The 57,216-nt window shown below is 65.2% G+C and carries 50 protein-coding genes and 1 pseudogene; 32 read left to right on the top strand and 19 right to left on the bottom strand.

The window, feature by feature from the left end; genetic code table 11:
• The first annotated feature begins 251 nt into the window (after positions 1–251).
• On the top strand, positions 252–689 hold the full coding sequence (locus tag ACQR0U_RS24125) for an FKBP-type peptidyl-prolyl cis-trans isomerase (protein WP_315738722.1): 438 nt from the start codon (positions 252–254) through the stop codon (positions 687–689).
• Between the two features lie 263 nt (positions 690–952).
• On the opposite strand, the gene ACQR0U_RS24120 is transcribed toward ACQR0U_RS24125, so the two are convergent.
• Positions 953–1,168 (bottom strand): CsbD family protein, encoded by a 216-nt coding sequence (locus ACQR0U_RS24120; RefSeq protein WP_434872296.1) that lies wholly within the window; start codon positions 1,166–1,168, stop codon positions 953–955.
• Between the two features lie 147 nt (positions 1,169–1,315).
• On the opposite strand from ACQR0U_RS24120, the gene ACQR0U_RS24115 reads away from it, so the two are divergent.
• The gene (locus tag ACQR0U_RS24115) at positions 1,316–1,834 is read left to right on the top strand and encodes a cupin domain-containing protein (protein ID WP_315717363.1); all 519 of its coding nucleotides are present in this window, start codon (positions 1,316–1,318) and stop codon (positions 1,832–1,834) included.
• Positions 1,835–2,007: 173 nt separating this feature from the next.
• On the opposite strand, the pseudogene ACQR0U_RS24110 reads toward ACQR0U_RS24115, so the two are convergent.
• The 4 genes and pseudogenes from ACQR0U_RS24110 to ACQR0U_RS24095 form a co-directional block, all read right to left on the bottom strand.
• Positions 2,008–2,109 (bottom strand): annotated as a pseudogene (locus ACQR0U_RS24110) (GTP-binding protein); the annotation flags it as partial.
• Positions 2,110–2,543: 434 nt separating this feature from the next.
• Positions 2,544–3,773 (bottom strand): TadE/TadG family type IV pilus assembly protein, encoded by a 1,230-nt coding sequence (locus ACQR0U_RS24105; RefSeq protein ID WP_315827018.1) that lies wholly within the window; start codon positions 3,771–3,773, stop codon positions 2,544–2,546.
• 465 nt (positions 3,774–4,238) lie between these two features.
• On the bottom strand, positions 4,239–5,405 hold the full coding sequence (locus ACQR0U_RS24100) for a hypothetical protein (RefSeq protein WP_316187210.1): 1,167 nt from the start codon (positions 5,403–5,405) through the stop codon (positions 4,239–4,241).
• The gene (locus ACQR0U_RS24095; protein ID WP_315717360.1) at positions 5,402–6,103 is read right to left on the bottom strand and encodes a FecR family protein; all 702 of its coding nucleotides are present in this window, start codon (positions 6,101–6,103) and stop codon (positions 5,402–5,404) included. The genes ACQR0U_RS24100 and ACQR0U_RS24095 overlap by 4 nt, the downstream gene beginning before the upstream one ends.
• Positions 6,104–6,242: 139 nt before the next feature.
• Between ACQR0U_RS24095 and ACQR0U_RS24090 the strand changes: the two genes are divergently transcribed.
• Complete coding sequence (locus ACQR0U_RS24090) at positions 6,243–7,571, top strand: phospholipid carrier-dependent glycosyltransferase (protein WP_315827015.1); 1,329 nt, start codon at positions 6,243–6,245, stop codon at positions 7,569–7,571.
• 66 nt (positions 7,572–7,637) lie between these two features.
• Here ACQR0U_RS24090 and ACQR0U_RS24085 read toward each other — a convergent pair whose 3' ends face one another.
• A complete protein-coding gene (locus ACQR0U_RS24085; protein ID WP_434872295.1) occupies positions 7,638–8,288 on the bottom strand; it encodes an OmpA family protein in 651 nt (216 codons plus the stop codon).
• A 385-nt stretch (positions 8,289–8,673) separates the two neighbouring features.
• On the opposite strand from ACQR0U_RS24085, the gene ACQR0U_RS24080 reads away from it, so the two are divergent.
• From ACQR0U_RS24080 to ACQR0U_RS24065, 4 genes are all read left to right on the top strand, one after another.
• Positions 8,674–8,904, top strand: coding sequence for a hypothetical protein (locus ACQR0U_RS24080; RefSeq protein WP_315717355.1), 231 nt, complete (start codon positions 8,674–8,676; stop codon positions 8,902–8,904).
• 74 nt (positions 8,905–8,978) lie between these two features.
• Positions 8,979–10,151, top strand: coding sequence for a winged helix-turn-helix domain-containing protein (locus ACQR0U_RS24075; RefSeq protein WP_315717354.1), 1,173 nt, complete (start codon positions 8,979–8,981; stop codon positions 10,149–10,151).
• Positions 10,152–10,276: 125 nt separating this feature from the next.
• On the top strand, positions 10,277–10,834 hold the full coding sequence (locus tag ACQR0U_RS24070) for a TetR/AcrR family transcriptional regulator (protein ID WP_315717353.1): 558 nt from the start codon (positions 10,277–10,279) through the stop codon (positions 10,832–10,834).
• 48 nt (positions 10,835–10,882) lie between these two features.
• On the top strand, positions 10,883–11,845 hold the full coding sequence (locus ACQR0U_RS24065) for an alpha/beta fold hydrolase (protein WP_434872294.1): 963 nt from the start codon (positions 10,883–10,885) through the stop codon (positions 11,843–11,845).
• Positions 11,846–11,881: 36 nt separating this feature from the next.
• Here the strand turns inward: ACQR0U_RS24065 and ACQR0U_RS24060 are convergent, their stop codons facing one another.
• A complete protein-coding gene (locus ACQR0U_RS24060; RefSeq protein WP_434872293.1) occupies positions 11,882–12,316 on the bottom strand; it encodes a DUF2809 domain-containing protein in 435 nt (144 codons plus the stop codon).
• A 128-nt stretch (positions 12,317–12,444) separates the two neighbouring features.
• Between ACQR0U_RS24060 and ACQR0U_RS24055 the strand changes: the two genes are divergently transcribed.
• From ACQR0U_RS24055 to ACQR0U_RS23965, 19 genes are all read left to right on the top strand, one after another.
• Positions 12,445–13,776 (top strand): MFS transporter, encoded by a 1,332-nt coding sequence (locus ACQR0U_RS24055; protein WP_434872292.1) that lies wholly within the window; start codon positions 12,445–12,447, stop codon positions 13,774–13,776.
• A 225-nt stretch (positions 13,777–14,001) separates the two neighbouring features.
• On the top strand, positions 14,002–15,108 hold the full coding sequence (locus ACQR0U_RS24050; RefSeq protein WP_434842908.1) for an efflux RND transporter periplasmic adaptor subunit: 1,107 nt from the start codon (positions 14,002–14,004) through the stop codon (positions 15,106–15,108).
• Between the two features lie 266 nt (positions 15,109–15,374).
• Positions 15,375–18,515, top strand: a complete 3,141-nt coding sequence (locus ACQR0U_RS24045) for an efflux RND transporter permease subunit (RefSeq protein ID WP_315717348.1) — start codon at positions 15,375–15,377, stop codon at positions 18,513–18,515.
• A 21-nt stretch (positions 18,516–18,536) separates the two neighbouring features.
• Positions 18,537–19,148, top strand: a complete 612-nt coding sequence (locus ACQR0U_RS24040) for a TetR/AcrR family transcriptional regulator (RefSeq protein ID WP_315717347.1) — start codon at positions 18,537–18,539, stop codon at positions 19,146–19,148.
• A gap of 65 nt (positions 19,149–19,213) precedes the next feature.
• Positions 19,214–19,837 carry a flavin reductase family protein gene (locus tag ACQR0U_RS24035; RefSeq protein WP_315717346.1) on the top strand — a complete coding sequence of 208 codons (624 nt, stop codon included), beginning with the start codon at positions 19,214–19,216 and terminating at the stop codon, positions 19,835–19,837.
• 46 nt (positions 19,838–19,883) lie between these two features.
• A complete protein-coding gene (locus ACQR0U_RS24030) occupies positions 19,884–20,312 on the top strand; it encodes an acyl-CoA thioesterase (RefSeq protein WP_315717345.1) in 429 nt (142 codons plus the stop codon).
• Between the two features lie 373 nt (positions 20,313–20,685).
• Positions 20,686–20,958: a hypothetical protein gene (locus tag ACQR0U_RS24025; RefSeq protein ID WP_315750373.1), complete on the top strand. Its 273-nt coding sequence runs from the start codon at positions 20,686–20,688 to the stop codon at positions 20,956–20,958.
• A gap of 160 nt (positions 20,959–21,118) precedes the next feature.
• Positions 21,119–21,310 (top strand): hypothetical protein, encoded by a 192-nt coding sequence (locus ACQR0U_RS24020; RefSeq protein WP_315717343.1) that lies wholly within the window; start codon positions 21,119–21,121, stop codon positions 21,308–21,310.
• 144 nt (positions 21,311–21,454) lie between these two features.
• Complete coding sequence (locus ACQR0U_RS24015) at positions 21,455–22,288, top strand: DeoR/GlpR family DNA-binding transcription regulator (protein ID WP_316171603.1); 834 nt, start codon at positions 21,455–21,457, stop codon at positions 22,286–22,288.
• A 153-nt stretch (positions 22,289–22,441) separates the two neighbouring features.
• Positions 22,442–23,995, top strand: coding sequence for a glycerol-3-phosphate dehydrogenase (glpD, locus tag ACQR0U_RS24010; RefSeq protein WP_315750375.1), 1,554 nt, complete (start codon positions 22,442–22,444; stop codon positions 23,993–23,995).
• Positions 23,992–25,074 (top strand): ABC transporter ATP-binding protein, encoded by a 1,083-nt coding sequence (locus tag ACQR0U_RS24005; protein WP_315717340.1) that lies wholly within the window; start codon positions 23,992–23,994, stop codon positions 25,072–25,074. Before glpD ends, ACQR0U_RS24005 begins: the two co-directional genes overlap by 4 nt.
• A gap of 12 nt (positions 25,075–25,086) precedes the next feature.
• Complete coding sequence (locus ACQR0U_RS24000; protein WP_434872291.1) at positions 25,087–26,169, top strand: ABC transporter ATP-binding protein; 1,083 nt, start codon at positions 25,087–25,089, stop codon at positions 26,167–26,169.
• A 3-nt stretch (positions 26,170–26,172) separates the two neighbouring features.
• Positions 26,173–27,075, top strand: a complete 903-nt coding sequence (locus ACQR0U_RS23995) for a carbohydrate ABC transporter permease (RefSeq protein ID WP_315717338.1) — start codon at positions 26,173–26,175, stop codon at positions 27,073–27,075.
• Positions 27,075–27,881, top strand: a complete 807-nt coding sequence (locus ACQR0U_RS23990) for a carbohydrate ABC transporter permease (protein ID WP_315717337.1) — start codon at positions 27,075–27,077, stop codon at positions 27,879–27,881. The genes ACQR0U_RS23995 and ACQR0U_RS23990 overlap by 1 nt, the downstream gene beginning before the upstream one ends.
• A gap of 187 nt (positions 27,882–28,068) precedes the next feature.
• Entirely contained in the window at positions 28,069–28,398 is a 330-nt protein-coding gene (locus ACQR0U_RS23985) for a DUF2160 domain-containing protein (protein WP_315717336.1), read from the top strand.
• Between the two features lie 123 nt (positions 28,399–28,521).
• Positions 28,522–30,264: an ABC transporter substrate-binding protein gene (locus ACQR0U_RS23980; RefSeq protein ID WP_315717375.1), complete on the top strand. Its 1,743-nt coding sequence runs from the start codon at positions 28,522–28,524 to the stop codon at positions 30,262–30,264.
• A gap of 335 nt (positions 30,265–30,599) precedes the next feature.
• Entirely contained in the window at positions 30,600–31,376 is a 777-nt protein-coding gene (gene exbB, locus ACQR0U_RS23975) for a tonB-system energizer ExbB (RefSeq protein ID WP_316187208.1), read from the top strand.
• A gap of 3 nt (positions 31,377–31,379) precedes the next feature.
• A complete protein-coding gene (gene exbD / locus ACQR0U_RS23970; protein WP_315738390.1) occupies positions 31,380–31,805 on the top strand; it encodes a TonB system transport protein ExbD in 426 nt (141 codons plus the stop codon).
• The gene (locus ACQR0U_RS23965) at positions 31,802–32,722 is read left to right on the top strand and encodes a TonB family protein (protein ID WP_434872290.1); all 921 of its coding nucleotides are present in this window, start codon (positions 31,802–31,804) and stop codon (positions 32,720–32,722) included. The genes exbD and ACQR0U_RS23965 overlap by 4 nt, the downstream gene beginning before the upstream one ends.
• 43 nt (positions 32,723–32,765) lie before the next feature.
• Here ACQR0U_RS23965 and ACQR0U_RS23960 read toward each other — a convergent pair whose 3' ends face one another.
• Together ACQR0U_RS23960 and ACQR0U_RS23955 are read right to left on the bottom strand one after the other, a co-directional pair.
• The gene (locus ACQR0U_RS23960; protein WP_315717331.1) at positions 32,766–33,107 is read right to left on the bottom strand and encodes a hypothetical protein; all 342 of its coding nucleotides are present in this window, start codon (positions 33,105–33,107) and stop codon (positions 32,766–32,768) included.
• Between the two features lie 49 nt (positions 33,108–33,156).
• Positions 33,157–33,999 carry a hypothetical protein gene (locus ACQR0U_RS23955; RefSeq protein WP_315717330.1) on the bottom strand — a complete coding sequence of 281 codons (843 nt, stop codon included), beginning with the start codon at positions 33,997–33,999 and terminating at the stop codon, positions 33,157–33,159.
• 957 nt (positions 34,000–34,956) lie between these two features.
• On the opposite strand from ACQR0U_RS23955, the gene ACQR0U_RS23950 reads away from it, so the two are divergent.
• On the top strand, positions 34,957–35,313 hold the full coding sequence (locus tag ACQR0U_RS23950; RefSeq protein WP_434872308.1) for an EF-hand domain-containing protein: 357 nt from the start codon (positions 34,957–34,959) through the stop codon (positions 35,311–35,313).
• Positions 35,314–35,439: 126 nt separating this feature from the next.
• Here ACQR0U_RS23950 and ACQR0U_RS23945 read toward each other — a convergent pair whose 3' ends face one another.
• Positions 35,440–36,075, bottom strand: a complete 636-nt coding sequence (locus ACQR0U_RS23945; protein ID WP_434872289.1) for a response regulator transcription factor — start codon at positions 36,073–36,075, stop codon at positions 35,440–35,442.
• Positions 36,076–36,387: 312 nt separating this feature from the next.
• Between ACQR0U_RS23945 and ACQR0U_RS23940 the strand changes: the two genes are divergently transcribed.
• Together ACQR0U_RS23940 and ACQR0U_RS23935 are read left to right on the top strand one after the other, a co-directional pair.
• Positions 36,388–38,781 (top strand): TonB-dependent receptor, encoded by a 2,394-nt coding sequence (locus ACQR0U_RS23940; RefSeq protein ID WP_316175829.1) that lies wholly within the window; start codon positions 36,388–36,390, stop codon positions 38,779–38,781.
• 516 nt (positions 38,782–39,297) lie between these two features.
• Positions 39,298–39,714, top strand: a complete 417-nt coding sequence (locus tag ACQR0U_RS23935; protein WP_316171622.1) for a hypothetical protein — start codon at positions 39,298–39,300, stop codon at positions 39,712–39,714.
• Positions 39,715–39,891: 177 nt separating this feature from the next.
• On the opposite strand, the gene ACQR0U_RS23930 is transcribed toward ACQR0U_RS23935, so the two are convergent.
• From ACQR0U_RS23930 to pgm, 4 genes are all read right to left on the bottom strand, one after another.
• Positions 39,892–40,989, bottom strand: a complete 1,098-nt coding sequence (locus tag ACQR0U_RS23930) for an alkene reductase (protein ID WP_316226348.1) — start codon at positions 40,987–40,989, stop codon at positions 39,892–39,894.
• Positions 40,990–41,148: 159 nt separating this feature from the next.
• Entirely contained in the window at positions 41,149–41,652 is a 504-nt protein-coding gene (locus tag ACQR0U_RS23925) for a DUF1993 domain-containing protein (RefSeq protein ID WP_315717326.1), read from the bottom strand.
• A 438-nt stretch (positions 41,653–42,090) separates the two neighbouring features.
• On the bottom strand, positions 42,091–43,326 hold the full coding sequence (locus tag ACQR0U_RS23920; RefSeq protein WP_315827133.1) for a lytic murein transglycosylase: 1,236 nt from the start codon (positions 43,324–43,326) through the stop codon (positions 42,091–42,093).
• Between the two features lie 232 nt (positions 43,327–43,558).
• Complete coding sequence (gene pgm, locus ACQR0U_RS23915; protein WP_316188106.1) at positions 43,559–45,199, bottom strand: phosphoglucomutase (alpha-D-glucose-1,6-bisphosphate-dependent); 1,641 nt, start codon at positions 45,197–45,199, stop codon at positions 43,559–43,561.
• A gap of 367 nt (positions 45,200–45,566) precedes the next feature.
• Between pgm and ACQR0U_RS23910 the strand changes: the two genes are divergently transcribed.
• A complete protein-coding gene (locus ACQR0U_RS23910; RefSeq protein ID WP_315750382.1) occupies positions 45,567–46,397 on the top strand; it encodes a hypothetical protein in 831 nt (276 codons plus the stop codon).
• A 25-nt stretch (positions 46,398–46,422) separates the two neighbouring features.
• Here the strand turns inward: ACQR0U_RS23910 and ACQR0U_RS23905 are convergent, their stop codons facing one another.
• The 3 genes from ACQR0U_RS23905 to ACQR0U_RS23895 all read right to left on the bottom strand — a co-directional run bounded on the left by ACQR0U_RS23905 (position 46,423) and on the right by ACQR0U_RS23895 (position 48,669).
• A complete protein-coding gene (locus tag ACQR0U_RS23905; protein WP_315826999.1) occupies positions 46,423–46,962 on the bottom strand; it encodes a hypothetical protein in 540 nt (179 codons plus the stop codon).
• Between the two features lie 13 nt (positions 46,963–46,975).
• Positions 46,976–48,151 carry a zinc-dependent alcohol dehydrogenase gene (locus ACQR0U_RS23900; protein ID WP_434842911.1) on the bottom strand — a complete coding sequence of 392 codons (1,176 nt, stop codon included), beginning with the start codon at positions 48,149–48,151 and terminating at the stop codon, positions 46,976–46,978.
• A 110-nt stretch (positions 48,152–48,261) separates the two neighbouring features.
• The gene (locus tag ACQR0U_RS23895; RefSeq protein WP_315717321.1) at positions 48,262–48,669 is read right to left on the bottom strand and encodes a hypothetical protein; all 408 of its coding nucleotides are present in this window, start codon (positions 48,667–48,669) and stop codon (positions 48,262–48,264) included.
• A gap of 347 nt (positions 48,670–49,016) precedes the next feature.
• Here ACQR0U_RS23895 and ACQR0U_RS23890 point away from each other — a divergent pair, with 347 nt between their 5' ends.
• The gene (locus ACQR0U_RS23890; protein ID WP_315717320.1) at positions 49,017–50,315 is read left to right on the top strand and encodes a TadE/TadG family type IV pilus assembly protein; all 1,299 of its coding nucleotides are present in this window, start codon (positions 49,017–49,019) and stop codon (positions 50,313–50,315) included.
• 18 nt (positions 50,316–50,333) lie between these two features.
• Here the strand turns inward: ACQR0U_RS23890 and mdoH are convergent, their stop codons facing one another.
• Positions 50,334–52,463, bottom strand: coding sequence for a glucans biosynthesis glucosyltransferase MdoH (gene mdoH / locus ACQR0U_RS23885; RefSeq protein ID WP_316167426.1), 2,130 nt, complete (start codon positions 52,461–52,463; stop codon positions 50,334–50,336).
• Complete coding sequence (locus ACQR0U_RS23880; RefSeq protein WP_316167427.1) at positions 52,451–53,956, bottom strand: glucan biosynthesis protein G; 1,506 nt, start codon at positions 53,954–53,956, stop codon at positions 52,451–52,453. The genes mdoH and ACQR0U_RS23880 overlap by 13 nt, the downstream gene beginning before the upstream one ends.
• Positions 53,957–54,544: 588 nt before the next feature.
• Between ACQR0U_RS23880 and arsA the strand changes: the two genes are divergently transcribed.
• Positions 54,545–56,314 (top strand): arsenical pump-driving ATPase, encoded by a 1,770-nt coding sequence (gene arsA, locus ACQR0U_RS23875; protein WP_434842913.1) that lies wholly within the window; start codon positions 54,545–54,547, stop codon positions 56,312–56,314.
• The last annotated feature ends 902 nt before the right edge of the window (positions 56,315–57,216 follow it).

Raw genomic sequence — 57,216 nt, 5'->3', positions numbered from 1 at the left:
TGCGCTGCGGCTTGATCGCGGCCATCGCTCCCCGCCTCGCGTGTCGTGACGATCGCGCGCAACGCCCCTCCGCAATGAGGCGGGATGCGCGGAGATAATCATGATTTCCGATTATTGGCAAGATGATTATTTTTTTCGGAAATCGATGCCGGGCTGGTCAGCCGCTCCCGCATGAGCTAAACCGCGGCTCCCGTGAACGAGCAGAGGCGGTCTGGAGCATGCGGCGTCCGATGAACAGAAGAGTTGCGATGATGGCGGCGGCATCGGCCGCGGCCGGTGTCTTGCTGGGCTCCCGCGCGGTCTCGGCACAGACCAGTTCCGCCAAACCCACAGGAAAGACCATGACCACTCCCTCCGGACTGCAGATCATCGACACCAAGGAAGGCACCGGCGCCACGCCGACGCGCGGTCAGACCTGCGTGATGCATTATACGGGCTGGCTCTATGAGAACGGCCAGAAGGGCAAGAAATTCGACTCGTCGGTGGATCGCAACGAGCCGTTCGAATTCCCGATCGGCATGAAGCGCGTGATCGCCGGCTGGGACGAGGGCGTCGCCACCATGAAGGTCGGCGGCAAGCGTACCCTGATCATTCCGCCCGAGCTGGGCTACGGCGCCCGCGGCGCCGGCGGCGTGATTCCGCCGAACGCGACGCTGATGTTCGACGTCGAACTGCTCGGCGTGAAGTAGAGACGCTGCCTTCGCCCGCTTTCATCACGAGGTGAGTTGATGCAAAGGCTTTCACCGCCGTCATTGCGAGGAGCCGCAGGCGGCGAAGCAATCCAGTGTCCGGTCGGGACTCTGGATCGCGTCGCTTCGCTCGCGATGACGGAGGTAAGCACGAGCTATTTCTCGGACGCGATATAAAACGAAAGGACCGGCCCACGAAGAGCCGGTCCTTTTAGTTTCTATTGAGCATCAACGCGCGACCTCAGTGGTCGCGCCGATCCTGTTCAGAGGTTCTTGTTCGCAGCGCCGGCGGCAGTGTTCACCGCGTCCTTGGCCGCCTGCTTGGCATCACCCAGCGCCTGCTGGCCCTTGCCCTTGATTTCCTGCACGGCACCCTCGCCCTGCAGGCGCTCGGAGCCGGTGGCTTCGCCGATGCCCTGCTTGGCCTTGCCGATGGTCTCGTTGGCGACGCCCTTGATCTTGTCGGTGGTGGCACCCATGATTTCGTCTCCGTTGTTCGTGTGAACTCCACCGATCCAACGCACGCAATGCAGAAAGGTTCGCGCGGAACTGCGAATAGCTTCGCTGCGGCATTTCGGCTAAGAACGGCTGGTTCCCTCGAACCGACGAAATCCCGAGAAGAAATCATGTCAGGCTCTCACGATCACGCGCACGGCCATTCCCATGATCACGGCGACGAGCGCTGGAAGCACGACGGCGTCCGCGTCATTCCGGGCAATCAGCTCGATTCCAACGTGCCCTCGACGCCGGGCATGGACCGCAAGGCGGCGATCAACTTCGCGCGCGTCGGAGCGCAGAAATTGTGGGCGGGCACGGTCACGATCAGGCCTGACGCCAAGACCGGGGCGCATCATCACGGTCATCTTGAGAGCGTGATCTACGTCGTGAAGGGCAAGGCGCGGATGCGCTGGGGCGATCGGCTGCAGTTCACCGCGGAGGCCGGTCCCGGCGATTTCATCTTCGTGCCGCCCTATGTGCCGCACCAGGAGATCAATGCGAGCCCGGACGAAGTGCTCGAATGCGTGCTGGTGCGCAGCGACGGCGAGGCGGTCGCGATCAACATCGACATCGAGCCGGTCGAAAAGCCCGAGACGGTGCTGTGGATCGACCCGGTGCACCGCGATCCCGCCGAATCGAAGTCGTAGCCATCCAGGAAATGGCGGAGCCGTCTCGCGACGGCTCCGCCGGGCAGGGAGCGGCTATACCGCCTTCCCTCTCACACGCGAAGCAGGGGCGACTGTCGCGCGTGTGTCTCGCTGGTCGTTGCACCCGAGCCGTCGTTCGGATGAATGCTGATCAGGCCGCCTCGTTGGCGCGGCGCCAGCTTCCGAGCCTGGCGGTTGTTCAGGATGTGGCTGACCAAAGTGGTCTTCCCAGCCCCGAGGAAGCCGGACAAGACCGTGACGGGGAGTTTGCGCATCGAGATCGAACAGCCTCTTCAGGGGAAAGGGTCGGTGCCGGCGGGCGGGCATGCGGCCTCTTTGTGCAATGTTATAACGTAACATCATCTGAAACGGGAGAGGGTGTCAAGGGGAGAGCGTGGCGACGAAGGCGTGAGTGGGCGGGCTCGCGGCCGCTTGGGGAGTCGGCAGAGGCGGCGGCCGAGACGCAGGGCGCGAGCGGCTCTGGTGAGCTGGTGAAGCCCTTGCAGTGCTGAAACGACGCTGCAGCCGCCAGCGACACCGCGTTCCCTCTGCCGTGAAGAACGCGGAGAGGGAAGCAGTATCGGTGGCGGGATGCAGCTCCGTTTCATCTCCTAAAAGAGGAGCTGATATCTTTTCGTGTAGCCGGGTCGTCAGTCCCTGCGACAAGCTACTGAAACAGCACTCACGAGAATTGGCTCAGCCATGGCAACTACCTCGACAGGAACGCCGTGCCGGCCGGACCACTGGCCGCCGACATCGACAGTGCGCCGGGCGCGATCGCCCAGTTGGTCTGGTTCAGGATCAGCGTGTTGAACACCATCGTGACGCTGTTGCTGCTCATGGTCGAGACCGAGTTGATGGTGACGTTGCGGCTCGGCAGATACATCAGGCCGGTGTAGGACGAGCTGCTGGTGCCGTTGATCGGCAGGTTCGTCGTCGACAGGCCGCTCGGCTCGTACATCAGGATATTGGCGTAGGTGCCGCTGGTCGGCGCCGACAGCGTCGCATTGACGTTGCCGTTGAAGGTGAGCGTCGCGTTCTGGTCGACGAGGTAGAAGGTGACGCCGCTGCCGGTGACCGTCCACCCCGAGTTGAAGGTCATCGCGCCGCCCTTGATGATGTAGAGGCCCGGATTGAGCGTCAGCGTGCCGGAGCCGTTGAAATTGGTCGCGCCGCAATAGACGCCGGGATTGAGGGTGACCGAGCCGGGATCATAGACTTTGTTGTTGGTGGTGCACGCGCCCACCGTGACGGCGGGCAGCTTGCCGGCAAATGGGTCGGAGATCGCCGCGCAGCCAGTCTCGGCCGGCGGAGTGACGCCGCCGTTCTTGGTGATGTTGGTGCCCTTGATGCAGATGCGCTTGACGTTGAGCGTGGCGTTGAACATCGCGGCCGGGCTCTGCGTCGACAGCACGTGGATCTCGCAGCTCGGCGCATTGAGCTGGGCCCCGGAATTCACCAGCAATGATTGCGCGTTGATGGTGCTGACCAGCAGGATGCAGACGGGCGACGTGGTCTGCGCGCCGGCCTTGGCCGTTGCGGACGCCGTCACGCCGAGCGATGTCGTGCCCATCACGTTGAGGAACGAGGTCTTCACCGAGGTCGTCGCAGTGCCCGACAGCGAGCCGTCGCTGTTGGGCGTGAAGGTCGCCGTTGTGCCGGTGCCGAACCGGCCTCTGAAGCTGCCCGAGAACACCGCGCTCGCGGTCGACACCTGCTGCGCGCTCGCCTGGGTCACGCCGGCGAGGACCGCGGCGTCGACCGACTTCTGCAACTGCGCCCTGGTGTCGCTCGACTTGGCGAAATCGACCGCGGCGCCGACCGACACCAGGATCGGGATGATGGTGATGGCGAAGATCATGCTGATCTGGCCGTCCTTCGCGCGGCCAAATCTCCATGCCAGATCGCGAAGAGTCTTCGACGAAATCGATGCGGTCATGTGCGACGCTTCCTGCTGATGGCTGTCCGCGGCTCGATGCCGGCGGATGCGAGCCCCTGCTGCAAAGGAAGTGGCGGTCAGACATTACCGCATGCTGAATCCGGTTCCGTAAAGGAAACCGGCAGCAGAGCAGCGGAAGCGGAAGGTTAGCAGCCCGTTTGCCGGATCATCGACAGGTGCCCGTTCGTACCACTCATTGGTAGCAGCCGCGCGAATTGCCTGTATTCGGCGGTGACGGCTTGTGAGTTGCAAGCGGTCGGATTGCGCCCGCCGGTGGATGTCGCGCTAACGAGGCGAGCGCCAGATCCGGGCGAGAGAACGCGGCTGCACACCAATGCGTAGAGCGCGGTCACCAGGATGACGGTGAGATTGACCATGACCGCGTTGAGCGCGGTCGGCGCCCGACTCGCAGGATGTCGGCGAACAGCCGGCCCTGGTGCACCCGCCAGGGGCCAGCGCCAGCCGCTAATAATGGACGCGCAGGCCGATGCCGCCGTGGATGGTGTTGCCGACCGGCTGCGGGCCGAGCGTGCCGTTGACGAACAGATCGGCGATCCAGCCTTGCGGCAGGCGGAAGCCGAGCCGGCCGCCATATTCGAACCAGCCCTGGTTGCCCATGGTCGGCGTCACCGTGCCGTTGCCGGTGACGGTGGCGACGATGCCGGAGCTGGTCGCGAACGACTGGACGTAGCCGCCATTGATGTTGGCCTCGATGCTCGTGCCGAACAGGTGGGTCCACTGGCCGCCGACCTTGACCAGGCTGGTGCGGTCGGTGCCGCCGGCGATCGTCGCATCGAACGGGTTGAAGGCCACCGCGGGATCGCGATAGCCGGCGACGTGCTGCCACAACTGCCACAGCTCGACCGATGCCGCGAGCTCGTCGCGCGGCGAGAGCCGGCTGATCCAGCCGGCGCGGCCGTAGACCGCGTAGTTCGATGCCGTGGTGGTGCCGTCCACCGTGACGTTGCCGAGGCTCGTTGCATAGCTCCGGCCGTAGCGCACGCGCTCATAGGGCGTCAGGATCGTGCCGACGTCGAAGAACGGCCGCGACGAGCCCCAGTCGACGAAGTCGTAGCGCAGTGCGAAGGCGCCGATCGGCGCCGACGTCACGTGGTAGCCGTTCTCGTCGTAGTGCGTGTAGGCGAGGCCCGCGAGCAGCGCCAGATTGTTTGTGAGCTGCTTGCGGCCATGGATGCCGGCCGAGAACGAGCCGGCCGAGCCGAATGCGCTAATGCAGTCGTTGCAGTTGACCTGCTCGTTGACGCCGAGCAGCACCAGCCCGAGCACGCGGTTGGTGATCATCTGGTTGAAGCGCTGGTCGGCGAGGCCGTTGATCGCGTTCGCGCTGTTTCCCGCGCCGGTGGGCGACGGCGACGGGGTCGGCGAGATCGAGGGAGAGGGCGTCGGTGTCGGACTTGAGGTCGATGTCGGCGTGGCCGACGGCGTCGGCGTCGCGGTGGGCGAGGAGGTCGGCGACGGCGACGGGCTGGGGCACGGCGCCGCCGCGAAATTGTCCACCCCGCAACTGCTCTGCGCGGCGGCCGGCGCGGCTTGCAGCGCAAGCGCGAGCAGCCCGCCGGCGATGGCGGTCATCAGGAGAGCAAGCTGACCGCGGTGCGTTCTCATCGTCATCGCCCGCACAGGATGCCGGTGAAGTCCTGCGGCGGCGCATTGCTGGCGAGATCGGTGACCGTGCAAAGGCCGGATGTCGACGCGCAGGTCGCGGCAAAACTCCAGGACGGATTGCTGGTCTTCTTGATCGCGCTTCGGCCGTTGCCGGTCGCGGTGATGATCGCGGTGTCGCCCGGCTGCGTCAGCTCGAGGCATTGGAAGGTGAGGGTGCAGACCCGCGAAGCGCCTTCCTGCAGCACGACCATGGTCTGGCCGCGCTGCGAGCGGATGTCGAGGATGGTGCCGCGCACGCCGATGGTCGCGAGCGGCGTGTTGATCTTGTAGGCGGTTTTCTCGGAATGGCCGGTGACGAAGCGGAACGCGCCGGTGCCGAGCCGGATCGCGATATCGCGATAGCTGGTCTCGTCGTTGAAGACGGTGCGGTCGAGCGTCAGGGTGGCGTTGGCGCCGAGCGAGAGATTGGTGCTGTCGATCATGACGAGCCGCGCGGCGCTGTCATTGCCGGTGCGCACCGTCTCGTTGCGCACGACGCCGTCGCCGACATTGATCGGACTGCTCGACGCGCCTGCCACGCGCAGCACGTCCTTCTGCACCAGCACGGCCTCGCCGATGCGGCCGTCGGCGCTTGCCCCGCCCGCCAAGCCCAGCAGGGCGGCGGCCGAGATTGCAGCGACACAGGCTCGGCGACGCTGATTCATATCCACACCGAAGATTGTTCCTTGCCCAATCTAGCCGAAGACGGCGCGCGGGGTTGTTGTAAAATAGGCACAAGTTTGCCTCGATGACCGTTCGGTGGTTAGTTGCCGCCACCGTGAGATCAGTTCAACGCGGAGGCCCATGAAGGTATCTGCTGCTCGCCGCGATGACGACGAAGAGGACGGCGAGGTTGCGCAGGATGGCGCTCTGTCGGTCCGCCGCTGTGTGATGACGGCATTGCTGATCTTCGCGATCGCGCACGTCGTGCTGATGATCGGGCTCGCCTCGCCGCCGAAATTCGTCTTCGACGAGGTGCATTACGTGCCGGCGGCGCGGCAGATGCTGGGACTGGCGCCGGCGACGCCGCAGCTCAACCCGATGCATCCGCCGCTCGCCAAGGAGCTGATTGCGCTGTCGATCAGGACGTTCGGCGATAACGCCTTCGCATGGCGCTATCCCGGTACCGTGCTCGGCGGGCTCGCCGTGGCCGCGATCTATCTATGCGGCCTGGCGCTGTTCGCGGCGCAATGGCCTGCCATTGCGGCGGCGCTGCTCGCGGCCTTCAACCAGATGCTGTTCGTGCAGGCGCGCATCGCGATGCTCGACATCGGCGCGCTCGCCTTCAGCCTGCTCGGGATCGCGGCCTTTCTGTTTTCGTTCCGGCAGCGCCGGCCGCAGGTCGTGTTCGCGCTGGCGGGCGCGCTGTTCGGCCTTGCGATCGCCTGCAAATGGAGCGGGCTGTTTCCGCTGCTGACGGCGCTTCTCATCGTCGGTCTCATCAAGCTGTTGCAGCATTGGCAGACCTCGTTCGGTGATGGCGAGCCGACCGACTGGTATCGGCCCGAGCAATGGCCGCAACTGAGCTGGCCGCAGATCGTGCTGTGCCTCGTCGCGATGCCCACCGTCTGCTATCTCGCGACCTTCGTCCCGCTGCACGGCCTGTCCGTCGTGGGCATCTTCGAGGCGCAGCGGCGCATCTTTGACGACAGCGTCACCACGGCGATCGCCGGCCACACCTATATGAGCGCGTGGCCGACCTGGCCGTTGCTGGTCCGTCCGGTCTGGTTCCTGTTCGACAAGACGAGCGACACCGACATCGCCGCGGTGGTGCTGCTCGGCAATCCGCTGGTGCTGTGGCCGGCGCTTGCGGCGATCGCGATCTGCGTCCGGGATTTCATCGCGACGCGCAGCGCGACGGCGTTCCTGATCCTGGCGTTCTATCTCGGCTGCTATCTGCCCTGGGCGCTGCTGCCGCGCGCGCTGAGCTTCATCTACTACTACCTGCCGTCGGCGACGCTGGCGAGCCTCGCGCTCGTCCATGTGCTGACCCGCTGGCCGCGCTGGGTGCTGTTGAGCTATGTCGCCGTCGCGATCCTGGGCTTCGTCGCGATGCTGCCGGTCAGCGCCGCCTTCATCGGCACGACGATGCAGACCTTCACCCGGTTGATGCTGTTCCAGAGCTGGATCTGAAACCGGACAAAAAGCGCCCCGCCCGCCAGGGACCGTGGGCAGGCGGGGCGATGCGCGGCGGAGCGCTCACTTCGCCGCGGTTTTGGTGTCCATGTTGACGACCTGGACCCGCCGGTTGAGCGGATCGGCCGGGTTGGCCGCGTCCTTGAGCTTGGTCTTGCCATAGCCGACCGTGACGAGGTCCTGGCCGGGGAGGGCGAACTTCTCGACCAGATAGCGCTTGATGGTGTCGGCACGGCGCTCGGAGAGATCCTGGTTGAAGCCGTCGCTGCCGATGCCGTCGGTATGGCCGGCGACCACGAAGGTCGAGCCCTTCAGGTTCGGATCGGACAGCGCCTTGCCGAGCTCCTGCACGGCCGGCATCGAGGCCTTGCTGATCTCGGCCGAGTTGTAGTCGAACTGGATCTCGAGATCGATCTTGGGCTTGGTGGCCGCGATCTCGGCAATCTGCTCGCGCTCGCCGAGCGACAGCGAGCGGGTCTTGCGGTTGCGCATGCTGTCAATGAAGGCCGCTTGCTTCGCCTGCGCTGCCGCGTCGGCCTGCGGGGTCGCCTGCGGTCCGACCGAAATGCCGCGCGTCACGGCCTTCGGCTTCAGCGCGTTGAGGATCTTGTCGGCCGACACGGCCTCGCCGGCGAGCGCGGTGCCTGCGCCGACCGCCAGCATGGCGGAGAACGCCGCCGCCTGAACTGCAAAGCGTCCAAAATATGGGGTCATCGTCGTTATCCTCGGGTCGTCATGCCCTATGGCCATTGGATGCGTGAACGATAGAACGGGTTCAAAGCATCAAATGTGATCGACGTCACGTTGCCGGACCGGGCGGCCCTTGAGGGGCGAAGCGAGTGGTCCGCGGGATGCGCCGCGCGCTGCCGCAAAGCGATCGGCAGGTGGCCGGTCCGCGAACAACAAATCGGCCAGATGCGGTTCTACCGGATAGCGCTCGCCGGGAAAAAATCGCAAACCTGAGGGACGCGAACGGCGAGTGGATTCGTAGTCAAAGAAACGCGAACAGAAAAGCAAAGCCGTGTTCAACCCATCGCACAGGCGCGACTATCAGTCCCATCGGGCAAGCAGTCAGGATCAGACGGGATCAGTGGGTTCCATGTCGACGCTGATCGGAGCTGGCATCATTGCGGCATCGATCCTGCTGTCGACGCTGATCACTGCGGTCGGCAACCGCTATGTCGGCCTGGAAAGTCCCTCCGAGGATACGGCCTGGCTGGTCGACCGCCTGACCGGCCGCATCTACAAGTGCCGTGCGCCGGATCCCGGCCGCGCCAGCTGCAAGGCCGAGATCGCCACCGGCAGCATTCCGGACAAGTCCAAGCCTTGAGGTTCCGCTAGGGGATCTCGCCGGCCTGATTTGCCGTTGCGGGAGCGGGGGCGAATCTCGCACCATTGCGCGGCATGCCCGCCGTTTCCACGCCCATCCCGCTCCCCAAGCCGCAGGCGCGCCGCATCTGGCTGCGCGCGCAGCGGCTCGATGCCGAGGCGCCGTTCGGCGCGGGCCCCGAGGCGGTCGCCGCCGCCATTGCCCATCTCGGCTATGTGCAGATCGACACCATCAACGTCATCGAGCGCTGCCATCACCACATCCTGTTCAGCCGCATTCCCGCCTATCGCCGCGCCGATCTCAGGCAGGCGCAGAGCACCGACAAGACCGTCTTCGAATATTGGACCCACGCGCTGTCCTATATTCCGGTGCAGGACCTCCGCTACTTCGTTCCGGCGATGCGCCGCCACCGCCGCGAGGGCCATCGCTGGCTCACGACCGTGAAGCCTGAGGATACGCGCAAGGTCATGCGGCTGATCCGCCAAGGCGGCGCGCTGACGATCCGCGACATCGACGACGACGTTCTGCGCGAGAAGGACCACGCCTGGGCCAGCCGCAAGCCGTCGAAGCGCGCGCTGCAGCTCGGCTTCTACGAGGGCGTGCTGACGGTGTCGGGCCGCGACGGCATGCTCAAGACCTACGACCTCACCACCCGGCATTTCGGCTGGGAACGGCTGCCGAAGGGCGCCAATGATCGCGAGATCGCAGCCTATCTGCTCGACCGCGGCCTGCGCGCCCAAGGCGTCGTCAGCCTCGATTCGCTCTGCCATCTCAATGCGCCAAGCAAGGCCGCGGTGCGCCGGGTCATCGATGCCAGGGTCCGGCGCGGCGAGCTGCTGCCGGTGACGGCGGAGGGCGCCGGCAAGCAGGAGCACTGGATCACGCCTGCTGCATTGGCAGCGCCGATCGAGATCGATCCGGCGCGCGTGCACATTCTGTCGCCGTTCGATCCGCTGATCATCCAGCGCAAGCGGACGCAGGCGATCTTCGACTACGATCATCGCTTCGAGGCCTATGTCCCGAAGGACAAGCGCCTGTTCGGCTATTTCGCGCTGCCCGTCCTGGTCGGCGACGAGATCGTCGCCGCGCTCGACCTCAAGACCGACCGCCAGAACGGCAAGCTCCTGATGCAGAAATGGAGCTGGGTCGGCCAGGGCAAGGCCGCGCGTGGCGAGCGGCGCAAGGCGCTGAAGCGGGTGATCGAGGATGAGCTGCACCGGTTCCAGAAGTTTCAGCTTGGAGATTGAGGCCGGGAGCAACGGGTCCGTTTTCGCTTGAATTGGGAATGATCGTTTCCTATTATCCGGCCATGATGAAGTCTCCGAAGGATGCCGTCGAGCGCCGTGGGCCTGGCCGGCCGCGCGAGTTTGACATGGATACCGCCTTGAGCAGGGCGCTGGTGGTCTTCAGCGAGCGCGGCTACCACGCGGCATCGCTGGCCGAGCTACGCGTCGCGATGAAGCTCGCGACGGGAAGTCTCTACAAGGCGTTCCAGGACAAGCGCGCGATCTTTCTCGCGACACTCGATTACTACATCGCGCGGCGTGACCGACAGGTGCGCGAACGTCTCGATGCGCAGCACAGCGGCCGCGACAAGCTGCGGGCCTTGCTGCAGTTCTATGCCGAGTCCGCCAGTGACGGCGAGGGCCGGCGCGGTTGCATGGTCGTCACCAGCGCGGCGGAGCTCGCCACCTTGGATGCGGAGGCCGCCGCCAAGGTCCGCGGGGCGATGCGCCGGGTTGAGAGCCTGGTGTGCGATCTGATCAAGCTCGGACAATCCGACGGATCGATCCGGCCGAATCTCGACGCGGAAGCCGTGGCTGGCGCTCTTTTCTGTGTAATCCAGGGGCTGCGGGTGGTCGGCAAGACGGGGCGTGCCAAGAGCGAGATGATGAGCGTCGCAAATCAAGCCGCGACCTTGTTCGCGTGACATCGTGTCAAATTAGGAAACATTTGTTCTATAATAAGGAGAATGATCGTGCCCGAGTTGACGAACGCCATCTCTGCCCAAAGTCCGTCGCGCCTGGTCGCGGCTGAGCCGTTCTGTCGCGCCGAGCCCTCGTTGCCGGGATTCACCCACCGCTTCGAGACAGTCGAGGGTGTCAGGCTGCACTATGTCAGCGGTGGCCCGCCGGATGGCGAGGTGGTGGTGCTGCTCGCAGGCTTCCCCGAAAGCTGGTTTGCCTGGCGCAAGGTCATGCCGCTGCTCGGGTCGCGCTATCGGGTCATCGCGCCGGATCTCCCCGGGCAGGGAGACTCGGACCGGCCAGCCGAAGGCTACGATACGCAGGCCCTGGCCACGGCGGTGCATCGCCTGCTGCAGCAGCTCGGCGTCACCAGCTATCATCTGGTGGCCCATGATATCGGCGCGTGGGTGGCCTATCCCTATGCGGCCCTGTTCGAAGCCGAGGTGCGCAGTCTGGCCCTGCTCGATGCAGGAATTCCGGGCGTCACCTTGCCCGAGGCGCTGCCGTTCGCGCCCGACCGCGCGTGGCGCACCTGGCACTTCGCGTTCCACGCCGTCGCGGATCTCCCGGAGATGCTGATCCATGGCCGCGAACGCGACTATCTCGCGTGGTTCCTGCGCCGCAAAGGGGCCGATCCCCAGGCGTTCTCCGAAAGCGATCTCGACGAATACGCCCGCGTGCTGACCAAGGCCGGCGGCTTGCGCGCCGGGCTCGCTTATTATCGTGCCGCCGCACTGTCCGCGCTTCAGAACCGCGAGCTGAAACAAAGGGGCAAGCTGAAGCCGCCGGTGCTGGCCGTCGGTGCCGACCAGGGATCGATCGTGGACATGGCCGCGCCGCTCAGGGAGGTCGCCGATCACGTCGAGGGCATCATCATCTCCGGGTGCGGTCACTACATTCCGGAAGAACAGCCTGCCATCCTGGCGGAGGAGCTGAAGGCCTTCTTCGGCCGCGCCGGCGCGGGGCCGATCTGAGCTGTCGGTTGATATCGCGGCCTGCCGTGGACAGGCCTATGCCGCAGCAGGCCGCGTCGCGCATCGGTCGATCCAGATGCCGATGACGACGCCGACGACATAGGCCGCGATGTTCCACAGCGAGAAGATCCGTCCGAGCAGCAGCGCGCCGGCCGAGGTCAAGCGGAAGCTGTCGAGCCAGGGCGTGTGGATCAGCCTGGAGGCTTCGACGATGGCGGCGATTGCGATCGCGAGCCCGCCAATCAGCCGCCACGACATCAGCGGGAGCAGTGCGACGAGCAGCAGATAGACCATCGTCGCCCAGAGCACCGAGCCGCCATACTTGACGATGAAGGCGGGAAGGCCGAGGCCGAGACCATGGAAGCGCAGGCCGACCCCGAGCGCGATCGCGATCAGCGCCGTCGCGAGCGCACGTGCTGCGCGCCGGCGCCGGTCAGCGCGGGTGAGCATCTCGGGCGACGAGGGCGTCATGCGCGCGCCGCGCCCCCGCGATGCGCCGACGGGCTGTGGGATGTCAGGTTTTCCGATTGACTTGCCACGACTGATGCTCAACACCGCCTTCAACTATCAATGTCCAGAAAGCTCCCGGGAGGAGATCGATGAGTCCGTCCGCCACCACTCCGGCCGCACCTGGCCGCTCCGACATCGAGGCCGCGACCATCCGCGCGATCTCCTGGCGGCTGATTCCCTTTCTGGTGCTGGCCTATTTCTTCTCCTATCTGGATCGCGTCAATCTCGGCTTCGCCGCGCTGACCATGAACGCGGAGCTGAAATTCTCGCCGCTGGTGTTCGCCTGGGGCGCGGGCATCTTCTTCATCGGCTATTTCATCTTCGAGGTGCCGAGCAATCTCGCGCTGGAGAAGTTCGGCGCCAGCCGCTGGATCGCCCGCATCATGGTGACCTGGGGGATCATCTCGGCGCTGATGGCCGTGGTCTCCGGCCCCTGGAGCTTCTACACGCTGCGCTTCCTGCTCGGCGTCGCCGAGGCCGGATTCTTTCCCGGCATCATCCTCTATCTCACTTACTGGTATCCCGCGCAGTATCGCGCGCGCTTCCTCGCCGCCTTCGCGGTTGCCGTGCCGATTTCGACCGTGATCGGCGCGCCCGTCTCCGGCCTGCTGCTCGGCATGCACGGCCTGATGGGGCTCCAGGGCTGGCAGTGGCTGTTCATCATCGAGGGAATTCCGTCCATCATCCTCGGCGTCGTCACCTGGTTCTATTTGACCGACCGGCCGGAGCACGCGACCTGGCTGTCGGCGGAGCAGAAGGCCTGGCTCGCGGCAAGGCTCGAGGCCGAAACGGCGGCGAAGCAGGCCGCCGGACACATGACGCTCGGTGAGGCGCTGTCGTCGCCCAAGGTGATCGTGCTCAGCCTGATCTATTTCGGCTTCGTCGGCGCGCTCTACGGCATGCAGTTCTGGCTGCCGCAGATCGTCAAGGCGTTCGGACTGACCAATGTGCAGACCGGCTTCGTCACCGCGATCCCCTATGCGTTCGGCACCGTCGCGATGATCCTGTGGGCGCGGCATTCCGATGCGACGCGCGAGCGCGTGATCCATGTCGGCGCGCCGCTGATCCTGATCGCTGTCGCGCTGGCCGCCTCGAGCGTGATCGGCGATCCCACGCTCACCATGGTCGCGCTGACGGTCGCCGCGATCGGCGTGTTCTGTGTCTTCGGCGTGTTCTGGACCTTGCCGACGGCGTGGCTGTCGGGCACGGCAGCGGCCGGCGCCATCGCGCTGATCAACTCGATCGGCAATCTCGCCGGCTTCGGCGGCCCCTATCTGGTCGGCTGGATCAAGGACACCACCGGCTCCACCACCCACGGCCTGCTCGCGCTGTCGGTGTTGCCGCTGATCGCCGGGCTGCTCGCGTTCTTCGGCGGCCATGAGAGCAGGGTCGAATTCGCGGACCAGGCGCCGGCGGAGTGAGTCCCACGTGCATGCTGTGATCGGCATTCGGCTTTCGACCGTTGTCCGGCACGGCCCCGAAAGGACGGCGGGGGTGGGCATTGACGCAGTTCAGAGCCTGCCTGCCGCGCCAATGAGCACCTGCGGCAACATGTCCAGATGTTCACGAAGTCATGATCACTGACGAATATTGACAATCGTCACTCAACATTCGACACTTCCTCGCAACTGCAGCGAGGGTGCCCCATGTTGATCCGCCTGATTTTCGCGAGCTATTCCAAGCTGTTGACTGGTCTTGCGCTGGCCACCATGGCCGTCGCCCTGGCCGGGTGCAATGAAACCGTCGCCCAGAAAGCCGAGCCGATCCGGCCGGTGCTGGTCGCCCCCGTGCATTACGAGGCCGAGACGCCTGAACGCAGCTTCGTCGGCACCATCAGGCCGCGCATCGAGGCCGATATCGGCTTCCGCGTCGCCGGCAAGGTCGCCAAGCGCCTGGTCGAGGTCGGCCAGACCGTCGATGTCGGCCAGCCGCTCGCCACGCTCGACGAGGTCGACCTGAAGCTCCAGGCCGAGCAGGCCGAAGCCGAATTCCGCGCCGCCACCGGCGTGCTTGCGCAGGCGGCCGCCGCCGAGACCCGAGCCAAGGAGCTGCGGGCCAAGGGCTGGACCACCGATGCTCAGATGGACCAGGCCAGGGCGTCCGCCGACGAGGCGAGGGCACGGCTCAACCGTGCCGAACGTTCGGTCGAGCTGACCCGCAACTCGCTGTCCTACGCGACGCTGGTTGCGGACGCGCGCGGTGTCGTCACCGCGAGCATGATCGAGCCAGGCGTGGTCGTTGCCGCCGGCCAGGCGGCGATCCGTGTCGCGCGTTTCGCCGAGAAGGAGGCGGTGGTCGCGATCCCGGAGACCCTGCTCGAACGCGCCAAGACCGGCAGCGCCTACGTCACGCTGTGGTCGGAAGCCGACAAGAAATATGCGGCGAAGCTGCGCGAGATCGCGCCCACCGCCGATTCCGCGACGCGCACCTATCTCGCCAAGTTCTCGCTGCCGGACGCCGGCGAAGCCGTCTCGCTCGGTATGACCGCGACCTTGACGCTCGCCGATCCCGCCACCACGCGCGTCGCGCGGCTGCCGCTGTCGGCGCTGTTCAGCGAGGGCCGCGATCCGTCGCTCTATGTCGTCAACGACAAGGGCGAGGTGACGCTGAAGCCGGTGAAGGTGAAGGCCTATGACAGCAAGGATGTGCTGGTCACGTCAGGCGTCGACGAGGGCGACAAGGTCGTGGCGCTCGGCGTGCAGAAGATCGATCCCAGCCAGAGGGTGCGCGTCGTGTCGGCGCTGACGTTCTAGTTCTCCTGTCGTTCCGGGCGCACGCAGTGCGAACCCGGAACCTCGAGATTCCGGGTTCGATGCTTCGCATCGCCCCGGAATGACGAAAGTAATGGTTGTCATTGCGAGGAGCGAAGCGACGAAGCAATCCAGACTGTTTCCACGGAAGGATTCCTGGATTGCTTCCACCGTCGCCCTTCGGGCTATGGCGGACAAGTCGCTTCGCTCGCAATGACGATCACTGAGAATGGCCTGGAATAGCGATATCGGATCATCGGAGAGCACCCATGAAGCGGTTCAACCTGTCGGCCTGGGCGGTCAATCATCCGCCGCTGGTGCTGTTCCTGATCATCGCGCTCGGCGTCGCCGGCTTCTTCTCCTATCAGAAGCTCGGCCGTGCCGAAGATCCGTTCTTCACCGTCAAGGTCGTCAACGTCTCGGTGATGTGGCCGGGCGCGACGGCGGCCGAGATGCAGAGCCAGGTCGCCGACCCCATCGAGAAGAAGCTGCAGGAGCTGCCTTACTTCGAGAAGGTGCAGACCTATTCGAAGCCGGCCTTCACCGCGATGCAGGTGACCTTCCGCGATTCGACGCCGCCGGCAGAGGTGCCGCATCTGTTCTACCTGATCCGCAAGAAGCTCGACGACGTGCAGTCGTCGCTGCCGTCGGGCATCGTCGGGCCGTTCGTCAATGACGAGTTCTCCGACGTCGATTCCATCTTGTTCATGATGACCGGCGACGGCGCCGATTATGCGCAATTGAAGAAGACCGCCGAAGGCCTGCGCCAGCGCCTGCTCAAGGTCACCGGCGTCACCAAGGTCAATCTCTACGGCACCCAGGACGAGCGCATCTATGTCGAGTTCAGCCATGCCAAGCTCGCCACGCTCGGCATCACACCGCAGGCCCTGTTCGATTCGTTGGCCAAGCAGAACAATGTGACCCCGGCCGGCACGGTCGAGACCTCGTCGCAGCGCGTGCCGCTGCGCGTCACCGGCGCGCTCGACGGCGCCAAGGCGGTGGCGGAGACGCCGGTCGAAAGCAACGGACGCGTGTTCCGGCTCGGCGACATCGCGACCGTCACCCACGGCTACGTCGATCCGCCGAGCTTCAAGGTGCGGCAGGAGGGCAAGCCCGCGCTCGGCATCGGCGTGGTCACGGCCAAGGAGGCCAACATCCTGGAGCTCGGCAAGGAGGTGCACGCCGCCGCCGACGATTTCATGAAGGCGGTGCCGCAGGGCATCGAGATCGAGCAGATCGCAGACCAGCCCAAGGTGGTCGAGCACGCCGTCAGCGAGTTCGTGCACTCGTTCGTCGAGGCGCTGGTGATCGTGCTGTTCGTGTCGTTCCTGGCGCTGGGATGGCGCACCGGCATCGTGGTGGCGCTGTCGGTGCCGCTGGTGCTCGGACTCGTCTTCATCGTCATGAACATCATGGGGCTCAACCTGCACCGCATCTCGCTCGGCGCCCTCATCATCGCGCTCGGCCTGCTGGTCGACGATGCCATCATCGCGGTCGAGATGATGGTGGTGAAGATGGAGCAGGGCTGGGACCGGATGCGCGCCGCGTCGTTTGCCTGGGAATCCACCGCGTTCCCGATGCTGACCGGCACCCTGGTCACGGCCGCCGGCTTCCTGCCGATCGGCTTTGCCAATTCGGCGGTCGGCGAATATGCCGGCAGCATCTTCTGGATCGTCGCCATCGCGCTGGTCGCGTCGTGGTTCGTCGCGGTGATCTTCACGCCCTATATCGGCGTCAAGCTGCTGCCCGACATCAAGGTTCATCACGACCATGATGAGCACGCGATCTACGATACGCGCATGTATCGCGGCCTGCGCCGCGTGATCCGCTGGTGCGTCGATCACCGCATCACCACAGTCGCTGCGACGGTCGGCGTGTTCGCGGCATCGATCGTGGCCTTCGGCCACGTCCAGCAGCAGTTCTTCCCGCTGTCGGAACGCCCCGAGCTGTTCCTGCAGTTGCGGCTGCCGGAGGGCACCGCATTCGGTGTCACCGAGAAGGCTGCCAAATCAGCAGAGAAGCTGCTCAAGGACGACAAGGACATCGAGACCTACACCGCCTATGTCGGGCAGGGCTCGCCGCGGTTCTGGCTCGGCCTCAACCCGCAACTTCCGAACGAGGCCTTCGCCGAGATCGTGATCGTCGCCAAGGACGTCGCCGCGCGCGAGCGCATCAAGGCCAAGATCGAGACCGCGGCTGCGAATGGCGAGCTGAACGAAGCGCGCGTCCGCGTCGATCGCTTCAATTTCGGTCCGCCGGTCGGCTTCCCGGTCCAGTTCCGCGTCATTGGCCCGGATGCGGCGAAGGTACGCGAGATCGCCCATCAGGTGCGCGACGTCATGCGCCAGAACCCGAATGTCAGGGATCCGCAGCTCGACTGGAACGAGCAGTCGCCCTACCTCAAGCTGGTCGTCGACCAGGATCGTGCCCGCGCGCTCGGCCTGACCCCGCAGGACGTGTCGCAGTCGCTGGCGATGCTGATCTCCGGCGTGCAGGTCACGACCATCCGTGACGGCATCGAGAAGGTCGGCGTCGTCGCCCGTGCGGCGCCGTCCGAACGGCTGGATCTCGCCCATGTCGGCGACCTCACCATCACCTCGAAGAACGGCGTGGCCGTGCCGCTGCAGCAGATCGCCAAGATCGAGTATTCCCACGAGGAGCCGATCCTGTGGCGTCGCAACCGCGACATGGCGATCACGGTGCGCGCCGACGTGGCGGATGGCGTCCAGGCGCCGGATGTCACCAACCAGATCTCGCCGAAGCTGCAGGATATCCGCAACCACCTCGCGCCCGCCTACCGGATCGAGGCCGGCGGTGCGTTCGAGGAATCCGCCAAGGGCAATGCCTCGATCTTCGTGCTGTTTCCGCTGATGGTCATCGTGATGCTGACCCTGCTGATGATCCAGCTGCAGAGCTTCTCACGGCTGATCCTGGTGTTCCTGACCGCGCCGCTCGGCATCGTCGGCGCCTCGCTCGGGCTCAATGTCGCCAACGCGCCGTTCGGCTTCGTGGCGCTGCTCGGCCTGATCGCGCTCGCCGGCATGATCATGCGCAACGCGGTGATCCTGGTCGATCAGATCGAGACCGACGTTGCCCATGGCCTGACCCGTAAGGAGGCGATCATCGAGGCCACGGTGCGCCGTGCCCGCCCTGTGGTGCTGACCGCGCTCGCCGCGATCCTCGCCATGATCCCGCTGTCGCGCTCGGCGTTCTGGGGCCCGATGGCGATCACCATCATGGGCGGGTTGTTCGTTGCAACCTTCCTGACGCTGCTGTACTTGCCTGGATTGTATGCCCTATGGTTCCGCAAGAGTCTCGACGAGCGCGGAGCGAAAGACGCGGATCATTCCGCAGCGCAGCACACTGACGTGCCGAGGCCCGCGCTTCCTCTGGCCGAGGCCGCCGAATGAAGGACCAACAAGATCGCAGGCATGATGACCCTGGTTTCCGACCATATCGAATCCGATACGCACGAGCGCATTCTCGTCGTTGCTGAGCGCCTGTTTCGACAGATCGGCTACCAGAAGACGACCGTCGCCGACATCGCCAAGGAGCTCCGTATGAGCCCGGCGAATGTCTACCGGTTCTTCGACTCCAAGAAGGCGATCCACCGGGGGGTCGCCCACACGCTGATGGCCCAGGTCGAGGCGGCCGCCATCATGATCGCGGAGCGGCCCGGCCCGGCGGCGCCGCGGCTGCGCGAGCTGCTCGGCACGATCCATCGCATGAACACCGAGCGCTATGTCGGCGACAGCAAGCTGCACGAGATGGTCGCGGTGGCGATGGAGGAGAGCTGGGACGTCTGCGAGGCGCACATGCTGCTGATCACCGAAATCATCGGCCGGGTGATCGGGCAGGGCGCGGCGTCCGGCGAATTCGCGGTCACCGATCTGCCGCTGGCGGCAAAATGTGCGACGACCGCGATGATGCGCTTCTTCCATCCGCAGATGATCGCGCAATGCGCGACCAAGCCGGGCCCGACGATCGACGAGATGATCGATTTCGTGCTGTCAGGCCTTGGTTCCAGGCGCGCTGCAAGCTAAGTTCGCCGTCATTCGAGCGAAGCTTCGTCGCTTGCGCTCCCCGCAATGACGGAAGGGACGACGGCGTGACCGAACGGGATCTGCATTTCTACGAACCGAAGAACGGCCACGGCCTGCGCCACGATCCCTTCAACGCCATCGTCGCGCCGCGTCCGATCGGCTGGATCTCGTCGCGTGATCCGGACGGTCACGTCAACCTTGCGCCGTACAGCTTTTTCAACGCCTTCAACTACACGCCGCCGATCATCGGCTTCTCCTCGACGCAGTGGAAGGACTCGGTCGCCAACATCCAGGACACCGGCGAGTTCGTCTGGAACCTGGTGACGCGCGGCCTGGCGACGCAGATGAATGCGACCGCCGCGCATGTCGCGCGCGAGGTCGACGAGTTCAAGCTTGCGGGCGTGACGCCGGTAGCTTGCAAGTTCGTCAACGTGCCGCGCGTCGGCGAAAGCCCTGTCGCGTTCGAGTGCAAGGTGACGCAGATCATCCAGCTGCAGGGCGCCGACGGTGCCAAGGCGCAGGCCTGGCTGACGCTCGGCGAGGTGGTCGGCGTGCATATCGACAAGACGCTGATCAAGGATGGCGTCTACCAGACGGCGCTGGCGCATCCGATCGTCCGTGCCGGGCGTCGCGGCGACTATTTCGAGATCATGCAGGAGGCGATGTTCGAAATGGCGAGGCCGGACTGACGGACTTGCGCCTCTTGAACGCTGCTGCAATTGGAGACCACCCGACGTGACCGAAGCGACCGTCCATGCCGCGCTGTCCGCGCCGACCGAGCCCCGCGGCGATCTCTGCATCCGCACCCTGGCGATGCCGGCCGACACCAATGCCAATGGCGACATCTTCGGCGGCTGGCTGCTCAGCCAGATGGACGTCGGCGGCGGCGTGTACGCCGCCAAGGTCGCGAAGTCGCGCACGGTGACGGTCGCGATCGAGGCGATGAACTTCCGCAAGGCGGTGTATGTCGGCGATCTCGTTTCGGTCTATGCGCATCTCGTCCGCGTCGGCCGCACCTCGATGACGGTGCGTCTCGAAGCCTGGGTGCTGCGCCGGAAGGAGGAGCAGCCGATCCTCGTCACCGACGGCAACTTCACCTACGTGTCGATCGACGACGATGGCCGGCCGCAGCCGATCCGGCGCGACGGCTCCGTCACAGCCTGATCACATTCGCGGTCTGTCGGCGCAAGTAACCTCTGTTAATCCGCCGCATATGTCGCTCGCTCGGCATAAGGAACCGCGATCCGGCGATACGCGTTTGTTTGGGCCGGGCGGGACGGAGACGCGAAGGCCGAGCATGCGCGCTCGGCGTCTGCCGCGATCACTCTCGCGCGAGATGCGCCTTGTCCACAGGGCGAGCGTCTTTACGATAATTGCAAGTTCTGGTTGCTTGGCTGCGCGTTGCCGCGTCTCTGCCGTATTGCGTGCTTCGAGTGACACATTCGGACGAGCAGCGCTGACGGCAGTTCGTTTTCGATCCACAAGGCAAAAAATGCCAGCCGGAAAAAATTGCCGGCACAGAGGAAACGGCGGGGGCGTGTTGCGCGAACAGGGTGGGAGGAAGTCCATGTCGGACGTTGACGAGAAACTGACCTTGCAGGTCCTGAAGAAGCTGCAGCAGCGGCTTCTCCACGCCGAGCGCAGGATTTGCGTCTACGAGAATCAGCTCAGCGCGTTTCGTGAACATCACGTCGAGGTGTTGAGGGATCTGCGCACGATCTATCAGTTGCTTGGTCAGCATCAACACCGTCTCGGCGGAGCCGATGCGTCGCTGCGCAAGGTGACGCTCGTGCCGGATGATCCGCACTGATTCGGCAAGGGGTCACGGCGTGAGTGCGTGCAGCGCAGCCAACATAACATCCACACAATTTCCTGTTGGCATTCACATCGGAATGGCCGGTGGCTCCCTGCACGGAACATTCGTCATGGAGCTCGGTTATACGCCCCGGAATGAACGACGGGATTGCGCAATGTCCGACACCTACATCATCGAGGTCAGCTCCCAGGCGGCGGGGATCGTCGTCCGCGATCGCGGCGGCTTCCGCTTCTTCGCGGCGTCCCATCGCTTCAATGCCCTCGAGGGCCAGGTGTTTCGCAATGCCCGCGAAGCCGAACGCGCCGCGATTCGGCTCGTGACCGGCGAGCTGAGCGCAGCCGCCTGAGCAGACGGGCGCACGCGGCGGACGTCAGCCGGACCAGACCGCGCGCGACGTTTCAGGCGATTGCTGCGATGCGCCCAATGCTTGCCGATTGACGCTTGACTCGATCAGCATCACCATGGTGCAGCTTGTCCCTGAAAGCTTGCCATGGCCGTCCTCTCTCAACGCCAGACCGACATCCTCAACATCGCGCGCGCCTCCGGCCGCGTCATGGTGGAGGATCTCGCGCGCCGCTTCGAAGTCTCGGCCCAGACCATCCGCAAGGACCTCAACGATCTGTGCGAGCAGCGCGCGCTGACGCGCATCCATGGCGGGGCCATCATCGCCTCCGGGGTCGAGAATCTCGCCTACGAGGCGCGGCGCTTCGTCGCTGCCGAGGAGAAGAAGGCGATCGGTGCGGTCGCAGCCGCGCGGATTCCGAACGGCTCCTCGCTGTTCATCAATATCGGCACCACGACGGAGGAGGTGGCGAGCGCGCTGTCGTCGCACCAGGACCTGCTCGTCATCACCAACAATCTCAACGTCGCGATGCTGCTCTATCCGCATCCGCGCATCGAGGTGATCGTGGCCGGCGGCACGGTGCGGCGCTCAGACGGCGGCGTGATCGGATCGACCGCGACGCAGCTGATCGGCCAGTTCAAGGTCGACTATGCGATCATCGGCGCATCCGCGATCGACGAGGAAGGCGCGCTGCTCGACTTCGACTATCGCGAGGTCCAGGTGGCGCAGGCGATCATCGCCAATGCCCGCAGCGTGATGCTGGTGGCCGATTCCACCAAGCTCCACCGCAGCGCGCCGGTGCGCATCGCCCATCTCAGCCAGATCCAGACCTTCGTCACCGACCGGCCGCTGCCGGACGGACTGGCCAGCCTCTGCCATAGCCGCGGCATCGAGGTGGTCTCGGCGATGTCCGCCGACGAGGTCGACGACGCCGCAGAGGCAACCGAAACGGCGGGGTCCGCCGTGCTCCGCCGCGCCTGACTTTCCGCCACTCTCGCAGGCTCCTTGATCCCGGTTTGGGCAGGTTTTGCCCAACCGCGGCCCAACATGCGAATTTCGATTTGCTTTCACTTTCGTTTGTGTTTAACTCGAAACCGAAAGTGAAATCGCCGCAGTCAAGGCGATTGCCGGGGGATGCGTCTGTTGGAGCGGATCTACGACCTCGCCATTATCGGAGGCGGCGTGAACGGTTGCGGCATCGCGCGCGATGCGGCCGGACGCGGAAATTCCGTTTTCCTTTGTGAAATGAATGATCTGGCGAGCGGAACCTCGTCCTGGTCGACCAAGCTCGTGCATGGCGGCCTGCGCTATCTCGAATATTACGAGTTCCGGCTGGTCCGCGAGGCGCTGATCGAGCGCGAAGTCCTGTGGCAGATCGCGCCCCACATCATCCGTCCGCTGCGCTTCGTGCTGCCGCATCATTCGGGGCTGCGCCCGGCCTGGCTGCTGCGCCTCGGCCTGTTCCTCTATGACCATCTCGGCGGCCGCAAGCTGCTGCCGCCGACGCGGTCGGTGAACCTGCGCAGCGACGAGGTCGGCCGCCCCTTGATCCCCGGGCGCTACAGCAAGGGCTTCGAATATTCCGACTGCTTCGTCGACGATGCGCGTCTGGTCGTGCTGACCGCGCGGGATGCTGCCGATCGCGGCGCCGTCATCCGCACCCGCGCGCGCGCGACCGAGATCCGTCAGGATGGCGGCCATTGGCTGGTCACGACCGATAACACGCAGACCGGCGAGCGCGAGACCATCAAGGCGCGCGCGCTGGTCAATGCCGCCGGTCCCTGGGTCGAGCAGGTGCTGGCGACCGGCGCCGGCGTCAATGCCAAGGCCAAGGTGCGGCTGGTGCAGGGCTCGCACATCGTGGTGCGCAAGCTCTACGATCACGATCGCGCCTACATCTTCCAGAACGCCGACGGCCGTATCATCTTCGCCATTCCCTATCAGCAGGATTTCACGCTGATCGGCACCACCGATCGCGACTATCAGGGTGATCCGGCCAAGGTGAAGGCGACCGACGAGGAGATCGCCTATCTCTGCGCCGCGCTCGGGGAATATCTCGCCAAGCCGGTGACGCCGGCCGACGTTGTGTGGAGCTATTCCGGCGTGCGGCCGCTCTATGACGACGGCGCCTCCGAGGCCAAGGCGGCGACCCGCGACTACGTGTTCGAGCTCGATACGCCCGGCGGCTTGCCGCTGCTGTCGATCTATGGCGGCAAGATCACCACCTACCGGCGCCTGTCGGAAGAGGCGCTGGAGCGTCTCGCGCCCTATGTGAAAGGGGGCAAGGCGGAGGAGGGATGGACCGGCAAGGCGTCGCTGCCCGGCGGCGACATGAAGGTTTCGGCCGTCGGGCCGTTGATTGCGGATCTCCGCAAGACCTATCCGTTCCTGTCGGATGCACATGCGAAGCGGATCGCCCATGCCTATGGCACGCGGGCTGCGGCCATGCTCGCCGGTGCGACATCTTTGGCCGATCTCGGCCAGGATTTCGGTGGCACCTTGACGGAGCGTGAAGTCAGGTACCTGATGACGAACGAGTGGGCGTTGACGGCCGAGGACATCGTGTGGCGGCGATCGAAGCTGGGGTTGCGGATGTCGGCGGCTGAGATCGCCGCGCTCGATGCGTGGATCACAGCCAATCGCGAGCGCTCCGCCGTGCCGGCGCGTGAGGCGGGAGGGCGCGCATGAGCGTGACGCTCGATCACGTCTCCCGAATTGTCGACGGCGTGACCACCATTCGCGACGTCTCGCTGACGTTGCAGCGCGGTACGCTGAGCGTGCTGCTCGGGCCGACGCTGTCCGGCAAGACCTCGATCATGCGGCTGCTCGCCGGCCTCGACCGGCCGACCACGGGGCGGGTGCTGGTCGACGGCAAGGACGTCACCGGCGCCGACGTGCGGCAGCGCTCGGTCGCGATGGTCTATCAGCAGTTCATCAACTATCCCTCGCTCTCGGTCTATGAGAACATCGCTTCGCCGTTGCGCGTGCAAGGCAAGTCGCGCCAGGAGATCGAGAAGCGCGTGGCGGAAGCAGCCCGGCTGCTCCGGCTCGAGCCCTATCTGAAGCGTACGCCGCTGCAGCTCTCCGGCGGCCAGCAGCAGCGCACCGCGATCGCGCGCGCCCTGGTGAAGGGTGCGGACCTCGTGCTGCTGGACGAGCCGCTCGCCAATCTCGACTACAAGCTGCGCGAGGAGCTGCGCACCGAGCTGCCGCGCATCTTCGAGGCATCCGGCGCAATCTTCGTCTACGCCACCACCGAGCCGTCGGAGGCGCTGCTGCTCGGCGGCCGCACCATCTGCATGTGGGAAGGGCAGGCGCTGCAGGCCGGCGATACTGCGGCCGTGTATCGCCGACCCGACACCTTGCGTGTCGGCCAGGTGTTCTCGGACCCGCCGATGAATACGGTCGAGATCCAGAAGCGCGGCGAGAGCGTGGAGTACGCCGGCGGGGTCAAGGCGCCGGCGGTAGGCCTCTATGCTGATCTGCCCGATGGCGCCTATCGCGTGGGCTTCCGCCCGCATCAGCTCGGGCTTGGCAAAGGCGATGGCAGCCACGGCCGCCATGCCTTTCCTGCGATCGTCTCGGTCACCGAGATCACGGGATCGGAGAGCTTCGTGCATCTGACGCGCGACGGCATGAACTGGGTCTCCGTGCTGCACGGCGTCCATGAATACGAGCCCGGCGAGATCCTCGACGCGGTGCTCGATCCGTCCAATGTGTTCGTGTTCGACGCTGGCGACCGCCTGGTCGCCGCGCCGGCGATCTGAGGGAGATGCCGCATGGCCCGCATTGACCTCGTCGATCTCGCCCACGGCTACAACGGCAACAGCGGCGATATCGAGAGCTACGCGCTGAAGCCGGTGACGATGACCTGGCGCCAGGGCGGCGCCTATGCGCTGCTCGGCCCGTCCGGCTGCGGCAAGACCACGCTGCTCAACTTGATCTCCGGCATTCTGACGCCTTCGCACGGCAAGATCCTGTTCGACGGCACCGACATCACCAAAGCCTCGACCCGCGAGCGCAACATCGCGCAGGTGTTCCAGTTTCCGGTGATCTACGACACGATGACGGTCGGCGAGAACCTCGCCTTTCCGCTCAAGAACCGCGGCGTGCCGAAAGCGGAGATCGACAAGCGCGTCGCCGAGATCGCGCGGCTCTTGGACCTGACGCCGGACCTCCATCGCAAGGCGACGCGGCTCACCGCCGACGCCAAGCAGAAGATCTCGCTCGGCCGCGGCCTGGTGCGCTCCGACGTCGCCGCCGTGTTGTTCGACGAGCCGCTGACCGTGATCGATCCCGAGCTGAAATGGCAGCTGCGCTCCAAGCTGAAGGCGCTGCATCGCGAGCTCGACCTGACGATGATCTACGTCACCCACGACCAGACCGAGGCGCTGACCTTCGCCGACACCGTCGTCGTCATGCATGACGGCCGCGTGGTGCAGAGCGGCACGCCCGCGGAATTGTTCGACAAGCCGGCGCATACCTTCGTCGGCTACTTCATCGGCTCGCCCGGCATGAACATCCTCTCCGCCGAGGTGAAGGGACGCGAGGCCCGCATCGATGGCCACACCCTGACGCTGTCGCGCAGCTACGACGCGCTGCCGGCCGGCGCCAAGATCGAGATCGGCGTCCGCCCGGAATTCGTCGATGTCGCTCAACCCGGACCGGGCCTGCTCGACGCCAATATCGAACGCGTCGACGATCTCGGCCGCATCCGTTTCGCCCGCGTTCGCGTCGGCGACGTCAAGTTCGCCGCGCGCCTGCCGGCCGGCTTCTCGCCGCAGGGCTCGGCGATCGGGCTGAAGTTCGATCCAGCCTATGTCCACGTCTATGCCGACAGCCGTCTCGTCGAGGGAGCCTGAGTGATGGACAAGACCATCAACAACAAGGCCTGGTTCCTGGTGCTGCCGGTGTTCCTGCTGGTGGCGTTCTCCGCTGTCCTGCCGCTGATGACGGTGGTGAACTATTCGATGCAGGACACGTTCGGCAACAACCAGTTCTTCTGGAATGGCGTCGGCTGGTTCAAGGAGCTGCTCGATCCCTCGACCGATCTCGGCGGCCGCTTCCTCGCCTCGCTCGGGCGTAACCTGATCTTCTCGCTCGCGATCCTGGCCATCGAGGTTCCGCTCGGAATCGTCGTGGCGCTGTCGATGCCGCGGGGCGGATGGACCGTGGCGTTCTGCCTCGTCGTGCTGGCGCTGCCGCTTCTGATTCCGTGGAACGTGGTCGGCACGATCTGGCAGATCTTCGGCCGCTCCGACATCGGCCTGCTCGGCTACACGCTCAACGCCATCGGCCTGGACTACAATTACGTCTCCAACGACGCCGACGCCTGGTTCACGGTCATCTTGATGGACGTCTGGCACTGGACCAGCCTGGTAGCGCTGCTGTGCTATGCCGGCCTGAAGTCGATCCCCGACGCCTATTACCAGGCTGCGCAGATCGACGGCGCCTCGCGCTGGGCGGTGTTCACCGCGATCCAGCTGCCCAAGATGCATCGCGTGCTGCTGATCGCCGTGCTGCTGCGCTTCATGGACAGCTTCATGATCTACACCGAGCCGTTCGTCGTCACAGGCGGCGGGCCGGGCAATTCGACGACCTTCATCTCGATCGAGCTCGTCAAGATCGCGCTCGGCCAGTTCGATCTCGGCAAGGCGGCTGCCCTGTCGCTGGTCTACAATCTGATCATCCTGATCGTCTGCTGGGTGTTCTACACCATCATGACCAATGCCGGCGCCGAGCGGCGGCCGGTGAAAGGGGGCGCGTGATGAACACCATTCCGGGCCGTCGGATCATCATCTCGTTATTCCTGGTCTTCCTGCTGTTGCCGATCTACTGGCTCGTCAACATGAGCTTCAAGACCAACAACGAGATCGTCACCACGATGAACTTGTGGCCGCATCAGCCGACGCTGGCCAACTACATGCGCATCTTCACCGACGAGAGCTGGTATTCCGGCTACATCAACTCGCTGAAATACGTGATCATCAACACGGTGATCTCGATTCTCGTGGCGCTGCCGGCGGCCTATGCATTCTCGCGGTACCGCTTCCTTGGCGACAAGCACCTGTTCTTCTGGCTGCTGTCGAACCGCATGGCGCCGGCTGCGGTCTACGCGCTGCCGTTCTTCAATCTGTATTCGGCGATCGGCCTGTTCGATACGCCCTGGGCGGTGGCGCTGGCGCATTGCATCTTCAATATCCCGCTCGCGGTCTGGATCCTCGAAGGCTTCGTGTCGTCGGTGCCGCGCGAGATCGACGAGACGGCGTTCCTCGACGGCTACTCGTTTCCGCGCTTCTTCGTGAAGATCCTGGTGCCGCTGATCGCTAGCGGCATCGGCGTCGCCGCCTTCTTCTGCTTCATGTTCTCCTGGGTCGAACTGCTGCTCGCGCGCACGCTGACCTCCGTCGACGCCAAGCCGATCTCGGCGGTGATGACGCGCACGGTCTCGGCGTCCGGAATGGATTGGGGCCTGCTCGCGGCTGCCGGCGTGCTCACGATCATCCCCGGCGCGCTCGTCATCTGGTTCGTCCGCAACTACATCGCGCGCGGCTTCGCGCTGGGACGGGTGTGATGACGCACGCTTGTTGCCACGGCCTCCGTTCCGCCTCCCCCGCTTGCGGGGGAGGCCGTATCGCATCGTCAGATGCGATACGGGTGGGGGCATCTCTCCTCTCGGGCGCTCCGACGCGCGGCGCCCCCACCCCAACCCTCCCCCGCAAGCGGGGGAGGGGGCCCATTACCGCCTGGAGCCGATAGCCATGAACAGCATCGCATGGATGGCATGGACCTTGCCGACCGCGATCTTCTTTGCTGCGCTCGCATGCACGCTCGGCGTCATGATCGTGCTCGCCGCGCGCTATCCGGAGGCCGAGCGGGTCGGCGTGCTGCGCATCCCGACCACGCGCGGCGACCGGCTGTTCATCTCGCTGATCTCGGCCGCCGTCATTCATCTCGTATGGATCGGTCTGGTCGGCACCGACACGATTGCGACCTTGCCGATCGGCGAGGAAGGGTTTGAGGTTTCGAGCCTGTGGCTCGCGACCGCAATTTCGCTTGCATCAGCCGTTGCGATCTTCCGCACCGTCTGACGCAGGTGAAAAGGGGCAGATCCGGGGGCAACCCGGACCTGGATACGTCTGTCGCTCAAGGAGGAAAGCATGCGACACTTGAAACCTAGGAAGCATCACCTGACCAAGGCGAGCTATCTCGCGATGACCAGCGCTGCTGCGCTGTTCGCCGCCACTATGACGCTGTCCGTGCCGGCACGTGCGGACGACGCCACGATCCAGAAGTGGATCGACAGCGAATTCCAGCCTTCGACGCTGTCGAAGGAAGAGCAGAAGAAGGAGCTCGAGTGGTTCGCGAAGGCCGCCGAGCCCTTCAAGGGCATGGAGATCAACGTCGTCTCCGAGACCATCACGACTCACGAATACGAGTCGAAGACTCTCGCCAAGGCGTTCAGCGAAATCACCGGCATCAAGCTCAAGCACGACATCATCCAGGAAGGTGACGTCGTCGAGAAGCTGCAGACCCAGATGCAGTCCGGCAAGAACGTCTATGACGGCTGGATCAACGACTCCGACCTGATCGGCACCCACTTCCGTTACGGCCAGACGATCGCGCTGTCGGACTACATGAAGGGCGAAGGCAAGGACGTCACCGATCCGATGCTCGACGTCAACGACTTCATCGGCAAGTCGTTCACGACCGCGCCGGACGGCAAGCTCTATCAGCTGCCCGACCAGCAGTTCGCGAACCTGTATTGGTTCCGCTACGACTGGTTCACCAATCCGGACTACAAGGCCAAGTTCAAGGCCAAGTATGGCTACGACCTCGGCGTGCCCGTGAACTGGTCGGCCTATGAGGACATCGCCGAGTTCTTCACCAACGACATCAAGGAGATCAACGGCGTCAAGGTCTATGGCCACATGGACTATGGCAAGAAGGATCCCTCGCTCGGCTGGCGCTTCACCGACGCCTGGCTGTCGATGGCCGGCAACGGCGACAAGGGCATCCCGAACGGCCTGCCGGTCGACGAATGGGGCATCCGCATGGAAGGCTGCCGTCCGGTCGGCTCGTCGATCGAGCGCGGCGGTGACACCAACGGCCCGGCGGCCGTCTACTCGATCGCGAAGTATCTCGACTGGATGAAGAAGTATGCGCCGCCGCAGGCGCAGGGCATGACCTTCTCCGAGGCCGGTCCGGTCCCGGCGCAGGGCAACGTCGCTCAGCAGATCTTCTGGTACACCGCCTTCACCGCCGACATGGTGAAGCCCGGCCTGCCGGTCGTGAATGCGGACGGCACGCCGAAGTGGCGCATGGCCCCGTCGCCGCATGGCGCGTACTGGAAGGAGGGCATGAAGCTCGGCTACCAGGATGCCGGTTCTGCGACGCTCTTGAAGTCGACCCCGCCGGATCGCCGCAAGGCCGCCTGGCTGTACCTGCAGTTCATCGTCTCCAAGACGGTGTCGCTGAAGAAGAGCCATGTCGGCCTCACCTTCATCCGTGAATCCGACATCTGGGACAAGTCGTTCACCGAGCGTGCGCCGAAGCTCGGCGGCCTGATCGAGTTCTACCGCTCGCCCGCGCGCGTGCAGTGGACCCCGACCGGCAACAACGTGCCCGACTATCCGAAGCTGGCGCAGTTGTGGTGGCAGAACATCGGCGATGCGTCGTCCGGTGCGAAGACCCCGCAGCAGGCGATGGACGCGCTCGCGGCCGCTCAGGACTCCGTCCTCGAGCGTCTGGAGAAGTCCAAGGTCCAGGGCGAGTGCGGTCCGAAACTGAACAAGAAGGAATCGGCCGAGTTCTGGTTCAACAAGTCGGCCAAGGACGGCAACATCGCTCCGCAGCGCAAGCTCGCGAACGAGAAGCCGAAGGGCGAGACGATCGACTACGACACCCTGATCAAGTCGTGGCCGGCCACCCCGCCGAAGCGCGCCGAGGCGAAGTGAGCCAACGCTCTGAAGTCATCGCCCGGCTCGACCGGGCGATCCCATCACGAAGGCCGGGAGCAATCCCGGCCTTTTCTTTTGGCCCAGAGGTGAGGGGCTTCCCGTTCCATTCGGGAATTATTCCCGGTCCGCATGGGACAACTTCCACGCAGCAAGTGCCTTGAAGCCGGTGGGGACAGGCGGCACTCTTTGACGATCGGGATTGTCGCGATCTTCGCCGTGACTTTGCCCCAACGACACGAAACAACAAGGCCTCGACACGATCCGGCATGGCCCCATGCGATCCACGCCGGGATCGTGATCACCAACCACGGGGCCACCGAGGGAGTACGGCCATGGATCAGGCGCACATCGCCAATATCGCGAGCACGCTGCCGGAGGCGTTGTCGCCCTGGACCATGTTCATGCAGGCCGACATCGTCGTGAAGTCGGTGATGATCGGGCTGGCGCTGGCTTCGGTCGCAACCTGGACCGTTCTGGTGGTGAAGACGATCCAGCTCCGCGCGGCACTGCGCACCTCGCGCAGCGCGCTCGGCATCGCGCTGGCCGCGCGCGCGCTGTCGGATGCGACGGGACGCATTTCCGCCGACGACGGTGTGGTCGGACGGCTGCTGGCCGTCGCCGATGACGAAATTGACAAGTCGCGTGGCCTCCCCGCCGATGGCATCAAGGAGCGCGTCTCCTGGCAGTTCGAGCGGATCGAGGCCGCGGCGGTGGCGCGGATCGGCCGCGGCATCGGCATTCTCGCCACCGTCGGCGCCGTCGGGCCGTTCGTCGGCCTGTTCGGCACGGTCTGGGGCATCATGAACAGCTTCATCGGCATCTCGCATGCCCACACCACCAACCTCGCGGTGGTCGCGCCGGGCATTGCCGAGGCGCTGCTCGCCACCGCGTTCGGCCTCGCAGCCGCGATTCCCGCGGTCGTGATCTACAACCTGTTCGCGCGCGCCACCGGCGGCTATCGCGCCGTCATCGCCGATGCGTCGGTCGCGGTGATGCGGCTGCTCAGCCGTGATCTCGATCGTCAGCACGCCGGGCCCACGGAGGCGCGGCGCAGCGCCATCCGCGCGGTCGACGCGCCGCTGCTGTCGATCGCCAATCCGGCGGAGTGAGCCATGGCCGTCAAGCTTGCCCGGCGCCCCGACGAGTTCGAGGAGACGCACGACATCAACGTGACGCCGTTCATCGACGTCATGCTGGTGCTCCTGATCATCTTCATGGTTGCCGCGCCGCTCGCCACGGTCGACGTCCCGGTCAACCTGCCGGCGATCTCGGCCGAGCCGCAGCCGCGCGCGGAGACGCCGGTCTTCGTCACCTTCAAGGCCGACCGCTCGCTCGCCGTTGGCGACCAGAGCGTGGCGCAGGCCGACATCGCCGCCTCGCTCGATGCCGCCACCAAGTCCGATCACGAGCAGCGCGTGCTGCTGCGCGCCGATCAGACGCTGCCCTATGGCGAGGTGATGGCGCTGATGAACACGTTGCGCCGCGCCGGCTACACCAAGGTCGCGCTCGTTGCCCTGGAAGACCGGGGCGCGCAGTGAGCGTTCTGACGCTCGATCCGTTCGAACACGAGCAGCGCCGGGAGCGGACGCTGTGGACCATCGCCGCGCTGGTGGTGGGCGGGCTGCATGTCGGGCTCGCCGTCGGCTATCTGCTGCTGCGTCCCGCGCCGCAGGGGCGTGCCCAGGCGCCGGCCTTCGACGTCGTGTTCACCCCGGCGGTGGTGAGCCAGCCGGCGCCGACGGCGCAGGATGCGCCGGCGTCCGAGCCGCCGCCGGTGGAGCCGCCAAAGGATGAGCCGGTGAAGGACGACCCGGTCGCGCGCGAGGCCGTCGCTGAGCCTGTCCCGGCTCCCTCCGAGCCGGAGCCGGTGCCGGATGTCGTTCCCTCGCCGGAGCCCGCGCCACAGGTCGCCCTCGCGCCCGAGCCGCCGCGTGCAGACGATGTCGTCTTGCCGCCGCCGCCACCACCGAAACCGATCGAGGCGAAACCGCCGGAGCCGAAGCCCGTTCCCGTGCCCGAGCGTGTCGAGCGCAAGCCGGTGGAGAAGAAGGAAACGAAGGAGAGGGCCGAGAGGAAGCCCGCACCGCCGAAGCCGGCTGCGGCGCCGGCGGCCCGGCCTTCACGTGTCGCGTCGGCGCCCAATCCCGGCGAGGACAGCGTCGGGGCGCGCGAGGGCCAGGCCAGTTGGAACGCCGAGGTGGTGGCGCAGATCCGCCGCGCCGCGGCCTATCCCTCCGACGGCAATGGCGCGAGCGGCACCGTCATGCTGAACGTCGTGATCGATCGTAACGGCCGGCTGCTGTCGCGGCGGCTCGCTGGAAGCTCGGGCTCGCCGGCGCTGGACCGCGCGGCGATGGGCATCATCGAACGCGCCGCGCCGTTCCCGCGCTTTCCGCCGGCGATGGCTCAGGCGCAGGTCTCGCGCACGGTCCCCCTCCATCTGAGACCGCGCTGAGCGCGGCGCCATCCAGGGCGATATCGGTGCCGCCGCGTGCCGCTTATTTGCTGCACTCGGTCAGATCCGTATCGCGCACGACGAACTGCGCGCCTTCCTTGAGTTCGATGTTCTTGGCGACGCAGGTGCGGCCGCCCTTTTCGGACAGCTTGATGTCGTAGCGGCCGGACTTCACGCCGACCAGCGTCATGCGCTCATTGTGGTCGACCTCGCCCTCGTCGTCGTTCTTGCACTGGTCGGCGCCCCAGGTTTTGGTGCCGGCGGCCGCCAGGTACATTTTCACGATGGTCTGGCCGGTGCGGTTGAGGAAGCGCGGGCCGTCCTCGGCGGACGCGGCGGAGCCGGCCAGCATGAGAAGCGCGCAGGCGGTGACGAGGCGACGCATGACGAGTGTCCTTTTCTTATGATTGGTCATGGGATGAGGGCGCGCGGGGTCAGAAATCCTTGCCGATGCTGGTCTTGACGGCAAGGCCGCGCGAGGCGTTGGTCAGGCCGTAGCCGACGCCGAAGCTGAATTCGAAGCCCTTGAAGCGGGTGTCGGCGACCGCGTAGAGCGTCTGCATCTGCTGATTCCAGGGCAGGATGTAGCCGAACGGTCCGAGATTGGAGAAATGCTCGATACCGACGGTCCAGCGATCGCTGAGGCGCTTGACGAAGCGCACCGAGGGCTCGAAGGCCGAGCCGGCGCCGTCGATGCCGAAGGTCATGTTGGCGTTGAAGATGAGCTGATAGTCGTTGGGCAGGTTGACGCCGATGATCGGCGTGAACATCTGCGCCACCCGCGGCGTGGCCTCCTGCACGAAGCGCGGCGCGCCGGGCTGGCCGGCGCCGGCCTTGTTGGCGACCCACAGGTCCGGCGTCAGGCCGCCCTGCGGCGCCAGGATGGTGCGTGACACCAGGCCGAGGAAGACGGTGCGCTCGAGCCGGTCGCCCTGGATGAAGGTCTGGCGAATGGTGACGCCGCCGGACTGGAATGAATAGCCGGGCACGCCATTGTCCATCACGTTGCCCAGCGCCATCGGCACATTGGTGCGGGCAAAGGCGTAAGGTGAGGTCAACGCGATCTCATACCATTCGGTTGGCGAGTAGCCGATCTCGGTCTCGCCGGTGACCGCACGCTGCGGCACGCGGCGTCCGCCGTTCTGTTGCGGATTGAAGGTTGTCAGATAGCCGAAGCGCTGTTCGACCTGGAAATGTCCGGGCGAGGCGGGGTCATTGCCCTGGATCTCCTCGGCCGCTGCACCGAACGGCGCGAGCACGAGAGCACCGGCAGCCATGTACAATCGCGATCGTCTTTTTGTACTCCTGGCGATGCCGTTCGGCTGCATGTCCCCGCGCTCCCTTCAACTAATGAGCTAACGAGTCGGCTGGGCGAAAACATGCGGGCCTGTCGGCTGAAAGATGACGCGATCGGGAAACGATCAGTCGTCGAATGCCGCAATTGCTCCGGCCCTTGCTGTTTCGATGAGGAATAGGGATGTTTTGGCAAGTCGAACGGGACATTTTGACCGGGACAATATGGCGGCCATTTCGCGAGTGAATCTCAACACGGTGATGAATGTGGCGTGCTGCAAACACATTGAGGTCATAGAGCGAGGAAAACATGCGTTGCAGCATGCATTGCTGATCACCGGATCAGCCAGAGAATGGACACGCCCGTGCTTCACACACCCGGTCATCGTCGCCGCTTGTCCGCTCGGCCGATGCGGCTCGGACTGGTGCTCACACTGCTTCTGTCCACGCTGCTGCCGGATGCACGCGCCTTCGCGGAGGAGCCGCTGCGGGACCAGCTGGAAGCCTGGTGGAATCAAACCCAGGCCGGCAAGAGAGATCAGGTTGGGCAAGTCCGACAGGCGTCATCGGGGAGCGGTGCCAGAACCGCAAGGCATGTCGCCAAGCGCGGACGCCACGTCGCCAATGCCCGCGCCGAGGCAGGAGGAGGTGTCTTCGACCACGATAGCGGTCCGCGTCGTGACCGTCCGGGGAGATATTTTCTGCACGGACCGAGGTTCTAGTCCCGACGCACTTGCGCGAATTTCCCGGGCGTCGCGTTCTTGCACTTGCGAAATGACAAGGCCTCCCATAGGTCAAAGCGATATGCGGCGCGTTGCCGGTGAAACCGCCGACGCTCGCATACGTTGTTTTCGTGCCCTTCATCGCCGCCCCTCGGACGGCGGAGACAAAGGATCAATTCGATGAATTGGAAACTGATGATGACCGCCGCTGCCGTCGGCATCGCCGCGATCGTCGGCACGTCGACGATCGCTGTCAGTGCACCGGCCCGTTCCAAGCTGCTGACCTCGATCGACCCCGACAAGGACGGCACCGCCGACATGAACGAGGTCCGCACCGCCGCCGGCGCGCTGTTCGATCGTCTCGATCGCGATCACGACGGCACGCTCGACGCCAAGGAGCTGCGCGGCCGCGTTTCGGCCAAGGATCTCAAGGCCGCTGATCCCGACAAGGACGGCACGCTGACCAAGGACGAGTATCTCGCGCTGGTGGAAGGCCGCTTCAAGGCGGCTGATCCGGACGGTGACGGCACGCTCGACTCGAAAGAGCTGAAGTCGGTGGCCAAGCTGCTGAAGTGAGACATCGGTCCGCACTGGACCGACGCGACATAGACATGAGCCCGAGGGCCTGTGACGGGAGACCGTCGCAGGCCCTCGTCTTTCAGGCGGATGCTCGTGGCGCGCCGGCAGGAAGGCGATTGGCCCTCACATGCTTGGGCGGGACATTTCCACTGCGAGACGAACCAGGTCGGGGAGGCTGCGGGCCCCGAGCTTCTGACGCAGCCGGTAGGTCAGGTTGATGACGGTCTTGTAGCTGATGCCGAGATGGTCGGCGATCGCCTGATAGGATTTCGCCTGGGCCAGCAGCGCAAGGGCCTGGCGCTCGCGCGGGGTCAGCGCAGGGGCCGCCATGCCGTCCGGGTTGGCGCGGAGCAGGGCGATGCGGGTGGCGAGCTGCGGATCGAGATAGGTGCCGCCGGCTCGAACCTGCTCCAACGCCTTGGGCAGCTCGTGCGGCGGCGCGTCCTTCAGCAGATAGCCGCTGGCGCCGGCGTCGATCGCCGAGCGGACGATGCGCGGATCGGCATGCATGCTGAAGACCAGGATCCGGGCGCGGGGATCGTGCGACCGCATGCGTTCGATCAGATTGATGCCGCCGAGCTCCTGCCCGGGCAGGCGCAGATCGACGATCGCGACATCCGGCCGGTCACGGACATAGGCTTGGTACCCGCTGTTGGCATCGTGTGCCTCGGACAGCGCGCGGATCCCGGCTTCGTTCAGCAGCCAGCGGCAGGCCGTGATCACGACCGGGTGGTCATCGACGAGCAGAACGCGATACATCCGATGAAGGTCTTGCCCTTATGGCGCCGACGGCGCCGATGCTTCCTCTACCATGTGAGTTCCCTTGCAAACCAGGATCGGGTGCAACAGTGCGGCCGAGGCTGGGAGATAGCTCGGCGAATCGATCGCCACTTTCCGGATCCGGGAAGATTGTCCCTAGGGGCCGAAGAATATTGCCCGTTGCGACGAACTGGAGGGCTGTTTACGAATGTTAACGTTCGTAAACGGGTAAATCGGCCAGTTCTGGTGCGGGTAAAGGCTCAGGGGCGTGGGCTGTTGCCGGATCCGGTCGACAAGAAACTGGGGGACGTCTTGACCAGACTGTCGGCGCTGAAGAGCGCGCTTCTCGCGACCTGTGCGTTGCTGCCCGCGGCTGCGTTCGCGCAGCAAACCCTGCAGACCATCGAGGTGGTCGGCGTCTCGCCCGTTCAGGGCAGCGAGATCGCGAAGGACAAGATTCCTTCCAATGTCGAAACCATCGGGGCGCGGGAGCTCGACCACAGCCGCGCGCCGACGCTGCTCGACAGCATCCTGCAATCGGTGCCCGGGGTCTCCCTCAGCGACCAGACCGGGAACGCGTTCCAGCGCGACTTGAATTATCGCGGTCAGACTGCCTCGCCCGTGCTCGGGACGCCGCAGGGCATCGCCGTCTACCAGAACGGCACCCGCATCAATGAGGCCTTCGGCGACGTCGTGAACTGGGACCTGATCCCGGAAATGGCGATCGCACGCATGACCCTGATGCCGAACAATCCGCTGTTCGGCCTCAACGCCACCGGCGGTGCGCTGTCGATCGAGATGAAGAACGGCTTCAACTACCAGGGCGGGGAAGCGCAGTTGTTCGGCGGCTCGTTCGGCCGGATCCAGTCGGGCGCTCAATACGGCTGGAACAACGGCACCTACTCGGCCTATATCGCGGCGGAAGGCGCCTATGACCGCGGCTGGCGCGACTACTCGTCGGCCTCGCAGATCCGGCGCATGTATGCCGATTTCGGCGCGCGCGGCGACAACACCGAATTCCATCTCTCCTTCACCGGTGCCGACAACAAGCTCGGCTCGGTCGCCGCGACACCGATCGAGATGCTGAACCAGCGCTGGTCCAGCGTCTATACCTGGCCGCAGTCGCTGCATCTGCAGATGCAGATGGTGCAGGCCAGCGCAAAGTGGACGCCGACCGACACGCTGTCGATCCAGGCCAACGGCTATTACCGCAACTACAAATCCGCGCGCGTCGATGGCAATAGCACCGAGGTTGCGGCCTGCGACCCCGCGGGCGCGTTCCCCGGAGAATTCTGTCTCAGCGATGCCGCCGGCACCGAGTTCCAGATGAACCGCAACGGTCCGACCGCCAATACGCTGGCGGGCGATGCGGCGCTCGGTCAGATCGACCGCAATACCGTCAAGACCGACAGCTATGGCGGCTCGCTGCAGGCGACCTCAACGACGCAGCTCTTCGGCCATGACAACCATTTCGTCGTCGGCGCCAGCGTCGATCACGGCAATACCAACTTCCAGGCCACATCCGAGCTCGGCACCATCGACAACAACCTGTTCGTCACCGGCCTCGGCGTCTACATCGACCAGCCCAACGCGGGCCTTGCTCCCGTCAACCTGAATGCCAAGAACACCTATCTCGGCATCTACGCGACCAACACCTTCGACATCACCTCGCAGCTGGCGCTGACGGCCGGCGGCCGTTTCAACTGGGCGCAGATCAACCTGCGCGACCAGACCGGCTTCGCGCCGCTGCTGAACAGCAACAACAATTTCCAGCGCTTCAACCCGGTGGTCGGCCTGACCTACAAGATCACGCCTGACATGACCGCCTACGCGGGCTATTCAGAAGCCAACCGCGCGCCGACGCCGCTCGAGCTCGGCTGCTCCGATCCGGCCAATCCCTGCCTGATCGACAACTTCCTGATCGCCGATCCGCCGCTCAAGCAGGTGGTGTCCCGCACCGTCGAAGGCGGCCTGCGCGGCGAGATTTCCGGCGGCCGCTCGGCCTACGCCGCCGACCTGCCGGCCTACCGCAAGGCCCCGATCAAATCGGTGGCGGTCGATGATGGCTGGCGGCTGCGCTGGGGCCTCAGCCTGTTTCGTACCGAGAATTCCGACGACATCATCCAAGTCGTCGACCCGGCCAACCCGGTGCGCGGCTATTTCAAGAACGCCGGCACCACGCTGCGCCAGGGTGTCGAGGCCAAGGTCGACCTGGCCTGGAACCGGTGGACCGCCTACGCCAACTACACCTTCATCGACGCCACCTTCCGCAGCGCCTTCGACGTCAACGATCCGTTCCTGCGGGTGCCGGTCGGCGTCGTCTCCGGCAACCACATTCCCGGCATTCCGGCGCACCGCCTGAAGCTCGGCGCAGAATATGCCGTGACCGACGCCTGGAAGGTCGGGGCGAGCGTCAACTATGTCGGCAGCCAGTACCTGCTGCACGACGAGACCAACGTCTACCCGAAGGTCCCGGCCTACTGGGTCGTGAACGTCAACACATCTTATCAGGTGACCAAGAACGTCGAGGTGTTCGGCCTGATCCAGAACCTGTTCAATCAGCGCTATTACTCGGCAGGTACCGTGTTCGACCCCGCCGGCTTCAACACCGCCGGTGGCGGAACCGCGTTCGCGCTTAACGATCCGCGCAGCATGGTTCCGGGGATGCCGCTCGCGGCCTATGCCGGCATCCGGGCGAAGTTCTGAGCTTCGCATCCTGACGACCATAGGCGCATCCGCGCCGCGCCACGGCAGCCCCCACCGTGGCAGGAAGGCCGGGAGAAATCCCGGCCTTTTTCTTGCTTGACTAAAAGCGTGACGTGCCTCCGCTGCCGTAGGGTGGGCAAAGGCGCGCGTGCGATACTGCATGCCGCGAGCTCAACTCCACCGCGCGCCGTGCCCACCATTCCTTCCGCTTGCGCGGATGCACGGCGGGCACGTGACCGCCCTGCGGGCGGCTGCTTTGCCCACCCTACGCAGCCGGTATGAATCGTCGATGAGTCTGCTCACGATGGATTTTGGGCAATTATCCCGCTGACCTCGTGAACGAGATCGCTGCGCGCCTGTGGAATTTGCGAAGCATCGCGATTAGTTGCTACCGGTTTCCGCCAACTACGAACTTCCGCCACAGAACCCGACCAGCTATTGCGCATCGTATCGAGCAGCGAGGTGGCGCACATGAGCCGTAGATCTTCAAGCCTTGTATCGATCATCACGTCATCGATGGATGCCGTTCACCGGCCCCACGTGCCTCCTTGGATACGAGCGACAATCTCTGTCGTGCTTCTCGCTGGCAGTCTGGGGACGCATTCTCTGCTGCTTGGCGATGCGGCGGCGCGCGATCTCGATGGGCGTTACGCCAATTCTCCGCTCAAGGGCTGGTTCGAGAGTTTGCGTTCGGGCAAGGGGCCGTGCTGCTCGGATGCGGATGGCACCGCGCTCTCGGACACGGATTGGGACACGAAGGATGGCCGCTACCGTGTTCGCATTGAAGGCCAATGGTGGGTCGTTCCGGAAGAGGCCGTGGTGACCGAGCCCAATCGCGCCGGCCGGACGATGGTATGGCCCGTGTATTATCGCGAGCTGAATACGGGCCTGCGCATCGATGTGCGGTGCTTCCTGCCCGGCAGCATGATGTAGGTGGGGATGTGCCGGATCGCAGAAGCGCAGGGTGGGCAAAGGCGCGAAGCGAGATGTTGCGACAGGCGCGGCCTCTCGTGCGCCGTGCCCACCGCTCCCTCCGCTCTCGCGGAGGCATGGTGGGCACGCGGCCGCCCTGCGAGCGGCTGCTTTGCCAACCCTACGTGATGATGGCGACTACTCCGCCGCTTGCGCCGCCTTCAGCGTCGGATAGTCGGTGTAGCCCTTCTCGCCGCCGCCATAGAGGGTGGCGCGGTCGAGCTCGTTGAGCGGCGCGCTGACCTTGAGCCGCTCGACCAGATCCGGGTTGGCGATGAACGGCCGGCCGAAGGCGATCAGGTCGGCCGCGTTGGCATCGAGCTGTTTGTTCGCGAGCGCGAGGTCATAGCCGTTGTTGGCGATGTAGGTGCCCTTGAAGCGCTTGCGCAGCGACGCGTAGTCGAACGGCGCAACGTCGCGCGGGCCGCCGGTCGCCCCCTCGATCACGTGGATGTAGACCAGATTCAGCGCCGCGAGCCGGTCGACGATGTAGTCGAACAGCGCCTGCGGATTGGAATCCGAGATGTCGTTGGCCGGCGTCACCGGAGATAACCGAATGCCGGTCCTGTCGGCGCCGATCGCCTCCGACACGGCCTTGGCAACCTCGAGCATCAGCTTTGCGCGGTTCTCGATCGACCCGCCATAGGCGTCGGTGCGCTTGTTGGCGCCGTCCTTGGCGAACTGGTCGAGCAGATAGCCGTTGGCGCCATGGATCTCGACGCCGTCGAAGCCGGCCTCGATCGCATTCAGCGCGGCCTGCTTGAACGCCGCGACGATGCCGGGAATTTCCGCGAGCTCGAGCGCACGTGGCGTCGAGACGTCGGTGAACGCGCCGCCGACGAAGGTCTTGGTCTTGGCCGCGATCGCCGAGGGCGCGACCGGCGCACCGCCATTCGGCTGCAGCGAGACATGGGAGATACGGCCGACATGCCAGAGCTGGATGAAGATGCGCCCGCCCTTGGCATGCACCGCGTCGGTCACCTTGCGCCAGCCGGCGATCTGCTCCTTGGAATAGATGCCAGGCGTGTCCTGGTAGCCCTGGCCCTGCTGCGAGACCTGGCTGGCCTCGGAGATCAGGAGGCCGGCGGAGGCGCGCTGGCTGTAATATTCGGCCGTCAGCGGACCCGGCGCGAGGCCGTCCACCGCGCGGTTGCGGGTCAACGGCGCCATCACGACGCGATTGGCGAGGGTGACCGGACCGAGCTGATATGGCGCGAACAGTTTGGATGCACTCATCGGGATCTTTCCAGGAGAGGGGAGGGGGGTCATGGTGAGTTGTGCATTGCCGCGAACAGCGCAATGCCGCGAGGTATCCGTCCGGCGCAGACGTGCCGCGCGATGGAGCGGCCGCAACAGGCCATCCGTTGGATAGCCTGTTGCAATAGACGAAAGGGATCAGGCGACGCCCAGGAAGTCCCGCTTGCCGATTTCGACGCCGTTGTGGCGGAGGATGCCGTGGGCGATCGCGGCGTGGAAATAGAAGTTCGGAAACGAGACGCGGTTGACGAAGTCCTGCCCCTTCAGGGTCAGCGTGGTGTTGGGCCCGCTTGGAAAGGTGACGTCGCGGCTATCGGCCCCTTCGAACTGCGCCGGCTGGAACGTCTTCAGGTAATCGATGGTTCTGGCAAGCCGCTGGCGAAGCTCGGCGAACGTCGTCTCGGTGTCGGGCGTGCTCGGGACCTCGCTATGGGAAAGCCGCGCGCAGCCCTTGGCGGCGAAGTCGCAGGCGAGCTGGATCTGCTTGGAGAGCGGCAGCATGTCCGGATACAGCCGTGCGCCGAGCAGCACCTCGGGGGCGATCTTTTTGGCTTCGCAATGGGCCTCGGCCTTGCTGAGCAGGCCGGACAGGCTGCCGAGGATCTGGAGGTAGGCCGGCACGGTCGAATCGTAAAAGGACATGATGCTCTCTTTTGGCAGGAGACGTCGCGACGAAAGCGCGCGCCCTCGGAGATGGGGCGGCGTCCAAGAGAATGCAACTGCATCTTTCTGGTTTTTGCGGTCGCCGTGCATTCCAGTCGTTCACGCTGAGGTCACGGCGATTGTGGACGCGTCCCCTGGAGGATTTCCCCAAGCCGTGGCCGAAATGCCGGATCGAGGTCGTGGAGAACGACGAGCCTGGGTGGCCGAACAGGGTCAGGATGAAGATCGGCGCTACAAGCCAAATCGGGCTTCAATTGCCCGTCTGCTCGCGCTTTTGTCCTGAGCGATCATCTGGCCGTCCAATTCCGAGGTGATAAATTGGAATAGCGAAGAGCGGACGACACGGTCGCATGAAGTCGGACAATAAGTCATCTGCAATTGAGAGACGAGGAGCGCCGCGCGATGATGTCGGCTCACCTACCGTGTCGCTGTCGCTGAAGCCGGCGCCGCCTGCGCCCGCGGCGTGCCGCGCATGCGTACGAGCAGTTCCGCCGTTGGCCAGGAATCGGCCGGCAGCCCGAGCCGCACCTGCATCGTTTTGACCGCGATGCGGCTCTGCTGCCCCAGCACGCCATCGACCTTGCCGACGTCGAAGCCGGCCTTTACCAGGAGTTGCTGCAGCTCCTTGATCTCGTTGAACGGCAGTTGCGCGACCGGGCCGCTGGCTTTGCGCATCGGCGCCGCGCCGGCGATGCGGGTGGCGAGATAGGCCGCGGTGGTCGAATAGATCAGCGAATTGTTCCACTCGGTGTAGGCGGCGAAATTGGCATAGGCCAGGAACGCCGGGCCGTTGCGGCCCATCGGCAGCAGCACCGAGGCTTCGAGCGCATCGTTCGGCAGCGGCCGGCCGTCGGCATAGGTCACGCCGAGGCCGGCCCATTTGCTGCGCGGCGCCTTGACGGTGAGATCGGCCTGCTCCCACGGAAACGCCTGGGGCACGCGGATCTCCTCCAGCCACGGCTCGCCGCGGCGCCATTTCAGTCCGGTCGCGATGTAGTTCGCGGTCGAGCCGATCACGTCGGGCGCGCTGCGCAGGAGGTCGCGGCGGCCATCGCCGTCATAGTCGACGGCATAGGTGACGTAGTGGGTCGGCAGGAACTGCGTCTGACCGAGCTCGCCGGCCCAGGAGCCGATCATCTCCTCCGGCGCGAGATCGCCGCGGTCGATGACCTTCAGCGCGGCGATGGTCTCATTCTGGAAGCGCTCGCTGCGGCGGCAATCATAGGCCAGCGACACCAGCGACGGCAGCACCGGCAGATTGCCCATGTTGGCGCCGAAATCGCTCTCCAGGCCCCAGAACGCGGCGATGACCGCCGGGGGCACGCCATACTCCTTCTCAGCGCGCGCGAACGCTGCCGCATGCATCCGGATGTGCTGCTGGCCGTTCTGCATCCGGTAGGGCGCGGCCATCCGGCCGGCGAACTCGGTGAACAGTTGACCGAACACGCGCTGGCCGCGGTCGCGATTGACGATGCCCTGGTTGTAGGTGAGGTACGGCGAGGCGGCCGCGATCGCGCGCTGCGACACGCCTTCGGCAATGGCGCGTTGCTTCAGCTCGGCGAGAAACCGGTCGAAGCTCTGGCCGTTATGGCAGGCCGCGGCGCGCATCGATGGCGCCGGCTTCGGACGTGGTGCGGCCGCCTCCGGCGCCATTTGCGCCGCGGCGCTGACAACCAGCATGAACGAGGTTGCGAGCGCGCTGAAGGTGACGCGCAAGGCAGTCGAAGAGCTTCGCATCCGGTCTCACCGATGGCTGTCAGGTCGTTGTCCAGCCATCGATATCCGATGCGGGGGGCGGGAGGGAAGGGGGCAGGGGCGAATAGCGAATGGCGAATGGGAAACGGCGAGAACCCTATTCGCTACGCCCTATTCGCTACTCGCCCTTTCATCCCACCTTCGCCAGCGCCGCCTGGGCCTCGCTCTGGATCCGCTTGAGATGCTCGGCGTCGCGAAAACTCTCGGCATAGAGCTTGTTGACGTCCTCGGTGCCGGAGGGTCGCGCCGCGAACCAGCCGTAGTCGGTCTCGACCTTGATGCCGCCGAACGACTGGCCGTTGCCCGGAGCCTTCGTATGCACCATGCGAACGGGATCGCCGGCGAGCTCCTTCAGGTTCAGCATTTCCGGCGTCAGCGCCTTCAGCGCCGCCTTTGCCGGCGGGCTCGCCGGCACGTCGATGCGCTCATAGACCGGCGCGCCGAGCTCGGCCGTCAGCTCCTTGTAGAGCTCGCTCGGGTCGCGGGCGCGCCTGGCCATGATCTCGGCCGCGAGCAGCCCGAGGATCAGGCCGTCCTTGTCGGTGGTCCACACCGTGCCGTCGCGCTTCAGGAACGAGGCGCCTGCGCTCTCCTCGCCGGCGAAGCCGAAACTGCCGGAGCCGAGGCCCTCGACGAACCATTTGAAGCCGACGGGGGTTTCGACGAGCTTGCGGCCGAGCTTGCGTGCGACGCGGTCGATCATCGAGCTCGACACGATGGTCTTGCCGATCGCGGCATCGCTTCGCCAACCGGGCCGGTGAGCGAACAGGTAGGAGATCGCCGTCGCTAGATAGTGGTTGGGATTCATCAGCCCGCCCGAGCGGGTGACGATGCCATGGCGGTCGGCGTCGGTGTCGTTGGCAAACGCGACGTCGAAGCGCTCGCGCATGCCTATCAGGCTCGCCATCGCGTAGGGCGAGGAGCAGTCCATGCGGATCTTGCCGTCCCAGTCCGCGGTCATGAAGCGGAAGGTGGGATCGACGACGTCGTTGACGATTTCAGCGTTGAGACCGTAGCGCTCGATGATCGGCGCCCAGTAGGCGATCGCCGCGCCACCGAGCGGATCGATGCCGATCTTGATCCCGGCCGCCTTGACGGCGTCGAGATCGACGGTGTTGGCGAGATCGGCGACGTAGGGCGTGATGTAGTCGTAAGCGTGCAACGAGCCGCGCTGCTTGGCCTGGCTGTAGCTGATGCGCGATACGCCATCGAGGTCGTTGGCCAGATACACATTGGCCTGCCGCTCGATCTCGGCCGTCGCGTCCGTGTCGGCGGGGCCGCCATGCGGCGGGTTGTATTTGTAGCCGCCATCCTCCGGCGGATTGTGCGACGGCGTGATGACGACGCCGTCGGCGAGATGCGCCGTGCGGCCCTTGTTGTAGGAGATGATGGCGTGCGAGATCACCGGCGTCGGCGTGTAGCCGCCGTCCTTGTCGACCATCACCTCGACGCCATTGGCGCCGAACACTTCGAGCGCGCTGGCAAGCGCCGGCTCGGCCAGAGCGTGGGTGTCGATGCCGACGAAGAGGGGGCCGTCGAGGCCCTGCTGGCGGCGGTAGTCGCAGAGCGCCTGGCTGGTGGCGAGAATGTGGTTCTCGTTGAAGCCGGTCTTCAACGATGAGCCGCGATGGCCCGACGTGCCGAACGCGACGCGCTGGGTCGGCTCGTGCGGGTCGGGCTTCAGCGCGTAATAGGCCGTGATCAGCCGCGGAATGTTGGCGAGCGCGGCATTGGCGATCGGCCTGCCGGCTGCGGGGTCTGTCTTGGCCATGGAGCATCCTTCGCAAGTTCGAGAAACATCTGCGGCGGCGCTTCGTTCCGCCGCGGCAGGCGCAGGGAACGCGGGGCGTCGCGACGAACCTGCCGCAACATGGCGGCGCGCGGTGATCCGATCAACGGAATTCGTGCACGCCCCCCGCGGCGGCGTGAGGCCTATTTGATATCCGCTGAGGGAATGCCGGGTTCTCGCGGTCGAGGCCGGCCAATGTCGCCGCCTTGTGCGCGCGACATTAACCACGCCTCACTGAGTCCGCGTGCCGGGACCGGCGCTTAAGCCTGAGTTTAACGGATGGCCGTTGAAATAGCAGGCCGGAGCAGAGGCGCGTCTCGTGCGCGGGAGAGTCGTCAGGAGCGGAAAAGTGAGAGCGCTTTGTCTCGGCGCGTTGGCCGTCGTTTCAACCTTGGCCCTGGCCGGCTGCAGCCACCAGGTGACGCCGCAGGTGGCCTCGCCTTGCGTCGATCTGAGCGGAAGGCCCTGCGTGGACGGTCCCGTCGCCGACCAGTCGCCGCAATCATTGGAGCCTGCCGACACGATCCACAAGCCTGCAGCCGCGGTCGCGCGCCGCGCGGCTCTGCAGCACAAGCACGCCCGCGCCGCAAAGCGCCGGGTCAAGTCGCCAATCGTCACCGCCAAGACGATTGAAAAGCCGATTGAAAAGGCGATTGACAAACCGATCGAAAAGCCGCTCGCGGCACCGGCGCGCACGCCGCGGCCCGATCCGGTCGCGCCGGCTGACGGCGCGCCCGCGCCGGTGATCAAGACCCCCTCCGTCACGACGGATATGCCGAATCCGGCCAAGGTCCAGAGCGACGTCATGGTGGCTGCGGTGACGGTGGCGGCCGAGCTGGCCGAGCGGATGACCGCGCTGCGTGTCCCAGAGGGGCCCGCCGACAGTCATCTCGTCGCGGTGCTGCTGGCGCGTCCCACCGTGCGCGGATTGGGCGATCTCAGCGGCAAGGTGATCGCGATCGACGAGCGCTACGCCAAGTCCAACGCGAAGATCACCGCGGCCATGAATGCGGCCGGTGCGACGGAGGTGCTGCTGCTGGAAGGGCAGGCCACCGCGATCACCCGGTTGAACAATGGCGAGGTGAGCGCGGCCGTGGTGGCCCTGGTCTCGCCGGAGGCCGCGGAGGCGTTTCCGAAGGTCGCGGGCTTTCGCCTGTTCTCTGTCGTCCTGAAGCCGTAGCTTCAGGACGCTTGTCACAGGCCGGCTAGGTCGCGGCGGCGCTGCGCGACGGCCGCGGCAGCGCCGCGCCCTTCACGGCCGCGATTCCCCTGGGAAAGCCGCTGCGGTCGCTATAGAGGCGCTTGCGGCCGCGTCGCGGATCGTGCTGCCTCTTGACGTCCTGGGCGCACATGTAGTCCAGCGCCGTGATGCCTCCGACCATGACCAGCGCCGCCAGCACGCTGCCCGCGCGCGGATTGCTCGGCCTGAGCTCACCGGCCAGCGTCAGCATGTCCAGCCCGTCGCCGGCGACGCGGCTCAGCAGGCCGGCCCGCTTCTCCACCGACAGCGTGAGCACGCCGGCGAACAGCTCGCGCACGCCATAGGCCCGCACCAGTCCCTCGCGGCCCTCCATGCCGAGCGCATGCGTGACGCGGTGCGGCGCCAGCAGCTCCAGCGTGCCGAGCACGATGCTGAACCAGCCGAGCCCGCGGGCCAGACGATCGGCCGGCGTCAGCGAGCTGGGGCCGGTCGAGATGATCTTGGGGTCGCCCTTGGATCTCACGAGATTCGAGAAATGAAACATGCGATGCGATCCCTTATGGCTTCAGCACGACCTTGACGCAGCTGTCCTGCTTGTCGCGGAAGGCGCGGTACATCTCAGGTCCCTGCGCGAGCGGCACGGTGTGGGTGATGACGAAGGACGGGTCGATCTGGCCATCCTCGATGCGCTGCACGAGGTCGTCCGTCCAGCGGTTGACGTGGGTCTGGCCAGTGCGGATCGTCAGGCCCTTGTTCATCAGCGCGCCCATTGGCACCATGTCGGACAGCCCGCTGTAGACGCCGGGGATCGAGACGATGCCGCCGGGACGGCAGACATAGATGATCTCGCGCAGCACGTGCGGCCGGTCGTTCTCGAGCATGAACATCTGCTTGGCGCGATCGATCACGCTGTCGGGCTGCGCAAGGGTGACGTGGCTCTCGAAGCCGACGCAATCGATGCACTTCTCCGGGCCCTTGTTGTCGGTCAGCTCGTTCAGCCGCCCGACCACGCTCTCCTTGTCGAAATTGAGGGGGATGGCGCCGCCGGCCTCGGCCATCGCCAGCCGCTCCGGAATGCGGTCGATCGCAATCACCTGGGAGGCGCCGAGCAGGATGGCGCTGCGGATCGCCATCTGTCCCACCGGGCCGCAGCCCCACACAGCGACCGTATCGTCCGGCTCGATGTCGCATTGCGCGGCCGCCTGCCATCCGGTCGGGAAGATGTCGCTGAGAAACAGCGCCTGCTCGTCCGTCATGCCGTCGGGAACCTTGATGTGCGTGGCGTCGGCGAACGGCACGCGCAGGTATTCGGCCTGGCCTCCCGGATAGCCGCCGGTGAGATGCGTGTAGCCGAACAGGCCCGCAGTGGTGTGTCCGAACACCTTCTCGGCAAGATGCTTGTTGCGGTTGGTGGTCTCACAAACCGAGAAATTGCCGCGCCGGCACTGCTCGCATTCGCCGCAGATGATGGTGAAGGGAACGACGATGCGGTCGCCCTTCTTGAGCTTGCCGTTGACGCCGGAACCGACCTCGACGACCTCGCCCATGGTCTCGTGGCCCATGATATCGCCGGGCATCATCGCCGGGATGTAGTTGTGGAACAGATGCAGGTCGGAGCCGCAGATCGCGCAGCTCGTCACCTTGATGATGGCATCCCTGTCATGCTCGATCTCGGGATCGCTGACGGTGTCGCAGCGAATGTCCTCTTTGCCATGCCAAACCAGCGCCTTCATACGGTCCTCCGGACAGAATGTTGCGGAGGCAAGTCGAAGGGCGCGGCGATGGTTGCTATCGAGCGCGGAATTTTCCGGAGTGGCGCGGCGTCCCGCGCTCGATGGCCGGCTCAGGCCTTCCGGGCGGCCTTCTTCGGCGCGGGCCTCGCAGGATCCCTCCTGGCAGCCTTGCCAGCCTGTTTGCCGCCTTGCGGCTTGGCCGCCGCACCGTCGGCCTTCTTCTCCGGCTGCTTGGTCTCCGGCTTCCTGGGCAGCTCCGCGGCGGCGGCCTGGCGCATCGCGCGAGCGTAGCTGTCGGCGACGTTGTCGGCGGAGATCAGGAGCCGTCGGGCGGCGGCATTGGCCTGCTCGACCGCCTCGCGGGCGAGCAGCTTGAAGCGCTCCTTGGCGTCCTTGTCCTTGGCCTTGACGGCCATGCCGTTGAAGCGGTCCTTGCGCTTCTTCGCCGCTGCCAGAATGGCCTTGTTCTGCTGCTTGGCCAGTTGCCGGATCACGGCATCAAGATCGGCATCCGCCATCGTCGTCCCCAACTCCCCCAGAGAATCAGCGCGCCCCGGCGCTGCAAACCGCGCGGACTATGCAATCGGTGCCGCCGCTTTGCAATCGGGGTACCAGAGGAGGGGTGCCGCGCCGATCAGGGGCGGCGGGCCGATGAGATCCGTCCGGCATTCGATGCCGGGGCCCGCAAAAAAAAGCGTCCGCATGGCGGTCATGTCGCTCCGAGTGGTGCAACGGCACCGCAGAAAGGCCGCTTACGACAATCGGAAACGCAACGTAACCAATTCTCGGCAATTCCATCAATTCCAATGCAACGCTTGATCCGCAACATTCCCGGCAACATCACCGTGTTCGTTGGAGTGTGGCCGTGCTGGCCGGAAATAGATACCTCAGGCTATTGTCGCGGTTCCGTCGCGACCAGAGCGGCAACATCGCGATCATCTTCGCGCTTGCTTTGCTCCCGATCCTCGCCTTCGTCGGCTCGGCGATCGACTATTCGATGGCCGTGCGCGCCAAGGCGAAGCTGTCGGCTTCGATGGACGCCGCGATGCTGGCCGCGACCGGCTACACCGCCATGCGCGGCGCCGCGTCGGACGCCAAGACGGCGGCGACCAACATGTTCAACGGCCAGATGTCGGCGCACAATCTGGCGGCGGACTCGCTGAACATCGATATCAGCGATAGCGTCACCGCGCGGACCGTGACCGGCAGCGCCACCGTGGTGGTCAAGACGGCCTTCATGCACATGTTCGGCTACCCGACCATGACGGTCTCGGCCTCGTCGTCGGCTTCGGCCTCGTTCCCGACCTACATGGACTTTTACGTTCTGCTCGACAACTCGCCGTCGCAGGGTCTCGGCGCGACCACGGCCGACATGACGACGCTGCAGAATGCGACGTCCGACAAGTGCGCCTTCGCCTGCCACGACACCTATACGTCCAGCTCGAAGAAGACGCTGCAGACCAACAGTTATTATTCCATCGCCAAGAAGAAGGGCGTGACGATGCGCATCGACGTCGTCCGGAGCGCGACGCAGTCGCTCACGGACACGGCGACCGCCAGCCAGGTCGTCAGCAACCAGTACCGCATGGCGGTGTACAGCCTGGGCAGCGACTGCGGCTCGCTCGGCCTGACGACCATCGCCAGCCTGTCCTCGAGCATGTCCTCGGTGAAATCGTCGGTCGGTTCGCTCGACCTGATGACGATCCCCTACAGCGGCTACAACAACGACATGTGCAGCGATTTCGACGGTGCGATGTCCGCGATGAACGGCGTCATCCCGACCCAGGGCGATGGCTCGTCGACCAGCCCGCAGAAATGGCTGTTCTTCGTCTCCGATGGCGTCGCCGACTATTCCTATCCGACCACCTGCAGCAAGACAGTTCTCTCGGGCGGCCGCTGCCAGGAACCGCTGAACACGACGACCTGCGATGCGTTGAAGGCTCGTGGCATCAAGATCGCCGTGCTCTACACCACCTATCTCGCGATCACCAACAACAGCTGGTACACGACCTATATCGCGCCATGGCGGGATTCGATCAGCGGCATCATGAAATCGTGCGCCAGCCCGGGCTACTACTACGAGGTCGATTCGAGCGGCAGCATCGGCGCAGCGCTTACCGCGCTGTTCCAGCAGGCGATCGCATCGGCGCATCTGACCAAATAGGGCAGGTCGTCCAGGCGCTCATGCGGGAAGTGCGACGAGCTGCTCCAGCGTCGCGCCATCCCTGAGCACGGCCAGGATCTCACGGCGCGACAGGAAGCGGATCGCCTGCGTGAACGAGCCGGCCCCCGCGATCCGCGCTTTGGCGGTGGCGAGGTCGACGTCGATGTCGCCCGGCTCGCGACGCCGAGGCGGCGGCAGGGACGCAACGTGCTGGCGGCAGAGACCGGCGTTCTGGCGCAGTTCGACCAGCGCCGCCCGGCGATCCGGCCGCAGATTCTCCGCAAGCTGCTTGGCGCGGAACAGCACCGGCGGCGGAGCGCGATCCTCGGGCGTCGTGAACAGGCGGGCGCCGGTGCTGCGGCCGCCCGTGAGCAGACCGATCGGAATCGACAGCACGAGGCCGGCGATGACCGGCGACATCCAGGCCAGCAGGGGGACGGAGACGGCATAGGCGCTCGCCGCCATGACCAGGCCGCATACCGTCGGCAGCGCGAATTTGCGAAGGATCTCCTGCGGGCTCACCCCGCCGTCGCTGCGGCGCTGCACCTGCCAGCCGGCGTCGCGCCCCATCAGGATTTCGATCACGGCGATCGACTGGAAGATCATCATCGAAGGCGCGATCAGGGCCGCGAGCAGCGTTTCCGCCAGCACGGCGACGCAGAGGCGCAACCCGCCGCCAAAGCCTCGGCGTCGCGTCGGCGTGAACAACGTGAAGAGGCAGGCGAGCAGCTTCGGCACCATGAGCAGGCCGAGCGTCGCCGCGAAGACCTGGGCGGCGAGCACCGGGTCCTGAGCCGGCCAGGTCGGAAACAGCGCAAAGCCCTTGGGGAAATATTCGGGCCTGACGAAGTTGGCCTGCAGCGAGATGAGGATGCCGAGCACGAGAAAGGCAAACCACAACGGCGCGGTGACATAGGCGCCGATGCCGATCAGCAGATGCAGCCGCGACACCCAGTGCAGGCCGCGCGCCGGCAGCACGGCGAGATGCTGCAGATTGCCCTGGCACCAGCGCCGGTCGCGCGCGGCGTGATCGATCAGCGACGGCGGCACCTCCTCGAAGCTGCCGTCGAGATCGACCGTCATGTAGATTCCCCAGCCGGCGCGGCGCATCAGGGCGGCTTCGATGAAATCGTGGCTCAGGATATGTCCGCCGAACGGCTTGCGCCCGGGGAGCTCGGGCAGCGCCGCGTCTTGCGCGAAGGCCGCGACCCGGATGATCGCATTGTGGCCCCAGTAATTGCCTTCCGCGCCATACCACCACGCATTGCCGGCCGCGATCATCGGGCCGTACAGCCGGCTCGCGAACTGCTGCAGCCGCGCGAACAGGCTGGTGCCGTTGACGATCACGGGCAGGGTCTGGATCAGCGCCGCCTGCGGCGCGTTCTCCATGGCATGGGCCAGCCGGACCACGGTCGCGCCGCTCATCAGGCTGTCGGCATCAAGAATGATCATATAGTCGTAGGCCGCGCCGAAGCGCTGCACCCAGTCGGCGATGTTGCCGGACTTGCGGGCGACATTGTCGGCCCGGTGGCGGTAGAACACCCGATCTGTGCCGCAGGATTGGCGCAGATCGACGAACGCAGCCTCTTCGCCGATCCAGATGTCGGGATCGGTGGTGTCGCTGAGCAGAAACCAGTCGAAGCGCTCGGCCTGTCCCGTCCCGGCGACCGATTCGATCATGGCGCGCAGCCGCACCATCACCGCGTCCGGATCCTCATTGTAGGTCGGCAGCAGCATGGCTGTGCGGCCGGACAAAGAGGGCAGGGGACCGTCGATGTCGATCGCGATCGTATCGCGCCGCCGCCCCAGCAGGGCGCAGAAGCCGGCCAGCGCGCAAACGAAGGCAAAGGCGATCCACGCGAGCAGGATCGAGAACAGCACGAGTACCATGCCTTCCAGCACGGTCACGCCACCGACCTCGACGACCTCGTACATCTTGTAGCAGCCCGCCAGCGTCAGCGCCGCGGTGCCGGCGAAGATGAGAGCGCGCCGGAATGCGATGCGGCCGCCGCTCGTGATGGCACGTCGGCCGGGCGCGGCATGATTGAGTGGCGACGGCACCATCGCGAGCGGCGCCTCGGCCGGGAGAAAGCTCGCGTCGCTAGCCTCATAGGTCGGACGCGGCTGCGCTGCGGTCATGGCGTCCATCGATAGACCCAGGTTTCGGATACGGGCTTGTCGTTGGCAACCAGTTCGGCCCTGAGCTCGACCGGCGCATCGCCGACCGCGCATTGGAAGCTGAGCCGCCAACCTTGCGTCTCCGGGTTCGGCTGCGCGACGATGTTCGTCACCTCGGATTTCGCCGCGCTGACCACGCCCTTGACGATGTTCGGATCGAGGCTCTTCAAGGCGTCGCCTTGGAGCTCGAGAACGAACAGCCGGCCTTCGCCGCGGGTGGCCACGCCAGTGCGCGTGAAGCGCGCCAGCGTATTCGGCTTCGGCACATCGGGCCCCCAGTGCAGGCGATAGGTCATGTTGTGCTCGCCCTTGGCCGCGAGCGGCGTCTTCGGCCGCCAGAAGGCGGCGATGTTGTCGTGGATTTCCTGGTTGGTGGGGATCTCGAACAGCACCACCGCGCCGTCACCCCAGTCGCCGATCGGCTCGATCCACAGGCTCGGCCGCCGTTCGAAATGCGATTCGAGATCCTGATAGGCGGTGTATGTCCGTTCCCGCTGCATCAGGCCGAAGCCGCGCGGATTGAGGTCGTTGAATACGCTGACCTGCAGGTCGCGCGGATTGCTGAGGGGGCGCCACAACTGCTCGCCCTTGCCGTTGAACATCGCAAGCCCGTCGGAATCGTGCACGGCGGGGCGGAAATCGTCGACGTCGTTGCGGTCGTTGGGTCCGAAGAAGAACATGCTGGTCATCGGCGCCAGTCCGGCGTGAGCGATCTCGACGCGCGGATACAGCGATGCCTCGACGTCGAATACGGTGGTCTCGCCAGGGCGGATCGTGAACCGGTAGGAGCCCGTCGCGCTCTTGCTGTCGAGCAGCGCATGCACCACCATTGCGGTGGCGCCTTGCGTCGGCTTCTCCAGCCAGAACGCCTTGAACACCGGAAACTCCTCGCCCTTGGCCTCGCCGGTGTCGATCGAGAGCCCGCGCGCCGACAGTCCGTAAATCTCACCCTTGGCGACGGCGCGAAAATAGCTCGCGCCGAGGAACACACAGACCTCGTCGTAGTAGTCCGGCCGGTTCATCGGCGCGTGGACGCGGAAGCCGGCAAAGCCGAGATCGGCCGCCGGGAAGGCCGGGACTTGCTGACCGAATGCAAAGTCCTCGGGTCGATAGGCCACGGGGCTGGCTTTGCCGTCCGCAACCTCATAGATCTCGACCCGGTCCTTGTAGATCGAGCCGCGATGGAAGAACTGCGCCTGGAACGGCAGGTTCTCACTGCGCCACAGCGCATGGTCCGGCAAGAACCGAATCGAGCGGTAGGCGTCGTAGTTCAGCTTCGCCAGCGCGTCCGGCAGCTTGTCATCCGGCGCAGCGTAGGGCTTGGCGGCGAGATTGCGCGCGAGGTCGCGCACATAGGCCGCATTGAACGGCTGCGCCGCAGGCGGCGCGGCTGATGCGCTCCGCGTCAAGGATGCGGCGACCGGGATCGCAGCCGCAGATTGAATGAACTGACGGCGATTCAACTTATTCTCGCTTTGCTGCATGGAACTGCGGAGCAACATTTCTGAAGGCGTCGGGTTCCATCGGAAGTCAACGAGAGGGGGCTGCTTTGGAGTCCCTTCCTGCTGAACGCGCCACCGGCGATCCCGCCGGCGCGTGCAGATCATGGGCGCGCCGTTCTGAACGCAACGTGAGCGACGGACCTGCGTGACAAACTTGGAGCCGAGACGTGAACATTCGACCTGCTCGCCAGCCACGGCAATTTCGCTTCTCGTGGCTTACGCTGGAAGGCTTGGGGCTGCATCCGGGGCCGGGCCGCCGGTCTTCCACGTCGTGGAATCGCAGACAGCAGCTGCCGCAATGCCGACGACTGTTGCGCTCCGCGGCACGATTGTTGACTTATCGCAATTAAGGAATCCGGCCGAGGCTCTACCAGTCGATTGGTCTGCAGCAGCCGATCCAGGCGGGGAGGATGACTGGTCACCCGAAAGGACGTCAAAGTCAGTCGGGCATTCCAGGGTTATGCACAGGATCGAACGAACGTCGGCGACAAAAATCGTATTGGCTCCCGGGTCGGCAATGTCGCACACAATCACTTGGAAGGGATTTGAATGCTTCGATTGCGTGCGCTGAACGCTCCGACGCCATTTCTCTTTTTCACTGGCAAGGGCGGTGTGGGCAAGACGTCGCTCGCTTGTGCGACCGCCATCAGTCTCGCGGACCGTGGGTTGCGTGTCCTTCTGGTCAGCACCGATCCTGCGTCGAACCTCGACGAGATGTTGGAAGTTGAACTAACTGACAGTCCAGTGCCGGTGCCGAACGCGGCAGGGCTCTTCGCGATGAATATCGACCCTGAGACCGCAGCCGAGAGCTACCGAGCTCGCGTGCTTGAACAGCTCGAGCCCACGGTGACCGATCAGGAGAGATCGACCATACGCGAGCAGCTTTCCGGCGCATGCACCACCGAGATTGCCGCATTCGACGAGTTCGTCGGATTGCTCGACGGAGACAGAGCGGGTTACGACCATATCATCTTCGATACGGCCCCGACCGGCCACACCCTGCGGCTCCTGAGCCTGCCGAAGGCTTGGACCGGTTTTCTGAAGGACAACAGCCGCGGCGCCTCCTGCCTCGGCCCGCATTCCGGTTTGAAGATGCAGGAGGATCGTTTTCGACAAGCGCTTCAGGCGCTGAGCGATCCGAGGCGGACGACCGTGGTCCTGGTGACCCGCGCCGACCGGAGCGCAATCCGGGAGGCGGCGCGAACGTCGAGCGAACTTGATGGGCTCAATCTCACCAATCAGACGCTCGCCGTGAACGGACGCTTTCACGCCACTGACCCTACTGACGCGGTCGCAAGTTCACTCGAGCGGGATCAGGATGAGGCTCTCGCCTCGATGCCGGACTCGCTGCGTAAGCTGCCGCGGGACGAAATCCCACTGGTTGGGTTCGACATTGTGGGTCTCGCGGCGCTCAGGGCAGTGTTGTCGTCGTCCGGTCCACGGCTTGAGACGTCGACTGGCGAACAAGTTGGAGTGCCGGTTGACGTGCAGGGACTCGACCGTCTGGTCGATGACATCGCTCACCGCAATCGCGGCCTCATCATGGTCATGGGTAAGGGCGGCGTCGGGAAGACGACGATTGCGGCTGCCATCGCTGTCGGCCTCGCGAGGCGCGGGCATGCCGTCCACCTCAGCACGACCGATCCAGCGGCCCACGTCACGGATGTCGTTGACGCCGCGAGCCCAGGGCTGACGGTGGACCGGATCGATCCTCGGCGCGAGACGGAGCGCTATGTCGCGAAAATACTAGCGAGCCGCGGCCGCGACCTGGATGAGCAGGGCAAGGCGCTCCTGCTTGAGGACCTGGCTTCGCCCTGCACGGAGGAAGTCGCCGTTTTCCATGCCTTCTCGCACGTGGTTGCGGAGGCTCGGAGCGCCTTTGTGGTGCTCGATACGGCGCCGACCGGTCATACCCTGCTCCTACTCGATGCGACCGGGGCCTATCATCGCCAGTTGACGAGCCAATTGGAGCCGGGCGGTGCCGGCCGGGTGATCACGCCGCTGATGCGGTTGCAGGATTCCACCTACACGCAGATCATCCTGGTGACCCTGCCGGAAACGACGCCCGTTTCGGAGGCCGCCGCTCTCCAGGAGGACCTGCGGCGCGCCGGCATCGAGCCGTTCGGTTGGGTGATCAACAAATGCCTCGCCGCCTCCGGAACTCGCGATCCCCTGCTGCGGGCGCGGATTGCCAGAGAGCGGATGCAGATCGCTCGTGTTCAGGACAGCTTGGCCAAGCGCGCTTTCATCATGGCGTGGCGAAGCAAGCCTCCCATCGGCATCGAGGAGCTGGAGACGTTATCGATGCCGAGTTCTTGATCACGTTCAGCTCGATCGCGATCTGGTCTCCCCCTATCGGGATCACGTCTTCATTGCCCGATCGCAGGATATGGCGAGATCAGGGGCCGAGTTTGTTGCGGTCGTTGCGACGCAGCGACGGCGAAAATCCCCGCCCGCCCGTCGGGCAAATCGGCCGCTCAGTTTTGTTGGATTCGCGGCGCGCGCTCTCCTCTCATGGCCTGTCGAGCTGTCAATTCTATGTGCGCCGATGGACTGATTTCGTCAGCCAGTTCAGCTGGATCACTCGTGTCCAGTCCCATCGGCAAAAATATTCTTGTTTCCATTTTTCAGAATTTGATGTTCACTCCGCTCGTCCCGCCTCGATCTGAGGGGCGTATCGCGGTCGTCACGAACGTGGGGTGCGGGATGCGATGGGCGTATCGAACCGCAGCGCGAGCGATCGTGCCGACGAACGGTTTGATGCGCACGATCAAGCCGTGTGGTCCTGATCTCCCGGTGCTGAGATCAAGTTCGCGCCGACGATGGCGCTGATGACAGGGGCAAGACAGCCGGTCCCTGGGGAGAGCACGGAGTAAGCCGTAAAGCCATCGCGCAGGGAAGGCCGGGATGTCCCAGCCGAACCTGTGGTTCCTGCCCCGTGCATTTCTTTCGCACGGGGGCCATGGGGGCGGCGAGCTCCCGGTCTTCCCTGCGCCCTCTGTATTCAAGGGGGCAAACGAACAGCAAAGCTCGGGCGCCGATGCGCCGCGAGAAGGTGATCTTATGTCTCTCCACGTCATTGCGAGGCGCCCTTGCGCCGAAGCAATCCAGGGCTCAGCGCGCGACTCTGGATTGCTTCGCTTCTGTTCAGCCCGGGGACATAGCTGACGGGTGTTCGGGGAGATGGTTGACACTTCAAAATCGGCTCGATTCGTCAAGCA

This window comes from Bradyrhizobium sp. HKCCYLRH3097, assembly GCF_051167875.1.
In the GTDB taxonomy this organism is placed as follows: Bacteria; Pseudomonadota; Alphaproteobacteria; order Rhizobiales; family Xanthobacteraceae; genus Bradyrhizobium.
This window is presented reverse-complemented; position numbering and strand designations above follow the sequence as displayed.

What these genes read in the sequence shown, in the direction of transcription:
- ACQR0U_RS24085 (WP_434872295.1), bottom strand. Translation starts at nt 8,288, where the DNA reads ATGACCCCATATTTTGGACGCTTTGCAGTTCAGGCGGCGGCGTTCTCC.
- ACQR0U_RS23985 (WP_315717336.1), top strand. Translation starts at nt 28,069, where the DNA reads ATGAACAGCATCGCATGGATGGCATGGACCTTGCCGACCGCGATCTTC.
- arsA (WP_434842913.1), top strand. Translation starts at nt 54,545, where the DNA reads ATGCTTCGATTGCGTGCGCTGAACGCTCCGACGCCATTTCTCTTTTTC.
- ACQR0U_RS24020 (WP_315717343.1), top strand. Translation starts at nt 21,119, where the DNA reads ATGTCCGACACCTACATCATCGAGGTCAGCTCCCAGGCGGCGGGGATC.
- ACQR0U_RS23895 (WP_315717321.1), bottom strand. Translation starts at nt 48,669, where the DNA reads ATGGCGGATGCCGATCTTGATGCCGTGATCCGGCAACTGGCCAAGCAG.
- ACQR0U_RS23920 (WP_315827133.1), bottom strand. Translation starts at nt 43,326, where the DNA reads ATGGCGCCGGAGGCGGCCGCACCACGTCCGAAGCCGGCGCCATCGATG.
- ACQR0U_RS24015 (WP_316171603.1), top strand. Translation starts at nt 21,455, where the DNA reads ATGGCCGTCCTCTCTCAACGCCAGACCGACATCCTCAACATCGCGCGC.
- ACQR0U_RS24095 (WP_315717360.1), bottom strand. Translation starts at nt 6,103, where the DNA reads ATGAATCAGCGTCGCCGAGCCTGTGTCGCTGCAATCTCGGCCGCCGCC.
- ACQR0U_RS24125 (WP_315738722.1), top strand. Translation starts at nt 252, where the DNA reads ATGGCGGCGGCATCGGCCGCGGCCGGTGTCTTGCTGGGCTCCCGCGCG.
- glpD (WP_315750375.1), top strand. Translation starts at nt 22,442, where the DNA reads ATGCGTCTGTTGGAGCGGATCTACGACCTCGCCATTATCGGAGGCGGC.
- ACQR0U_RS23955 (WP_315717330.1), bottom strand. Translation starts at nt 33,999, where the DNA reads ATGGCTGCCGGTGCTCTCGTGCTCGCGCCGTTCGGTGCAGCGGCCGAG.
- ACQR0U_RS23905 (WP_315826999.1), bottom strand. Translation starts at nt 46,962, where the DNA reads ATGTTTCATTTCTCGAATCTCGTGAGATCCAAGGGCGACCCCAAGATC.
- ACQR0U_RS23960 (WP_315717331.1), bottom strand. Translation starts at nt 33,107, where the DNA reads ATGCGTCGCCTCGTCACCGCCTGCGCGCTTCTCATGCTGGCCGGCTCC.
- ACQR0U_RS24055 (WP_434872292.1), top strand. Translation starts at nt 12,445, where the DNA reads ATGAGTCCGTCCGCCACCACTCCGGCCGCACCTGGCCGCTCCGACATC.
- ACQR0U_RS23900 (WP_434842911.1), bottom strand. Translation starts at nt 48,151, where the DNA reads ATGAAGGCGCTGGTTTGGCATGGCAAAGAGGACATTCGCTGCGACACC.
- ACQR0U_RS23925 (WP_315717326.1), bottom strand. Translation starts at nt 41,652, where the DNA reads ATGTCCTTTTACGATTCGACCGTGCCGGCCTACCTCCAGATCCTCGGC.
- ACQR0U_RS23980 (WP_315717375.1), top strand. Translation starts at nt 28,522, where the DNA reads ATGACCAGCGCTGCTGCGCTGTTCGCCGCCACTATGACGCTGTCCGTG.
- ACQR0U_RS23990 (WP_315717337.1), top strand. Translation starts at nt 27,075, where the DNA reads ATGAACACCATTCCGGGCCGTCGGATCATCATCTCGTTATTCCTGGTC.
- ACQR0U_RS24080 (WP_315717355.1), top strand. Translation starts at nt 8,674, where the DNA reads ATGTCGACGCTGATCGGAGCTGGCATCATTGCGGCATCGATCCTGCTG.
- ACQR0U_RS23995 (WP_315717338.1), top strand. Translation starts at nt 26,173, where the DNA reads ATGGACAAGACCATCAACAACAAGGCCTGGTTCCTGGTGCTGCCGGTG.
- exbB (WP_316187208.1), top strand. Translation starts at nt 30,600, where the DNA reads ATGGATCAGGCGCACATCGCCAATATCGCGAGCACGCTGCCGGAGGCG.
- ACQR0U_RS24105 (WP_315827018.1), bottom strand. Translation starts at nt 3,773, where the DNA reads ATGACCGCATCGATTTCGTCGAAGACTCTTCGCGATCTGGCATGGAGA.
- ACQR0U_RS24050 (WP_434842908.1), top strand. Translation starts at nt 14,002, where the DNA reads ATGTTGATCCGCCTGATTTTCGCGAGCTATTCCAAGCTGTTGACTGGT.
- ACQR0U_RS24075 (WP_315717354.1), top strand. Translation starts at nt 8,979, where the DNA reads ATGCCCGCCGTTTCCACGCCCATCCCGCTCCCCAAGCCGCAGGCGCGC.
- ACQR0U_RS24000 (WP_434872291.1), top strand. Translation starts at nt 25,087, where the DNA reads ATGGCCCGCATTGACCTCGTCGATCTCGCCCACGGCTACAACGGCAAC.
- ACQR0U_RS24060 (WP_434872293.1), bottom strand. Translation starts at nt 12,316, where the DNA reads ATGACGCCCTCGTCGCCCGAGATGCTCACCCGCGCTGACCGGCGCCGG.
- mdoH (WP_316167426.1), bottom strand. Translation starts at nt 52,463, where the DNA reads ATGGACGCCATGACCGCAGCGCAGCCGCGTCCGACCTATGAGGCTAGC.
- ACQR0U_RS24100 (WP_316187210.1), bottom strand. Translation starts at nt 5,405, where the DNA reads ATGACGATGAGAACGCACCGCGGTCAGCTTGCTCTCCTGATGACCGCC.
- ACQR0U_RS24005 (WP_315717340.1), top strand. Translation starts at nt 23,992, where the DNA reads ATGAGCGTGACGCTCGATCACGTCTCCCGAATTGTCGACGGCGTGACC.
- exbD (WP_315738390.1), top strand. Translation starts at nt 31,380, where the DNA reads ATGGCCGTCAAGCTTGCCCGGCGCCCCGACGAGTTCGAGGAGACGCAC.
- ACQR0U_RS24090 (WP_315827015.1), top strand. Translation starts at nt 6,243, where the DNA reads ATGAAGGTATCTGCTGCTCGCCGCGATGACGACGAAGAGGACGGCGAG.
- ACQR0U_RS24120 (WP_434872296.1), bottom strand. Translation starts at nt 1,168, where the DNA reads ATGGGTGCCACCACCGACAAGATCAAGGGCGTCGCCAACGAGACCATC.
- ACQR0U_RS24115 (WP_315717363.1), top strand. Translation starts at nt 1,316, where the DNA reads ATGTCAGGCTCTCACGATCACGCGCACGGCCATTCCCATGATCACGGC.
- pgm (WP_316188106.1), bottom strand. Translation starts at nt 45,199, where the DNA reads ATGGCCAAGACAGACCCCGCAGCCGGCAGGCCGATCGCCAATGCCGCG.
- ACQR0U_RS24045 (WP_315717348.1), top strand. Translation starts at nt 15,375, where the DNA reads ATGAAGCGGTTCAACCTGTCGGCCTGGGCGGTCAATCATCCGCCGCTG.
- ACQR0U_RS23945 (WP_434872289.1), bottom strand. Translation starts at nt 36,075, where the DNA reads ATGTATCGCGTTCTGCTCGTCGATGACCACCCGGTCGTGATCACGGCC.
- ACQR0U_RS24040 (WP_315717347.1), top strand. Translation starts at nt 18,537, where the DNA reads ATGATGACCCTGGTTTCCGACCATATCGAATCCGATACGCACGAGCGC.
- ACQR0U_RS23935 (WP_316171622.1), top strand. Translation starts at nt 39,298, where the DNA reads ATGGATGCCGTTCACCGGCCCCACGTGCCTCCTTGGATACGAGCGACA.
- ACQR0U_RS23930 (WP_316226348.1), bottom strand. Translation starts at nt 40,989, where the DNA reads ATGAGTGCATCCAAACTGTTCGCGCCATATCAGCTCGGTCCGGTCACC.
- ACQR0U_RS24070 (WP_315717353.1), top strand. Translation starts at nt 10,277, where the DNA reads ATGGATACCGCCTTGAGCAGGGCGCTGGTGGTCTTCAGCGAGCGCGGC.